Source organism: Arthrobacter sp. L77, assembly GCF_000816565.1.
Lineage (GTDB): Bacteria > Actinomycetota > Actinomycetes > Actinomycetales > Micrococcaceae > Arthrobacter_D > Arthrobacter_D antioxidans.
Genome location: NZ_JWSU01000008.1, coordinates 1,783 through 59,453 on the forward strand (window position 1 = coordinate 1,783; position 57,671 = coordinate 59,453).

Sequence of the window (57,671 nt, forward strand, 5' to 3'; positions counted from 1 at the left end):
AGGAGGCGCCCGCCGCGGGAGCCGACTCCTCGGTCTTCGGCACGGGGATCGGCCTGGAGCCCGTGGCCGGGCGTCCGCTGCCCGCGACGGCGGCGGACCGCGGCACGGGCCCCGACCGCACCCGGACGCTCGTCGTCACGGTCGACGACGACGACACCGTCGGCGCCGCCCTCACACGCGGCGCCGGGACGACCCTCGACGCCCTCAACCCGCTGTACGCCGCCCGCACCCTGCAGGGCGCAGGGCAGGTGACCCTGCGGGAGGACGGCGAGTCCGCCCGGCTCCTCCGCACGAGCGTCGCCGTGATCGTCGGTGCCACGGGCGCGGACCCGCGCGGCGACCTGCGCGAGCTCGGCGTCGGCTTCGTGGTCCTCCGGCAGTCCGAGGCCGCCGGGGACTTCCTCAGCGGCCGCATCGACGCCGTGCCCGGCCTCACCGCCGTCGGCGACACCGAGGCGGGGCGCCTCTGGCGCGTGGTTCCCGACCCGCTCGACGGCGGCACGGACGACGCCGGCGATCCCACGGCCCGGGTGCGGGTCGTCGATGCCGAGGGCCGGACCGAGTCGCTCGTCCCGTCGTCGGACGTGGATGCGGCCGGTGCGGTCCCCGTGGGCGCCGAGGGCCGGCGCCTCGTCCTGGCGGAGGAGGCCGACCCCGGGTGGCACGCGAGCCTCGACGGCCGACGGCTCGAGCCCGTGTCCGACGGCTGGCAGCAGGCCTTCGCGCTGCCCGCCGCGGGCGGCAGGGTGGAGCTCTCCTACACGAGCCCCTACCAGCCGTGGGCCGAAGGGCTCCAGGCGATCGTCCTCGGACTGACGCTGCTGCTCGCCATCCCCGTGCCGTCCCGGCCCGCGGTCGTGCGGCCGAAGGGCGGCCACCCACCGCGCCAGGCCTTCCCTCGTCCATCCTCCGACGACACCGTGTCCGGCATCCCCCGGGACGGCCGGAGGGACGACGAGCCGGCCGGTGCCGGCCCGCAGCCGGCGACGAGTGGAAGCGGGGCGAGATGAGCCGGGGACGGAAGACCGACCGGACGGCCGATGCCATTCGGTCGGATGCCATGCAGTCGGACACCACCCGGTCGGCGGACACGGCCGTCGCGGCGCGCGCCGTCGCCCGCGACAGGGCGGCCGGCGTCCGCGGGCCCACACGCCTCGGCACTGCCCTGGGCGCCGCGACCGGCGTGGTCCTCCTCGCGGCCACGGCGGCGATCGCCTCCGGAAACGTCATCGCCGGCCTGCCCGCGGGCCCCGGGACCGACGTCGGGATCCCGGCGGCCGCCGTTCCGGCCGCTGACCACACCGCGGTGTGCCCTGCGCCGCCGCGACTGGTCGAGTCGGTCGGCGACGGCGACGGCGACGGCGCCGATCCCGAGTTCGGCCCGGCGTCGGCCGGCGCGCGGACCACGGTGTCCGGCGTCGTGCTCAGCGACCTGGGCGCCACCGTGACGGGGAGCGGGCTGCTGCCCGTCGGCGGGGAGGAACCGCTGGCCCTGATCCGGGAGTTCGCGACCGGGGACTCCCCGGACGTCCCTGCCGGCAGCGGCGAGGACGGCCTGACGGACCGCGTCGCGGGAGTGACCCGGGGCGTCGCCGTCGACGCCCCGACCGTCCTCCGCGCCCAGGCGCAGGGCGGGCTCACCCCGGCGGCCGCCGCGACCGCCACCTACACCGCCGCCGACGGGGACCTCCGCGGGCTGGCAGCCACCGCCTGCCAGGTGCCCTCCAGCGATTTCTGGCTCCTGGGCGCCGCGACCACCGTGGGGCAGTCCTCCGTCCTCACCCTGACCAATCCCACCGGCACGCCGGCCGAGGTGTCGCTCGAGCTCTTCGGGCCCGACGGCCCCCTCGTGGCGGCAGGGACCCGCGGTCGGCTGGTGGCGCCCGGGGAGACCCGGCGGATCGTGCTGGCCGGACTCGCCGGCAACCAGGAGCGGGTGGCCGTGCGCGTGCGCAGCGACGGCGGACGCGTGAGCGGCGTCATCCAGCAGAGCGTCCTGCGCGGCCTGACGCCCGGCGGGGTGGAACTCCTGTCGCCGAGCGCTCCGGCAGGCCTGACCCAGGTGGTGCCCGGCGTCGTCGTGCAGGACGCCGCAACGGCGCGCCGCATCCGCGAGCAGGAGGGGTACGGCGCCGCATCCCCCGCGCTGCAGGTGCTCGTCCCCGGGTCGAGCGACGCCGTGCTCGACATCCAGGTGTCCGGACCGGCCGGCGAGGTGGACCTGCCCGGCGGGGGAGTGGTGACCGCCGCGGCCGGTTCCGTGACGAGCGTCCCCCTCGACGCGCTCCCGGAAGGCAACTACACCGTCGCCGTCACCTCCGACGTCTCGGTGGTCGCTGCCGCACGCGTGACCCGCGGGATCGACGACGGCGAGCCGGTGGACCTCGCGGGAGCCCCGGCGGCCGCCCGCCTCGGCAGCGACCACGTGGTGGCGCTGGCCGAGGGCGTGGACACCGCCCTGGTCCTGGGCGCGCCGGACGGCAGGGGAGAGATCACCCTGACACCCGTCCAGGCCGACGGCGTGCTGGGCGAGCCCGTGGTGATCGGCATCGCGGGAGGGACGTCCGTGACCGTGCCGTCGTCGTCCGTGGGTCGCTCGCCGGTCGCGGTGATCGTCGACGCCACCGGGGACCCGGTGTACGGGGCGCAGGTCATGACACTGCCCGGGGACAGGAGCGGGATCTCCGTCGCGGGCATCCCGGCGGGTGCGACGGGTCCGCAGAGCATCCCGGTGGATCTCGGGTACTAGGGGCCGGTGCCGGGACGGTCCGGGCTGCTAGGCCTGCGAGCGCCCGTACGCGGGATCGACGGCCTCGGGGGCGAGACCCATGAGCTCGGCGGTCTGTTCCACGACGACGTCGTGCACGAGCTCGTTGACGGACAGCACGCTCCTCGCGGCCATGAGCACCGGGTGCCGGTAGATGGTGATGACGGCCGGCCGGTTCGGCGAGGCGGGGGAGCATGATCCCAGGAGGCCCCGCAGCGACTCGGGCGTCATGTCCTCGAGGCCGTCCGGGATCTCCTGCACCATGATCTGGACGTCCTGGATGCGCTCGCCCCACAGGCGTTCGAGCCGCTGCGCCGACTCCATCACCCAGTCGTCGAACTGCTCCGACCGCGACCGCGCACCCGGCAGGTACTGCGGGAGCAGGTCGCCGCGCATACCGCGTCCCCGGCGATTGCGTCGGCGCTCGTAGAACGACCGCGCCGGACGCTCGTCTGCGGCCGCCGGATCGGTGAGGTTCACCGAGAGTGTGGGAGCATCCTGCATGCAACGACTCTAAGCCTTCGACCGCCCCGCCCGCACTCCCGCGACGGCACCCTGTGGGGTTCCCGCCCCCGGGTGTCGTCCTGGTGTGTCGTCCTGGGGTGTCGTCGGTGGCGCCGCGACCGCCGGGGCGCGTCACGGCTCTCTCCCCGGCCGATCCCCGGTAGGCTTCAACATCGTGGGATCACTCCGTCAATGCTCCAGATCGGCCTGCGCCCGCCGGGCGATGGCCACGCTGACCTATGTCTACGCGGATTCGACGGCGGTCCTCGGTCCCCTCGCCACCTACGCCGAACCCCACACCTACGATCTCTGCGCGGCCCACGCCGAACGCCTCACCGTGCCCCGCGGCTGGGAAGTGGTCCGCCTGACGCTCCCCGACGCCGCGCCGGAGCACAACTCCGACGACCTCCTGGCCCTGGCCGACGCCGTGCGGGAAGCCGCCGCGGAGCCCACCGTGGAGGCCCCGCCGGTCGGACCCCGCAGCACCAGGGCACCCATGGAACCACCGGCCGGCGTCAGCGGCCCCCGGCGCGGCCACCTGAGGATCCTGCGGGAACCCTGACGGGACGGCCCTGCCCCGCCCGGACCGTCCGATCCGGGCCGGCGCGGCCGCGGTAGACTCGGGGGTAGAATCCCCATCCCTCCCGAGCGAAAGAGCTCCCTGTGGCGAACCTCCCCTCCCGACTGCTCGACGTCCTCCGCTGCCCCGTCACGGGGTCGAAGCTCCTCCAGGAGGGCCGCGTCCTCCGCTCCTCCTCACCGGGGCCCGACGGCACCCGGCTGACCTACGTGCTCGACGAGGGCATCCCCGTGCTCCTCCGCCACGAACCACTCGACGACGGCGCACGCGCCTGACCCGGCCCGCCGCACCCCAGCCCTCCCGAACCTCCAAGGACCAGGACACCATGACCTTCGACTACAAAGTTGCCGACCTCTCACTCGCCGAGGCCGGCCGCCACCAGATCCGCCTGGCCGAGCACGAGATGCCCGGACTCATGTCCCTGCGCCGCGAATTCGCCGAATCCCAGCCCCTCGCGGGAGCCCGCATCGCCGGGTCCCTGCACATGACGGTGCAGACGGCCGTCCTCATCGAGACGCTGACCTCCCTCGGCGCCGAGGTGCGCTGGGCGTCCTGCAACATCTTCTCCACCCAGGACGAGGCCGCCGCGGCCGTCGTCGTGGGCGCCGGCACCGTCGAGGAACCCGCCGGTGTGCCCGTGTTCGCGTGGAAGAACGAGTCCCTCGAGGACTACTGGTGGACCGCCACCCAGATCCTCACCTGGCCCGGCCAGGCGGACGGCCTCGGCCCGAACATGATCCTCGACGACGGCGGGGACGCCACGATGCTGGTGCACAAGGGCGCCGAGTTCGAGGCGCTCGGAGCGGTCCCCGCGAACCCGCAGGAGGGCGACGCCGACTACTCGCACGAGTACACCGTGTTCCTCGACACCGTCCGCTCCACGATCGGGTCCGAGCCGCAGAAGTGGACCGCGATCGCCGCGGGCATCAAGGGCGTCACCGAGGAGACGACCACGGGCGTGCACCGCCTCTACCAGCTCGCCGCGCAGGGCAAGCTCCTCTTCCCGGCGATCAACGTCAACGACTCCGTCACCAAGTCGAAGTTCGACAACAAGTACGGGATCCGCCACTCGCTGCCCGACGGCCTGAACCGGGCCACCGACGTGCTGATCGGCGGCAAGGTCGCCGTCGTGTGCGGGTACGGCGACGTCGGCAAGGGCGCGGCCGAGGCCATGCGCGGGCAGGGCGCCCGCGTGATCGTCACGGAGATCGACCCGATCTGCGCACTGCAGGCGGCGATGGACGGCTACCAGGTCGCGAAGCTCGAGTCGGTGCTCGCGCAGGGCGACATCTTCATCACGACCACCGGCAACAAGGACGTCATCATGGCCCGCCACATGGCGGGCATGAAGCACCAGGCCATCGTGGGCAACATCGGCCACTTCGACAACGAGATCGACATCGCAGGCCTCGGGCGCATCCCCGGTGTCGAGAAGATCGAGATCAAGCCCCAGGTGCACGAGTGGGTCATCCCCGCCGACGAGGCCGCGGGCGTGGAGCAGCACTCCATCATCATGCTGTCCGAGGGCCGGCTCCTGAACCTCGGCAACGCCACGGGCCACCCCTCGTTCGTCATGAGCAACTCCTTCGCCAACCAGACGATCGCCCAGATCGAGCTGTACACGAAGTTCGGGCAGGACGACGCCGAGGGCAACCGCGAGTACGAGAACCAGGTGTACGTCCTCCCGAAGGTCCTCGACGAGAAGGTGGCCCGCCTGCACCTGGACGCGCTCGGCGTGGAACTCACGGAACTGACCAAGGGCCAGGCCGAGTACCTGGACCTCGACGTCGCCGGTCCGTACAAGCCGGAGCAGTACCGCTACTAGCCGGCGGCCGATGTGTCGGGGCGGCTGCTGCCGGTGCCTCCGGGCGCCGACAGCAGCCGTTCTCGTGTCCGACACCTGCCGCCTCCGCGGTGAGGCGCGTCACGTCACGTACAGTCCGCTCAGAGGTAATGACGTGGAAGGGCTGGACGCATGCGCACGAAGCAGGGATCGGGCAGGGCCGCAGGGAGCCGGAAGGGCTGGACGATCGCAGCGATCGGCGCCGCGGCGGTCGTCGCCGTCAGCGCCGGCGTGGGTATCGCGACGGCCTCGCCCTGGGGTGATCCGGAGCCGTCCTCGACGTCGTCCCCGGCCGCAGCGTCCGACGCCCCGGGCACAGCGGCGACCACGCCGGCCGGGCCGCAGGCCGAGGACTTCGGCGTGGGACTCACGCCCACGGACAGGGCGTCCTCGGTCAATCCCGTCACCACGGCCGCGGTGACGGTGACCGGGGGGACGCTCGACGCCGTCGAGCTCGTCCCGCGGGCGGGCGGCACGCCCGTCGCCGGCACCCTGTCCGACGACGGCACGAGCTGGGCCGCGACCGGCCGCCTCGCCTTCGACACCGAGTACGAATTCTCCTACGCCGCCCGCGATTCCGCCGGAGAGCCCCGGCGCGGCACCTCCACCTTCACGACGGTGGAACCCGCGAACGAGGCCGACTCCGCGATGTACCCGCTGGACGGCGCGACCGTCGGCACGGGCCAGCCGCTCGAGTTCACCTTCAGCGAGCCGGTGACCAACCGGGACGCCGTGGAGAAGGCCATCACCGTGACCAGTACGAGCGGGCAGCCGGGCGCCTTCTACTGGCTCTCGGACACCAAGGCCCGCTACCGCCCCGAGACGTTCTGGGCCCCGAACAGCACGATCACGGTGGAGTCGAGGCTGTTCGGCGTCGACTTCGGCAACGGCATGATCGGCAACGGCGACACGACCAGGACCGTGAAGACGCACAACACGCGCCTGGCCGTCGTCGACAACACCACCAAGACCATGGAGGTGTACCTCGACGGGAAGCTCGACGCCACCTTCCCGATCACCCTCGGCACCGAGGACTGGCCCTCCACCGAGGGCTACATGGTGGTGATGGAGCAGTACGAGAGCACCCGGTTCACGGCGGAGTCGATCGGCCTGGAACCGGGCGACCCGGCCTACTACCCTCCCACGATCGTGAACCACGCGAGCCGGCTGAGCAACGGCGGAGCGTTCGTGCACGAGGCGCTGCCCGCCGCGCAGGTGGCCCTCGGCAACTTCAACGTCTCCCACGGCTGCATCGGGATGTCACCCGAGGGCGCCGAGTACTTCTACGACACCTTCGCGACCGGGGACGTGGTGCAGATCCTGAACACGGACTACGGCCCCATGTACGTCTGGGACGGCTTCGGCGACTGGAACGTCCCGTGGGACGAGTGGGTCAACCAGCCGTAGGGCCGTCCGGCCCGCCACGACCCGCAGGCTCCGCGCCCTGGCCGAACGGCAGGGTGTGGAGCCTCCTCGCCGTCGACTCCGTCCGGGTACGCTGCCGCATCATCGCGGCGTAGTCGCGGTCCCTGCGCGCCGCGACGACGGCGTGCAGGAACTCCTCCGGGTGCGTGTCCGCCGGGGGTACGGGCCGCACATGGCGGCTCGCTTCGGCCGCCAGGTCCACGGCGAGCGTGGCGCGGGCCGACGGCGTGAGGCGCGGGGCCTGCGCCAGGAACTGGGACATCCTGCGGGCCAGGGCGTCGGGCAGGCGGCCGATGTCCGCCGTCGCCGCCCAGGCCTCGAGGCGTGGGGGCATGACGAGGACCGCCCGCGGCCGGGCGACCACGCGCTCCCGCATCGCATAGGTCCCGGCGAGCAGGTCGCCGAGGCGCTTCGAGCGCTCGTTGAACAGGGAGACGAGGAACGCGAGCGAACCGACGAGCAGGTAGATCTCGAGGATCGCGAGCATGCCGCGGATGAAGGCGTGGCGGAAGCGGATCGCCCCGCCGTCGTCGCGCACGATCCGCAGGCCCATGACGAGGCGGCCCAGCGACTTCCCGCGGGTCAGGGTCTCCACCGTCACCGGCAGGACGAGGAGGATCAGCACGACGACGACCAGGGCGAGGGCCGTCGTGAACGCCGGGTCGAAGACGCCGTCGAGGAGGTTCCCGATCAGCAGCAGCAGGAGGACCGCGAGGACGATCTGGGCGAGGATGTCGATGACGACGCTCAGCCCGCGGGCGGCGAAGCCCGCCGGTTTCAGTTCGAGGACCACGGCCTCGCCGGTGACGACCGAACTCATGCATGTCCCCCTGGCGACCGTGACGGGACCTGGTGGTCCCGTGCTCCCTCCCAGCAGCGTAGCGCCGTCGTGCCGTTGCCGCTCGGCGACGCCGCCGTGACTATAGGGTTGGCCCATGGACGTTGACGCATTCATCGCCGTGCACCGCAGCGACTGGCAACGCCTGGACGAACTCGTGGGCCGGCGGAGGCTCGACGGTGCGGAGGCGGACGAACTGCTGGTCCTCTACCAGCGCGTCTCCACGCACCTGTCCATCATCCGGTCCGTGGACCCCGAGAGCACGCTGTCCGGGGCGCTGTCCACCCGGCTCTCCCGCGCCCGCACCCGGTTCACGGGGGCGAGGTCCAACACCATGGAGGACATCGCCCAGTTCTTCGTCCTCTCCCTGCCCGCCGCGTTCTACCGCATCCGGTGGCTCACGGCGGTGGTCGGGGTGCTCTTCGTCGCGGTGGCCTGGCTCTACGCCTCCTGGGTGGGCACGCCCGGGGTGATCCAGGCGCTCGGGCCGGACGAGGAGCTCCGACGCTACGTCGAGGAGGACTTCGTCGACTACTACTCGGAGAACCCCGCCGCCTCCTTCGCCGGCCTGGTGTGGACGAACAACGCCTGGATCGCGCTGCAGGCGGTGGCGTTCGGCGTCACCGGCATCTGGCCGGTGGTCATCCTGTACCAGAACGCGCAGGGCGTGGGCATGGCCGCCGGCATGATGGCGTCCTACGACCGGCTCGACACCTTCTTCGTCTACATCCTGCCGCACGGCTTCATGGAACTCACGGCCATCTTCGTCGCCACCGCCGCGGGGCTGCGCATCTTCTGGGCCTGGGTTGCGCCAGGGCGCAGGCCACGCGCCCTGGCGCTCGCGGAGGAGGGCCGCGCGCTCATCACGGTCGCGCTCGGGCTGGTGCTGGTGCTGCTCGTCTCGGGACTCGTCGAGGGGTTCGTGACGCCGAGCGGGCTGCCGCCGTGGCTGCGCCTCACCATCGGATTCCTGGTCTTCGCCGCCTACTGGGCGTACACCCTGATCCTCGGACGGCGCGCGGTCGAGGCCGGGCACCGCGGCGACCTCGGCGTCGTCGACCGGGGAGACGCCGTCCTCACCGCCTGACCGGCAGGCGTGCGGGGAGCCTCCCGGCAGCGCACCCGAACGCCCGGTAGTGTCGGAAGACGCCGGATGCAGGCACCGGCGGCACCCATCAAGGAGACAGAAGCAGTGGCAGAGACCGACAGCACCCGTCCGAACGCCTCCGGCGCATCCCGCGCGGACGGGGTAGGCCCGGACGCCCCCGGCGCGGCTGCGGTCGAGACGGACGCCGACGCTCCCCGGCTCGGGGACGACGCTGCCCGGGTCGGGGAGGACGCTCCCCGACGTGAGGACGACGCTGCCCGGGTCGGGGAGGACGCTCCCCGACGTGAGGACGACGCTGCCCGGGCCGGGGAGGACGCTGTCCCGGTCGGGGACGACGCTGCCCCGGTCGTGGACGACGCTCCGTCGGAGCCCGTGGAGGAGCCGGAGCCTGCAGGAGTCCCGGTCGCGGCCGCGGTGGCGGCAGGAGCGGCGTCGCCCGGGGCCGGGTCGTCGGGGAGTGGAAGCCACACGCAGGCCGCCGCCGAACCGTCCACGGGCACGGCAGCACTCTCCGTGCGCCCGCCGGACAGCGNTGCGTGTGGCTTCCACTCCCCGACGACCCGGCCCCGGGCGACGCCGCCATCCGTGCCGTCGCGACGTCGTCGTTCCTGTGGCTCGAGTACCACCGGCCCGGGTTCCCCGCCGACCGGTTCGGGTTCTCGCTGGACGACCGCATGACCTACGGCTCGTACGCGCTCGACTACGTGCTGAACTTCGCGCCCCCGCGGTACCTCGGGGGACTGGTGACGCCCGAGGGCGAGCCGCTGTTCCTCGCGTCGGAGGTGGGTCACATGGCGGATGTGAAGGGCGTCCTCGGGCTGTCCTTCTTCATCGCCCTCGTGCTCCTCGTCCTCGCCGTCCTGGCCTGCGTCTACCTCGCACGGCACTACAGGGGCGGGATCCGCCGGGCGCTGTTCTCCGGCGCGGTGCTGACGCTGGTCGGCATCGCCGTCCTGACCGTGCTGGCCGTCCTCGCGTGGGAGACCTTCTTCACGCAGGTCCACGCCCTATTCTTCGCGGACGGCACCTGGACCTTCCGCGTGGACGACACCCTCATCCGGCTGTTCCCCGAGCAGTTCTGGACGGACTCCGCCGTGACGGTCGCGGTCGTCGTGCTCGCGGCGACCCTCCTCACGCTCGTCCTCACCTGGCCCACGAAGGCCCGCCGTGACCGTTCCATGATGGCCCAGGACGCAGCGCAGGCGCGGCGCCGCGAGGCGCTCGACGCCTCCTGACGGCTACCGCCGGGCGTAGAGCTCGTCCATCGCCCGGGTGTGGTCGGCGACGACGGCGGCCCGCTTCAGCTTGAGGGTGGGCGTCAGGTGCCCTGATTCGACGCTGAACTCGACGTCGAGCACGCTGAACGTGCGGATCTGCTCGGCCCGCGAGACCGTGGCGTTCGCGGCGTCGACGGCGGACTGCAGCTCGGCGAGGACGTCGGCGTCCCGGGCGGCCTGCTCCGCCGTCAGCTCGGCCCGGCCGCGCGCCGCGGCCCAGGGCTCCAGGGCCTCGCGGTCCAGGCTGATGAGCGCCGCGATGAACGGCCTGCCCTCGCCCACGACGACGGCCTGGCCCACGAGCGCGTGCTCCCGGAGCTTCTCCTCGAGGGGGCCGGGCGCCACGTTCTTGCCGCCCGCGGTCACGAGCAGGTCCTTCTTCCGCCCCGTGATGGTCAGGAAGCCGTCCTCGTCGAGCGCACCGAGGTCGCCCGTCCTGAAGTAGCCGTCCTGGGTGAACGCCTCCGCCGTCGCGGCGTCGTCGTGGAGGTACCCGGCGAAGACGCCCGCGCCCTTCACCTGCACCTCGCCGTCGTCGTCGAGCCGCACACTGGTGCCCGGCATCGGGATGCCGACGGATCCCACCCGCGTGAGGGACACCGTGTTCACGGTGCACGGGGCGGTGCTCTCGGTGAGGCCGTAGCCCTCCTGTACCAGGATCCCGGCGCCGCGGAAGAAGTGGGCCAGGTGCTCGCTGAGCGGGCCGGCCCCGGACACCGTGTAGGTGACCTCGCCGCCGAAGACGTCCCGCAGCCGCGGGTACACCATCCGGTCGAAGACCGCGTGCGATGCCCGCAGGGCGGGGGAGGGCCCGCGCCCGCCCCGGCCGCGGGCGTCCACCGCCCGCGAGTAGGCGACGGCGGTGCGCTCGGCGGCCTCGAAGAGCCGGCCCCTGCCGGACTCCGCCGCGCGCCGGCCCGCCGTGGCGTGGATCTTCTCGAAGATGCGCGGGACGGCGAGCAGGAACGTCGGCCTGAACGTCCCCAGGTCCTCGAGCAGCTGCGCCGCCGAGCCGGAGTGCGCCAGCGTGATCCCCCCTGTGAAGCACACCACCTGGACGGCACGCGCCAGCACGTGGGCCAGGGGCAGGAACATGAGGGTGCGGGCGTTCTCCTGCTGCAGGAACTCGGGTAGGAACTCGAGGGTGTTGACGGCGAACAGCGCGAAGTTGCCGTGCGTGATGACGCAGCCCTTCGGCCGCCCCGTGGTGCCGGAGGTGTAGACGATGGACGCGGCGTCCGCGAGGCCGCGGGAGGACCGGGCTGCCTCGAGCGCGTCGTCGGACACCGCCGCGCCGGCCTCGCCGAGCGACGCGAGGCCCGTCACGCCCTCCAGTGGCTCGCGGGCCAGCCGGATGACGGAGGTCGCCTCCGCCCGGCCCGCCCGGGCCGCGGCGTCCAGGACGACGCCTGCCCTGGACTCGTCCTCGACGAACACGACGGCGGGCTGCGCATCCTCCAGGATCCACGCGACCTGGTGGGCGGAGGAGGTCTCGTAGATGGGGACGGTGACGGCCCCGGCGAACCAGATCGCGACGTCGGCGAGCGTCCATTCGTAGCGTGTCCCCGACATGACGGCGACGGCGTCGCCGGGCTGCACGCCGTGTGCCACCAGGCCCTTGGCCACGCGCGTCACCTGCTGCAGGAACTCGGCCGCCGAGACGTCCTGCCACCGCGCCCCCGAGCGCACCGCGTACAGGGCCCGCCCCGGCTCGGCGGCATGGGTCCGCAGCAGGAGGTCGGTGGTGTTGCTGGTCGCCGGGAGGTCGACCAGCAGGTCCGTGATGGCTTCGCGCACGATGGCTCGCTTTCGTTCCGGAGATGCCCGGATGGTTCGGGGGTGGGCCGCGGCCCTAGATCCAGCTCGGCAGCCACATGCGGTCGCGCCACTGGTCGTAGGGGATGACCTCGGCGGTCCAGATGGGCAGGAAGTAGGCCGACAGCGCGACGGCGGCGGCCAGGAAGAGGCCCACCAGCACGATACCCGTCCGGCGCCGGGCGCCGTCCGCCGCGGGCCCGCCGAGCACGAGGCCGAGGCAGTAGACGAGGGACAGCACGAGGAACGGCTCGAAGGCCACGGCGTAGAAGTAGAAGGTGGTGCGTTCCGGGTACAGGAACCAGGGGAGGTAGCCTGCGGCGACGCCGGTGAGGACGGCCGCGGCACGCCAGTCGCGGCGGCCCAGCCAGAAGAACAGGAGCACCACCAGGGACAGTGCCGCGCTCCACCAGATGAGCGGGTTGCCGAGCACGGTCACGGCCTGCGAGCAGGCGTCCGCCCCGCAGCCGGCCGGCTTCTCGTAGAAGTACGACGTCGGGCGGCCCACCACGAGCCACGACCAGGCGCTCGCCTCGTACGGGTGGTCGGAGCCGAGGCCTTGGTGGAAGGTGTAGGCGCTGCGGTGGTACTCGGCGAGGGAGCGGAGCCCGTCCGGCAGCCAGCCCCACTGCTCCGACGGGTTCTGCCCGGCCCAGGTGCGGTCGTAGGCGTCCGAGGACAGGAACCAGCCCGTCCAGGAGCCCAGGTAGGTGAGCGCGGCCACGGGGACGAGGCAGGCGAAGGCGAGCAGGCCGTCCTTCAGCGCGGCCCCCGCGAGCCAGTGGTGCACCCCGGCGATCCGCCGTGCGCTCATGTCCCAGGCGACCGTCATGAGGCCGAAGGCGGCGATGAAGGGGAGGGCGGACCACTTGGTGCCGAGGGCGAGCCCGAGGCACACCCCGGCCGCGAGGCGCCACGGGCGGAAGCCCAGGAAGGGGCCGTACGCCGGCGCCAGGAGGCGGGTGGGCCGGCCTCCTGGCGCCGGCGCGGCGAGCCTGTCCGCGAGGCGCCGCCGTCCGTCGTCGCGGTCCAGCAGGAGCGCCGCGAACGCCGCGAGGAGCCAGAAGCTGAGGAAGATGTCCAGGAGGGAGGTGCGCGACTGCACCAGGTGGTGGCCGTCCACCGCGAGGAGCAGCCCGGCCGCGGCCCCCAGCAGCGCCGAGCCGAACATGCGCTGGGCCACGACGGCGAGCAGGAGGACCGAGAGGGTCCCGACGACGGCGGCCGAGAAGCGCCAGCCGAACGCGTTGTCCGCGCCGAACAGCAGCATGCCGACGGCGATCATCCACTTGCCGACCGGCGGGTGGACCACGTAGTCGGCGGTGGCGAGCAGGACGTCGGGGGTGCCGGCGTTGAAGGAGTCGTTGGCGTCCTCCGGCCACTCGCGCTCGTAGCCCGACTGCAGCAGCGAGTAGGCGTCCTTCACGTAGTACGTCTCGTCGAACACGAGGGAGCCGGGCTCGCCCAGGCGGACGAAGCGCAGGATCCCGCCGAGCAGGGCCACCGCCAGCGGGAGGACCCAGCGCAGGGCACCGCCGGGGGACGCAGCGCCGAGGAGGCGGGCCAGCAGGGCGTCGCGCGTGAAGGCGAGGGAGGGAGCGAGGACCCAGGATCCGGCCTGCTGGGGGCTGTCCCGTCGGGGTCGGACGGCGGTGGGGCTCACCCTGCCATGCTACCGGCGGCGGCGGCGTGGGCTCCGCACCCGGCCGCGTGCCGGGCCGCGCGGAGCGCTAGGCTGGTGCGGTGAACCAGCCACTCGACGACGACGCCCCCGACTCCGACCGGGAGGACCCCTCGGTGCCCGGGACGCAGGCGCCTGCGGACGAGTCCGGGGCGGACCAGCCCGACGACGCCGTCCGGGCTCCCATCACGGCGTACCGCGGCACTGCGGGCGACGACAGCGGGCGGGGGCGGATCGTCCTCGCGGCGACGCCCATCGGCAACATGGGCGACGCGACCGAACGGCTGATCGGCCTGCTCCACACCGCCGACGTCGTCGCGGCCGAGGACACCCGGCGGCTCCACCGCCTGGTGCAGGCGCTCGGCGTCACGGTCACGGGCCGGGTCATCAGCTACCACGAGCACAACGAGGCCGAGCGCACGCCCGAGCTGCTGGACCTCGTCCGGGACGGCGCGACCCTGCTGATGGTGACCGACGCCGGTATGCCCTCGGTCTCGGATCCCGGCTACCGCCTGGTCGAGGCCGCGGTCGCCGAGGGCCTCGACCTGACCGCGGTGCCCGGCGCGTCCGCGGTGCTCGCGGCGCTCGCGCTGTCCGGGCTGCCCACCGACAGGTTCTGCTTCGAGGGGTTCCTGCCCCGCAAGCCGGGCGTGCGCGCAGGGCGCCTCGCCGACCTCGCCGCGGAGCGCCGCACCATGGTGTTCTTCGAGGCCCCGCACCGCCTCGAGGCGATGCTGCGCTCGCTGCAGCAGGCGTTCGGCTCGGACCGGCAGGCGGCCGTGGCCCGCGAACTGACCAAGGTGCACGAGCAGGTCATCCGCGGCTCCGTCCTCGAGCTCCTCCAGTGGGCGCAGGAGAACGAGGTGCGCGGCGAGATCGCCGTGGTCCTCGCCGGAGCCCCGGAGGCTCCGCCCTCGCGGCCCGAGGACCACGTGGCGGAGGTCAATGCCCTCATGGACGGCGGGATGCGCCTCAAGGACGCGGTGGCGGCGGTCGCCGAGGAGGCCCGCGTCAGCAAGCGCGAACTGTATGCCGCGGTGATCGCCGCGCGCTGACCGGAGCGCCGGGCGCTGTGCATTCGTCCAAGGGGAAGCCCGTTCCGTGGTGCAGCCTCTACTGGACACCCGTTCATCGCGCGGTCTAGCGTGAGCGGGAATGCCCCGTCGGGGCGCGCCCCGAATCTTCGCGAAGGAGCTCACAATGGCTGTCACCGCCGACCAGGAGAAGGCAGTACTCGACAAGGTGCCTACCGGGCTCCTGATCGACGGGGAATGGCGGGCGTCGTCGTCCGGTGCCACCTTCGACGTCGAGGACCCGGCGACCGGCCGCACCCTGCTCACGCTCGCGGACGCGACCCCCGAGGACGGCATGGCCGCGCTCGACGCCGCCGTCGCCGCGCAGGCCGACTGGGCGCGCACCGCCCCGCGCGAGCGGGGGGAGATCCTGCGGCGTGCCTTCGACCTGGTCACCGCGCGCGCCGACGAGTTCGCCCTCCTGATGACGCTTGAGATGGGCAAGCCGCTGGCCGAGGCGCGCGGCGAGGTCACCTACGGTGCGGAGTTCCTGCGCTGGTTCTCCGAGGAGGCCGTCCGGACCTCGGGCCGGTACTCGGTCTCGCCCGACGGGAAGTCCCGCCTGCTCGTGAGCAAGAAGCCCGTGGGGCCGTGCCTGCTCATCACGCCGTGGAACTTCCCGCTGGCCATGGCGACGCGGAAGATCGCACCGGCCATCGCCGCAGGCTGCACCATGGTGCTCAAGCCCGCGAACCTGACCCCGCTCACGTCCTCGCTGTTCGCCACCGTCCTGCAGGAGGCGGGCCTGCCCGCCGGTGTGCTGAACATCGTCAACACCACCACCGCCGGGGACGTCACCGGGCCGCTCATCGAGGATGCGCGCCTGCGCAAGCTCTCCTTCACCGGATCCACCCCGGTGGGTCGCAACCTCCTTGCTGCCGCGTCGAAGAACGTCCTGCGGACCTCCATGGAGCTCGGCGGCAATGCGCCGTTCGTCGTGTTCGAGGACGCCGACCTCGACGCCGCGGTGACCGGCGCGATGCTGGCGAAGCTCCGGAACATGGGCGAGGCCTGTACGGCCGCCAACCGCTTCATCGTCCACGCGTCGGTGGCCGACCGTTTCGCCGCCGCCCTGGCCGAGCGCATGGAGGGCATGACCCCGGCGCGCGGCACGGAGGAGGCCTCGAAGCTGGGTCCGCTGATCGACCGGAAGAGCCGCGACAAGGTCCACGAGCTCGTGACCGCGGCCGTCGGCGACGGCGCGGTCGCCGTCACCGGTGGCGCCCCCGTGGCGGGCGACGGCTACTTCTACCAGGCCACCGTGCTGAAGGACGTGCCCCGGTCCTCGCGCATCATGCAGGAGGAGATCTTCGGCCCCGTGGCGCCGATCATTACGTTCAGCACCGAGGACGAGGCGGTGGAACTGGCAAACGACACCGAGTACGGCCTGGTCGCCTACGTGTTCACGCGCGACCTCAACCGCGGCCTGCGCATGGGCGAGCGGCTGGACACCGGGATGCTCGGCCTCAACGCCGGCGTGGTGTCCAACGCCGCAGCACCGTTCGGCGGCGTCAAGCAGTCGGGCCTCGGCCGCGAGGGCGGCGCGGAGGGCATCGAGGAGTACCTGTACACGCAGTACGTGGGGATCGCGGACCCCTACGCCTCCTAGGACCCCGGGACGTCCCGGACGGCACACGACGGCCGGCACCCGAGGGTGCCGGCCGTCGTGCGCCAGGGGGGTCCGCGTCAGCGGCGCCCGCTGCCCCGGAACCGGTTGAGCAGTGACTGCGGGAACATCCGCGCCCTGACCCGGGTGGACCACGTGCTGCCCGCCCGGAGCGCCTGCGTGACGGTGTCGACGTCGTCCCAGCGCGGTGCGGCTGCCGGTCGCGCACGGGTCGAGGTCGGTGCGGGCCCGGCGCCGTGGTCCGCGTACTCCTCGAACTCGTAGGCCGCACGCAGGCGGGAGAGGGACGTGGCGGGGTCGCCGTCGAACCCGGCGTCGCGGGTGAGCCGCCCGGCGAAGGTGCGGGGCGTGTCGGTGGGCTCCAGCCGGTGGCCGTAGTCACCGGCGATCTCCGTCGTCTCGGCCCAGGCCGCGGTCGCCGCCCCGTCGAGGCCCCTGCCGTTCGTGTCGTCCGTGCCTCCTGCGGCCTCGCGGACGACGACGGTGCGGCGTCGGGCGCGGGTCCTCGCCGTCCGCAGCAGGAACGGCAGCAGGGCGAGCAGCACGGCGCCGAGGCCCACCAGGGCGCCGGTCACGGACCGGGCCTCGTCCTCGGCCGCCCCGCCCCCGGCCTGCCCCTCGTCCTGCGCGGGGTCCGTCGCGGACGCCGACCCGTCCGGGACGGGCGGATTGCCGCCCGGGTTCAGCGCGTCGGAATCGTCCGCCCGCGGCCCCACCGGCGAGAACGCCTGCTGCGCGTAGGCGGGCACCACGCCGCGGGACGGCGTGGGCTCGAACTGGACCCAGCCCACGCCCTCGAAGTACAGCTCGGGCCACGCGTGCGCGTTGCGGGAATCGACCACGAACTCGCGGAGCTCCGTGCCCTCGGGGCCCTCCTCGGTGTCGCCCGTGGGGCTGCCCGGGGTGTAGCCGATCGCCACGCGGCTGGGAATGCCCGCCGCCCGGGCCATGACCGCCATGGTGCCGGCGTAGTGCACGCAGTACCCGGACTTCGCCTCGAGGAAGCGCGCCATCACATCCATGCCGTTGCCGTCGTACCCGCCGTCCACGGGGGCCTCCACCGAATAGGAGAAGTCGGGACCGCGGAGGTAGCTCTGGATGGCGATGGCCTTGTCGTAGGGGTTCACGAACTCGTCCGTGACCTCCGCGGTCCTCGTCCTGACGATCTCCGGGGTGTCCTCCGGCAGCGCCGTGAAGACCTCGGCGACGGCGTCCGGGTCCGAGGGCCCGATCACGCCGAGCCCCTCGCGCGTCAGGTCCGCGGCGCGGCTCTGCACCAGGTACTCCTGGCGTGCGGTCGACCCGCCGTCGGTGGACAGGATGGAGAGGTTCGCAGGATCCCAGGCCCACGCCCCGGCGAGGTTCGTGACGCCCGTGGGCGCGTACGGGGCCACGAGCCAGGGGCTCGCGTAGCTCTGCGTGGTGACCCGGGTGGACACGGTGCTGCTCCGGGGCAGGTCCTCCGGCGTGCCGTCCTCGGCCCCGATGTCGGCCACGCCCGTCTCGCGGTCGTTGATCCGCTGGTCCGGTTCCCAGCGCCGGCCGCTGAAGTCCTCGAGGGTGACCGCGCGGAGGTACAGGGGCGCGTCCGAGTTGGTGGAGTAGGTGATGCGGCCGAAGCCGGTGGGGTTACGGAGGTCGTTGCCGAGGGTCACCGCAGGGTTCAGCCCGGTGGCGGTGCCCCACACGTTGAGCCGGGCGCCCTGCGGGAAGGTGCCGGAGGTGAACCCCGGGATGGTCGTCGGCAGGGCCACCGTCACGGCGAGTGCCGCCGCGCCGATGATCGCGCTCCGGCCCGCGAAGCCGGTGGAGGCGCGCGCGCCGCCCGAGGCGAGGCGGTCCTCCCGCCGCTGCGCGAGCGCCAGGAGGAACAGGAAGGCCAGCACGGTGGCCACGAACGCGGGCATCCCCACGCCGTCGGGCTTCACGACGGCGGGGGTCACCAGGATCGTGAAGAGCCCGAGGCCGCTCGCCGCCGGCATGCCGAGGGTCGTGGAGACGAGGTCGATGATGATGGCGATGAGCCCCAGGGCGGCGCACAGGACCAGGACGAGGCCGGCTCCCGGCAGCACGGGCGCCACCTGGGAGACGACGGTCTCCTCCGCCTGGTCGAGGAGGCGCTGCAGTTCCAGCGGGGTCCCCGGACCGGGGATGACGCCGAGGATGCTCTGCCGCGGGAAGAACCCCGCCGTCAGCACCCCGACGAGCGCGAGCACCCCGACCAGCGCCGTGACGGCGCCGTTCAGGCGCAGGGTCCGGGTCAGTGCCATGGCGAGGAGCACGGGGACGAGCGTCCGGAGCACGGGACCGAGCCACGTCCACGGCTCGACGACGCCGTTGAGGCTGGTGGAGGCGGCGAGCACGGCGAGCAGCACGGCACCCGTGACGGCCCAGTGCCAGGGGTCGGCCGGGGGCGCGGGCGGCGACGCCGGGGGAGCCTGGGCCGGCGCGGGGCGTGAGAGGGTGGCGGTCATGCCCGCCCCCCGGGGACGGCGCCGTGGGCGGACCGCCCGCGCGGCGTCGAGCCCGCGCTCGAGGAGGCGTGTGCGGATGCCCGGCCCACGGCGTGCTCGAGGCCGGCCCAGACGACGGGCAGCCTGGCCGAGGGCGAGGCCGCCGTGGCATGCCAGCCCGCCTCGCGCAGGATGTCCAGCTGGGGCTGGGACTCGGCGGGGCGGTCGGTGACGAGGATGGCGTAGGCCGGTGAGCCGTAGTCGGAGGCCGAGGCAAGGGCCCGCGCATCCTCCGCGGTGATCAGGCCGAGGACGGCGATCAGCGGCCCGCGGTGCCCGGTCGCGGCGAGGCGGTCCAGCAGGTCGTCGCCGAAGGCGGCGTGCAGGGTCCTGGTGTGCGGGCTCTTCGCGGGTGCCTCGGCCGCCCGCCGGCGCACGCGGCGCATCGCGCTGCGCGCCGCCTCGCCCGACTGCACGGCGGTACTGCCCGCGTGGTCGGTGTGGCCCTGCGCGCGGTGCCCCGCCTCGGGGGCGAGTTCGAGGGCCGCGAGTCCCTCGGCGATGCCCTCGATGGCGCCCTGCCCGTGGTGCTCCTCCTCGGACGGGAACGGCGCCGAGGGTGAGTGCAGGAGGGCGGGCGACCCCTGCTGGTCGAGGAACCGCAGGGCGTAGCTGCGTTCGAGCAGGTGCGCGCTGATCGACATGGCGGCGGTGACGGCCCACTCGAAGGTCGGCGACGTGGACAGCGCGCTGTCGGCGGACCCGTCACCGCCGAAGACCGCGCCGAACCCGGTACTGAAGCTGTGGTGCCGCTGGTCCAGCAGCAGGGTGGCCTGCGGTGTGGTGACCGATTCCTCCTGGCGCACCATGAGCTCGCTGTGCCGCGCCGTCGCGGCCCAGTGCACGCGCCGCAGGGAGTCGCCGTGCCGGTACTCGCGCGTCATGACGTCGTCGTCGCTCGGGTTGGCCTGGCGTCGTGTCGCGGCCATGCCGTCGTTCCCGCGGGACCCGGCGAGCGCGGAGACGAGCAGCTCGACCGGCGCGGGGGTGACGACCAGCGGGTCCGCCGTGCCGAGGACGTGGCGCGACCTCGCGAGGCCGAACGGGTCCGTGAACTCGGCCGTGACGGGCCCGATCTCGTAGACGCCGCGCGAGGCGGAGCGGATCCGGTACTCGTAGAGGGAGACGCCGTCGCGGGTGGGGTTGCGCGAGGGGTAGCTGAACCGGGGCGCCTGGCCGAACCGCGCAGGGAGCTGCTCCTCCATGGCGATGCTCGCCCCGCCCGCGACGCTCGCCGTCAGGGAGAGCGTGACGGTGGTCGTGGAGCCGATCTCCATGGTCTGCGGCTGGAAGCGGCGGCCCACCGTGAACCGCGGCTTGACGAGCCGGAGGACGATGACGGAGGCCAGCGGCAGGGCGAGCAGCAGGATCCCCACGTAGAGGAGGTCCCGGCGGCCGAGGACCTGCGCGGAGAGCAGCGCCACCACGGCGCTGAGGACGAACCCCCACCCGCGCACGGTGAGGACGTCCGAGGGGAGCTTCTCGATGAGGTTCATCAGGGCCGCCGGACGCTAGGAGGTGGGGGTGCCGGGACGGGGGAGCGTCATCGCCGGGGCGCCTCCCGGGCCACGGGCACGCGGGAGAGCACGTCCGCCACGATGCTCGACGCCGTCTCCCCGGCGCTGGTGGCCTTGCGGTCGAGCAGCAGCCGGTGGGCGAGGACGGCGTCGGCGATGGCCGCGATGTCGTCGGGGAGCACGAAGTCGCGGCCCTCCAGGGCGGCGCCGGCCTTCGCGGCGCGCAGCAGCTGCAGCAGCGACCGCGGGCTCGCGCCGAGCCGCAGCCGCGGGTGCTCGCGGGTGGCCCGGCCGAGGGCCACCGTGTAGTCCTTGACGGCCGGCGAGACGTACACCTCGCGAACCTGGCGCATCATCCCGGCGATGTCCTTCACGTCGGCCACCGGGCGGATGGCTGCGAGCGGTGACACGGACTGGTGGGTCTCCAGCATGTCGGCCTCCGCGCGGGCGTCCGGGTAGCCCATCGAGATCCGGGCCATGAAGCGGTCGCGCTGCGCCTCGGGGAGGGGGTAGGTGCCCTCCATCTCGATCGGGTTCTGCGTCGCGACCACCATGAACGGGTCACCCAGCGGGTGCGTGTGCCCGTCCACGGTCACCTGGTGCTCCTCCATGCATTCGAGCAGGGACGACTGCGTCTTGGCCGAGGCGCGGTTGATCTCGTCGCCGATGACGATGTTCGCGAAGACCGGGCCGGGCCGGAACTCGAACCGCCGGGAGTCCTGGTTGTAGATGGAGACCCCGGTGACGTCGGAGGGCAGCAGGTCCGGGGTGAACTGGATGCGGTTCACGGTGCAGTCGATCGTCCGGGCGAGGGTCTTCGCGAGCAGGGTCTTCCCGACCCCCGGCACGTCCTCGAGGAGCAGGTGGCCCTGGGCCAGGAGGACCGTCAGGGCGAGCCGCGCGGCTTCGGGCTTGCCGTCGATCACCGTCTGGATGGAGTCGAGGATGCGCGTGGCGATGTCGTAGAAGCCGGCGGCGTCCGGATCCGGCGCCGTCACGAGCCGCGGGTCCGCAGCCACCTCGGCGATGTTGTGCTGGACGTCCATGGGTACCCTCCATGCGTGCGGCTGCCGCGCCGAGCGGCGCCGGAGGGCCGGGATCGCTCGACACGCAGGGAACGGCAGCGGCCGTTCCGGCGCGGGGCAGGACAGACCGAGCTGAATGATTCAACAGGTTACTAGCTCAACTTGCTTCCCGGGCGATTAGTTCCGTACCACAACTAGGCTGGGAGCCATGTGTACCAGCACCCTGCCCGTCCGTCACCCCTACGCCGTGGGGGAGATACCGCCCGCCTACCGCGAACCGGAGCAGGCGGGGATGCCCGACGGCGGTGACGGTGCCGGCGGCGACACCCCGGCTGCCCGGCGGCGCCGCAAGGGGGCGTACCTGCCGCTGCCGGAGCCGTTGCCGGTGCCCGTCATCGACAACCACACGCACTTCGACTTCCAGGAGGGGGCGGTGGAGGTGTCGATCGGCGGGGCCCTCGATGCCGCCGGGGCCGCCGGGGTGCGGGGCGCGGTGCAGGTCGGCACGGACCTGGCGTCCTCGCGCTTCACCGCGGCCGTCGTCGAGCAGGACCGCCGGCTCCTCGGGGCGGTGGCCCTGCACCCCAACGAGGCGCCGCTGCTGGCCGCGGCGGGAACGCTCGACGACGCCCTCTCGGAGATCGAGCAGCTCGCGGCCGGCCCGCGCATCCGCGCCCTCGGCGAGACGGGCCTGGACTACTTCCGCACGGGCGAGGACGGCCGGGGCAGCCAGCTGGCGTCCTTCCGCAGCCACATCGACATCGCCCGCCGCCTGGGCAGGGCGCTGCAGATCCACGACCGCGAGGCGCACGACGACGTCGTGGCGACGCTGCTCTCCGACACCGCGCCGGACCGCGTGGTGCTGCACTGCTTCTCGGGCGACGCCGATCTCGCGCGGACCTGCAACGAGCACGGCTGGTACATGTCCTTCGCCGGCACCGTGACGTTCAAGAACGCCGCGAACCTGCGCGAGGCCCTCCTCGTGGCCGATCCCGCGCTGGTGCTGACCGAGACCGATGCCCCGTTCCTCACCCCCCACCCGTACCGGGGCCGGCCCAACGCCTCCTACGCCGTGCCGTACACCGTGCGGGCCATGGCAGGGATCCTCGACACCGACCTCGACGCCCTGTGCGCCCGGCTGACGGCGAACACCGAAGCCGTCTACGGCAGCTGGGACTGACCGGGCGGGCAGGACCGTACCGGGACGCCCGGAAAACGGGTGGCGCGCGGACGCCACGCGAGTGTCCGTCCGGAGCACTCGGGTGGTCGGCACGCGTGCCGGGCCCCGGGCGCCTCCGTAGTGTTCAGGGAGGCAGAGCTGCCCGCCGCGTCGCACCGGCGCAGGCGATGCCTTCCCGCCGCCCTTCTCCTGAGACCGGAAGCCGGCGGCAGGCCGGTGGTCTCCCTCCCCAGCCGGGGGACCACCCAGTGGGTCGGCGGCGCCCGGAGCCCCCCTTGAGACCAGGGGCTCCACCAGGCGTCGCCGACTCCGGCACATCCGGACCGATACGATGGCAGGGTGACCACGCCCCCCGCCGCCGGCCCGCCCGCACCCCTCTTCGGAGCAGCGGACATCCGCCGCCTGGCAGCCGAGGTGGACATCCGTCCCACCAAGACCCTCGGCCAGAACTTCGTGATCGACGGCAACACCATCCGCCGGATCGTCGCCGCCGCGAACCTCGGCCCCGCCGAGACCGTCCTCGAGGTGGGGCCCGGCCTCGGGTCCCTCACCCTCGGCCTGCTCGACGCCGCGGAGCGGGTCGTCGCCGTCGAGATCGATCCCGTCCTCGCCGGGAAGCTGCCGGAGACCATCGCCCGGTGGCGGCCCGATCGCGCCGCGGCCCTCGACGTGGTCCTCGAGGACGCCCTGCGCGTGACCTCCCTGCCGCACGCCCCCACCTCGCTCGTGGCCAACCTGCCCTACAACGTCGCCGTCCCCGTGGTCCTGAACCTGCTCGAGCGCTTCCCGTCCCTCGGCCACGGGCTCGTCATGGTGCAGGACGAGGTGGCGGACCGGCTGGCCGCACCTCCCGGGTCGAGGACCTACGGCGTCCCGTCCGTGAAGGCCGCCTGGTACTCGAGCATGGCCAAGGCCGGGGTGATCGGCATGAACGTGTTCTGGCCGGCGCCGAAGATCGCCTCGGGCCTCGTCCGCTTCACCCGTCGGGATCCGCCCGTGACCACGGCGACCCGCGAGGAGGTCTTCGCCGTCATCGACGCCGCCTTCGCCCAGCGCCGGAAGACGCTCCGCGCGGCCCTCGCGGGCTGGGCCGGCAGCCCGGTCCTGGCGGAGCAGGCACTCCGTGCGGCCGGGGTGGACCCGACCGCCCGCGGCGAGGTCCTCGACATCACGGCGTTCGCGCGCATCGCCGAGGCCCGCGCGGACGTCCCGGGCGCCGCCGCCACGCACTGACGCCGCAGGCGGGTCGCACGGCAGGCCACGGGAGGAGTCCCGGGAGGAGTCCCAGGAGGATCCGCGGAACACGGGTGCGTTAGGTTGGTGGGTATGGCCTCGGGCAGAACCTTCGACATGCGCTCCGGCGCCCGGTCCGTGCGCGTCAGGGCGCCGGGGAAGATCAACGTCTCCCTCACGGTGGGCCCGCCCCGGGAGGACGGCTACCACGGGATCGCCAGCGTCTTCCTCGCGGTGTCCCTGTACGAGGAGGTCACGGCCACGGAGACGGCCGGGGACACCATCAGCGTGGGAGTCAACGGCGAGGGCATCCTCAACCTCCCCGCCGCGTCCATCCCGCTGGACCGCACCAACCTCGCGGTGCGCGCCGCGGAACTCCTCGCCGAGGTCAGCCCCCGGCGTACCGGCGTGCACCTCGACATCACCAAGCGCGTGCCGATCGCCGGCGGCATGGGCGGCGGGTCGGCCGACGCGGCCGCGGCCCTGCTCGCCTGCGACGCCCTGTGGGGCAGCGGCTTCACCCGCGACGAGCTGGCGAGGATCGCCGTGGACCTCGGCGCCGACGTGCCGTTCGCGCTCGTCGGCGGGACCGCCGTCGGGCTCGGGGTGGGGGACCGGCTGACCCCGGCCATCTCGAAGACACCCCTGCACTGGGTCCTCGTGACCTCCGACTACGGACTCTCCACGCCCGAGGTGTACCGCAGGCTGGACGCGATCCGCCTCCGCGAGGGCATCGAGCCGGACCCGCAGCCGACCATCGATCCCGCGATCCTCGGCGCCATGCGGTCGGGCGACGCCCTCACACTGGCCCCGCTGCTGCACAACGACCTCCAGCGCGCCTCGATCGAGCTCGCCCCCGGGCTGGGCGATATCCTTGAGACGGGGAAGGCCGCTGGTGCGCTCGCCGGGATCGTGTCCGGATCGGGTCCCACCATCGCCTTCCTCACCCAGAGCTCGGGCCACGCGGCCGAACTGGAGTCGCTCCTCGGGGCCGAGGGGCTGCAGGCGATGACCGTCCACGGTCCGGCCCACGGGGCGCGGATCGCCACAGAATCCGCGGCCTGACCGCGCACCACCGTTCCAACCGAAAGCAGTATCTCCTTGGCACACCTTCTCGGCGCCGAAAGCCTCAGCGTCGCCTTCGTCACCCGCACCATCCTGGACAACGTGTCCCTCGGCCTCGAGGCCGGCGACCGCATCGGGGTGGTGGGCCGCAACGGTGACGGCAAGTCCACCCTCATGCGGCTCCTCGCGCAGCGCAGCACCCCGGACTCCGGGAGGGTGACCAAGCGGCGCGACGTCTCCGTGGGCTACCTCGACCAGTCGGACGTGCTCGACGGCGACCTCGAGGTGGGGCGCGCCATCGTCGGCGACCAGGCGGACCACGAATGGGCGTCCAACCCGAAGATCCGCGACGTCATGGGAGGGCTCGTCTCCGAGGTGGACTGGCACGCGAAGGTGTCCTCCCTCTCCGGTGGGCAGAAGCGCCGCGTGGCCCTCGCGAAGCTGCTGATCGCGGACGACGACGTCATCATGCTCGACGAGCCCACCAACCACCTCGACGTCGAGGGCGTCGCCTGGCTGGCCCGGCACCTCCAGCAGCGCTGGCGCCCCACCGAGGGCGGCATGCTCGTGGTCACCCACGACCGCTGGTTCCTCGACGAGGTCTGCAACCACACGTGGGAGGTCCACGACGCCGTCGTCGACGACTTCGACGGCGGGTACGCGGCCTACGTCCTGGCACGCGCCGAGCGGGACCGCATGGAGTCCGTGATCGAATCCAAGCGCGTGCAGCTCGTGAAGAAGGAACTCGCGTGGCTGCGCCGCGGCGCCCCCGCCCGCACCGCGAAGCCGAAGTTCCGGATCGAGGCCGCGAACGAGCTCATCGCCGATGTCCCCGAGCCCCGCGACTCCCTGGCCCTCAGCAAGATGGCCATGTCACGGCTCGGCAAGGACGTCCTCGACCTCGAGGACGTCAGCCTGACCATCGACGACGGCGAGGGCGCCGAGCGCACACTGTTCGACAAGGTCACGCTGCGGCTCGCTCCCGGCCAGCGGCTCGGGCTCGTGGGCGTCAACGGCTCCGGCAAGACGACCCTGCTGCGGCTCCTGAACGGCGAGATCCAGCCCACCGCGGGCAAGCTCAAGCGGGGCAAGACGGTCCAGACCGCCGTGCTCTCGCAGGAGGTCAGGGAGCTCGACGACGTCAGCGACAGCCGCGTCATCGAGGTCATCGAGGCGGAGAAGCGCGTCTTCGCCGTCGGCGGCAAGGAGGTCTCGGCGAGCCAGCTCGTGGAGCAGCTCGGCTTCACCAACGAGAAGCAGTGGACGAGGGTCAGCGAGCTCTCCGGCGGCGAGCGACGTCGCCTCCAGCTCCTCCGGCTGCTCGTGGGGGAGCCCAACGTGCTGATGCTCGACGAGCCCACCAACGACCTCGACACGGACACCCTGTCCGCCATCGAGGACGTCCTGGACGGCTGGCCGGGCACCCTCGTGGTGGTCTCCCACGACCGCTACCTCCTGGAGCGCGTCACCGACACCCAGATGGCGCTGCTCGGTGACGGGAAACTGCGTGACCTGCCCGGCGGGGTGGACCAGTACCTCGAGCTGCGGAACGCCGCCGGCCCACTCACGGCCACCGGGAGTGCCGCGTCCCCGGCCATCAGCGGCGGGTCCGCCGGCAGCTCGTCCGAGGCCGAGCTGCGGCAGGCCCGCAAGGACCTCACGCGCATCGAGCGGCAGATCACCAAGGTGGACGCGCAGAAGGACAAGACGCAGAAGCAGATGAACGACGCCGGTGCACGGCCCGACGCCGACTTCGAGCACATCGCGGGCCTGAACGCCCGGCTGCAGGAGCTCCAGGCGGAGATCGGGGACCTCGAGGTGCAGTGGATGGAGACCGCCGAGATCCTCGGCGAATAGTCCAGCACGGATCGTCGGGGTTTTTCCCGGTGACGTTTCCCACGTCGCGGAACCCCCGGAGGAGCATCCCGGGCCTGCCGGGCAGGGGAGATCCCCGCAGAAGCAGGTAGTGGCGCGTAACAGCCACGTAACCGCACCGTCGTCGGCCGGCAATACGGCGACGTGTCGAACGAGTAGGGCCGTGCGTCCTTTCCCGCCCCGTCGTGGCGCGGGGAAAGGCGCACGGCCCTTTTTGCTGCATCGGAACGACCGCCGGGAACGGCGGACGGGTGTGTGGAGCAACGACCCCGCTGCGTGCTGAAGTTCCCTTGCTGCCGAGTAGGAGTGCATCCCGTCACAGGTGGTCGGGCGGAATTAGACGAGTGTTCAGCTTCCCTACCGCCTGCCCTAGTGTCGGATCAGAAGGCGGCTGATGATCATTCGGCCGCCGCCCCGCCCGCCGCACCGCAGCCCGACTGCGAAGCTGCCTGGCGATCCAAGCCCGCTGATGTGCATCCCACCCAGCCGCTCCAGCCTGCCCAAGGACTCCCTTGCATCCTCTTCTCCCCGCCGCCGCCTCCGGCACGCCCGTCGACGTCGGCCTGGCCGGCCTCGGCTCCCAGTGGTCCGCCTGGACCGCCGGCCTCGACCAGGCGGATCTCAGCGCCTTCTGGGCCGAGGTCTCGCCGTACTTCCCCGTGGCCGTCGCCGGCACGATCGTCTGGGCCCTGTGGCTGTACCGGTTCATCCTGTCGCACCGGGCGAAGCCGATCGTCACGGACCACCGCACCACCACGTCCGTGGTGGTCCCGTCCTTCCACGAGGACCCGGAGATCCTGATGAGCGCGCTCGAGTCCTGGCGCGCCCAGGGCCCGGACGAGATCATCATCGTCCTCGACGTCAAGGACCTCGACGCCTACGCCCGGATCGAGGCCCTCCAGGACCCGACGATCAAGCCGATCCTCTTCCACCACGTGGGCAAGCGGTCCGCGCTCGGCGTCGGGATCCGCCTCGCGCAGTACGAGGTCCTGGTCCTCACGGACTCTGACACCTGGTGGCAGCCCGAGCTGCTGCGCAACGTCCAGATGCCCTTCATCGATCCGCTCGTCGGCGCGGTGGGGACCCATCAGACGGTCTACATGCGGGAGACGAGCGTCTGGCGGCGCGTCGCCGACTGGCTCGTCAACCTGCGGTACCTCGACTACGTCCCGGCGATGGGTGCCGCCGGCGCCGTGCCGTGCATCTCCGGCAGGACCGCGGTCTACCGCCGGTCCGCCGTCCTGCCCGTCCTCGAGCACCTCGAGAACGAGTACTTCCTCGGCAAGCGCTGCATCTCCGGCGACGACGGCCGCCTGACCTGGCTCGTCCTGGCCTCCGGCTACAAGACCGTCCACCAGTCCACGGCGCGCGCGCTGTCCATGTTCCCCGCGAGCTTCAGCGCCTTCGTCAAGCAGCGCGTGCGGTGGAGCCGCAACTCCTACCGCTGCTACCTCACGGCCATCGGTACCGGCTGGCTCTGGCGCACGCCCTTCATCACGAAGGTCACCGTCCTGCAGATCCTGCTCACCCCCGTGACCATGGGCCTGACCATGTTCTACCTCATCTTCAACCGGCTGGACTTCACCGCGCTCGGCATCGCCGCGGCCCTGTGCTGGCTGCTCCTCGGCCGTGGCATCCGCGGGGTCTCCCATCTGCGCCGCCATCCGCGGGACATCCTCATCCTGCCGGTGCTCGCCTTCGCGGTGATCCTCGTGGCACTGCCCATCAAGCTGTACGCCTTCGCGACCATGAACAAGCAGGGCTGGCTGACCCGGCACGCCGACCAGATCGGCGGCGACGGCCAGGACGCCGTGAGCCTCGAGTCCAGGACCGACGCCGCCCCGGCGACGTCCGACACCCGGCAGGCCGTCGCATGAGCGGCCGGAAGCCAATCCTCCTCGGCCTCCTCGCGCTCGTGGTCGTCGCCCTCGTGGGTGCCGGCTTCCTGGCTGCGGGGAAGGTCTGGGACACCTCCGAGGCGGACGCCGTCGGACGCAACGAGATCGCCGCCAACGGCAACGTCCAGGGCGAGCTGTACACGGGGGACCCCCGCAGCGAGGCCCGCATCGTGAAGAGCGAGGAGGAACGCCTCGTCTACGTGCGGACCATCGCCTCCGCCGCCCGGTGGCGCGTCGACGGGCTCGAAGGCCCGTACCGTCTCACCACGGGGGCCACGAACACGCTCGTCCTCCCGGCCCGTACCGAGCCGTACACCACGGCCGACCTCCTCGCGCTCGCCCCGGACACCTTCACGCAGCAGGCGCCGTCCACGTTCCTGCTGACCGAGAACATCGTGGTCCTGCCCGGCGCCACCCTCTCCCTCAGCGGGGACGACGGCGTGACCGTGCGCCTGCGCAGCGACGAGGACGCCTTCGTCTCGATCGTCGCCCTCGGCGGCTCGCTCGCCATGGCCGGCACCGAGCAGTCCGACGTCACCGTGACCAGCTGGGACGGCACCGGAGCGGACACCGACACCTCCGACGGCCGCGCCTACGTCCGTGCCATCGGCGGGCACGCCTCGTTCTCCTACGCCACGGTGTCCTCGCTCGGGTTCTGGAGCGGGAACACGGGCGGCCTCGCCCTGACCGGCACCGACACACCCGGGACGTTCCAGGACGCCCCGGCCGCCGCGGATCCCGTGGCCCCCGCCGGCGCCCGCCTGCTGCCCGAGGCGGACCTGCGGTCGCTCGCCGACCAGACGGAACTCGACTACAGCGTCGTCACCGCCGGCATCGACCACCTGACCGTCGAGGACAACGCCTACGGGCTCTTCATCACCAACGCCCGCGACGTCGCGATCCGCGACACCGCGATCACCGGCAGCCTCGTGGACGGGCTGGTCCTGCACCGCTCCGTCACGGACGCCACCATCACCGGGACGACGTCCTCGGACAACGCGGTGGACGGCATCGCCGTCGGACGCTCCAGCGCCCGCGTGGAACTGCAGGACGTCACCGCCAGCGGCAACGGCCGCAACGGGCTCTCGCTCGACGGCCAGCCGCTCGCGGACGGCCCCAACGCCGTCGGGACCGCCGTGGTCACCTACGGCAGCAACCGCGTGGTCCGGAGCACGGTCGCGGACAACGGCCGCTACGGCATCGAACTCAGCGGCGGCGACAACCTCAGGGTCACGGGCAACACGATCCGCGGCAACGAGGTCGGCATCGTCGTGAACTACGCAGCAGAAGGAGTCAGCATCATCGACAACGAGATCCGCGACCAGCGGCAGCAGGGCATCGCGGTCCGGGACGCGGGTGCGCACGCCGACATCCGGGGCAACACCGTCTCCGGCACCGACACGGGCGTGTACGTGCGCGACGCCTCCGCCATCGTCACCGGCAACACCCTGAGTTCCATCTCCAGCCACGGCGTGACCCTCGTGGGAAGCGTGCCGGACACCCGGGTCACCGGCAACGACGTCAGCGGGGACGGCACCATCGCGATCTGGGACGAGACCTCCACCGGGGCACTGGTCGAGGAGAACGACGTCCTGGACTGGCACCCCGCCGCCACCGTCCAGAGCGTCGTGAACTCCGTCTTCCAGCCGCTGACCTTCATCTGGCTGCTGCTCGGCGCACTCCTCGTGGCCACCGCGTTCACCCGCAAACGGCACCTGCGCGTCCGCACCATCAGCAACCCCTACGAGGAGCGGGTGCCGCTGACGGCCCTGAGCCGCGGCATCGTGCGCATCGACGACGTCAGGAACGCCCGATGACGCGCCGCGGACGGATCATCGCGCTTCTCCTGGCCCTCGTGGCGCTCGCGGTGACCGCCGTCGTCGTGGTCGTCGGCCTCACCCGGGCGGACGACGACCCCGCAGCGCAGGACCCCCGGGAGTCGGCGCCCACGACCAGCCAGGACGCCGCCCCCACGCCCGCGCCCGCGCCGGCGGAGACGCCGGCCGAGTGCCCCGAACCGACGGTCACGGTGGCCACGGCGACCGAGTTCGAGGACGCGCTCGACGCCGCGAAGCCGGGAGACGTCATCGACCTCGCCCCGGGCGTCTACGAGGGCAATTTCACGGCCTCGGCCGCCGGCACCGCCGAGCAGCCCGTCATGCTGTGCGGTTCCACGGAGAGCATCCTCGACGGCGGCACCACGGAGGACGGCTACGTCCTCCACCTGGAGGACTCCGCCCACTGGGTGCTGCAGGGCTTCACGGTCCGCAACGGCCAGAAGGGCGTCATGGTGGACCAGACCACCGACACCCTGATCACGGGCCTCACCGTCACCACCATCGGTGACGAGGCCGTCCACCTGCGGAAGTTCAGCACGGACAACCGCGTCATCGGGAACACGATCAGCGACACCGGCCTGCGGAAGCCCAAGTTCGGCGAGGGCGTCTACATCGGCACGGCCGAGAGCAACTGGTGCGACATCAGCAACTGCGAGCCCGACCGCTCCGACCGCAACGAGATCGCCGGGAACACCATCTCGGGGACCACCTCCGAGAGCGTCGACATCAAGGAGGGCACCGCCGACGGCGTCCTGCGCGCCAACACCTTCGACGGCTCCGCCATCGTGGAGGCCGATTCCTGGGTGGACGTGAAGGGCCGCGGCTGGCTGATCGACGGGAACACCGGGGCGAACTCGCCCCAGGACGGCTTCCAGACCCACGAGATCGTGGACGGCTGGGGCACCGAGAATGTCTTCCGCGACAACGAGGCGCAGGTCAACGGACCGGGCCTCGGCTATTCGCTGAAGCCCGTGCGCGACAACGTCGTCGAATGCAGCAACACGGCCTCCGATGCCGGAGAAGGCCTGTCGAACGAACCCTGCACCTCCGGCTGACCCACCGACGCGTTCCCCACCCCCAGCTCCCCCCACTTCAGAAAGAGACCGACCATGAGCTTTTCCCCCGAGAACCACGGGCCCGCACCGCGGGTGACCGTCATCGGCACCGGCTACCTGGGCGCAACCCACGCCGTGTGCATGGCCATCATGGGCTTCGACGTCCTGGGCGTCGACGTGGACCAGCGCAAGATCGACATGCTGACCGCCGGCACGGTGCCCTTCTTCGAGCCGGGCCTGCCCGAGAAGCTCGAGGAGGCCCTCGCCTCCGGCCGCCTGCGCTTCAGCACCGACTTCGACGAGGCCGCGGCCTTCGGCGACGTGCACTTCGTCTGCGTCGGCACGCCCCAGGCCGCCGACTCCGCGGCGGCGGACCTGCGCTACGTGGAGTCCGCGTTCACGGCCCTGGCCACGCGGATCGACCGCAAGGCCCTGCTGGTCGGGAAGTCGACCGTCCCGATCGGCACCGCCGCCCGCATCACGGAGATGGTGCAGTCCATCTCCCCGCTCGGCGCGGACCTGGAACTCGCGTGGAACCCCGAGTTCCTCCGCGAAGGGTTCGCCGTGCAGGACACCCTGTACCCCGACCGCCTCGTCTTCGGCGTCGAATCAGCCTGGGCCGAGCAGCAGCTCCGCAGGGTCTTCAAGCCGGTCCTCGACCTGGACACCCCGGTGATCGTCGCCGACCTCGCGACCTCCGAACTGGTGAAGGTGGCCGCGAACTCCTTCCTCGCCACCAAGATCTCGTTCATCAATGCGATGGCGGAGATCTGCGAGGCCACCGGCGCCGACGTCAACCACCTCGCGAAGGCGCTCAGCCTCGACGACCGCATCGGCGGCCGGTTCCTCAAGCCGGGCCTCGGCTTCGGCGGCGGCTGCCTCCCCAAGGACATCCGGGCCTTCAAGTACCGCGCCGAGGAGCTCGGCGTCGGGCAGGCCGTGAGCTTCCTCGGCGAGGTGGACTCGATCAACAACCGCCGCCGCGTGCGCACCGTGGATCTCATCCGCGAGCTGGCCGGCGGCAGCCTCGACGGCGTCCGGGTCGCCGCGCTGGGTGCCGCGTTCAAGCCCAACTCCGACGACGTCCGTGACGCCCCGGCGCTCGACGTGGCCCGCCTGCTGTACCTCGAGGGCGCGATCGTCAGCGTGTACGACCCCGAGGCGAACGCGAACGCCCACCGCCGCTACCCCGACCTCAACTACGTGGGGTCCATGGCGGAGGCCGTGGACCAGGCCGACGTCGTCGCCCTCCTCACGGAGTGGTCCGAGTTCCGGAACGCGGACCCGGACGCGCTCGGCGCCCTCGTGAACCACCGCCGCATCGTGGACGGGCGGCACGCCCTGGACGCCAACGACTACACGTCGAAGGGCTGGCAGTACCGTGCGCTCGGCCGTCCCGCCCAGGCCGGCACGGTCGCGCTGGCCTCCGACGTCCGCGACGAGACGCCGACGCTCGTCGGCTAGCCGGGCACGACGGAAGGGCCGGGCGGGATCGTTCTCCCACCCGGCCCTTCCGTGTCCCACCGACCAGCTGTACGACTAGCGGCAGGCGATGTTGCTCAGTCCGCGGACCGCCCCGCTGGGCTTGCAGGCGACGACCGTCCCAAGGGTGGCAGACTGCACCCAGACCTCGTATCCGGGGACCCCGCCCTGTACGGTGTTGCCCGCGAAGGTGTTGCCCGTGCCCCACCCGGCGAGGACCGCGTGCACCTGGAAGGCGTCCAGCTTCGTCCCGAACCCCGTGTTGCCCTCGATCCGGTAGCCGTTGCCCTTGACGTCCACCCAGGAGTCCGCGAAGTTGGCGCCGGAGCCGCCCGCATGGGTGAAGGTATTGCCGATGATCACACCGCCCGTGGTGCCCTCCTTCACGTCGATGCCCTCCGCGGACGTGTTCGTGATGCGGTTGTTCCGCACCTCGACGCGGTCGGAGCGATCGGCCGCACCCCTGGTCCAGTTGCTCTTCGCGCTGCCCAGGTAGATGCCTTCGCCGTACTGGGGCTGCTTGAGGCCGGTGTCGTGGATGAAGGAGTTGCGGATGGCGCCGTCGGAGCTCCCGGACCGGAAGTGCACCGCCTCGGCGCCGATGGTGCCCACGTCCACGCCGTCGATGATCGTGTTCGTGGACCCGTCCAGCACGATCCCCTTGGCCGAGGACGCCACGGAGACACCCGTGATGCGCCAGTGCGAGCCGGTGACGTGCAGTCCGTAGCCGGAGGACGTCGACCCGCTGGACAGCACCGCCTTGCGGGAGCCGCGGAGGGTGATCGGGGACGCCGCCGTGCCCGAGGCCGACGCCTTGAAGGCCCCGATGTAGCGGCCGTCCTGCAGCTCGATGACCTGCCCGGGCCGTGCCTGCGCGAGGGCGGTCCTGAGCCCGGCCGCCGTGGAGACCTGGAGGACGTGCGCGGGGATGGGCCCGGGCTTCGACGTCGGCGTCGACGTCGGCGTGGCTATCGGTGCGGGTGCGGGTGTGGGTGCCGGTGCCGGTGCCGGTGTGGGGGCGGCGGGTGCGGGTGCGGCGGGCGGATGGGCGCCGACGGAGAAGTACACGGTGCTCTCCTGTCGTCCGGTGGGCGTCTCCCACCGGACATTGAGCTTATGCTCCCCGGCCCCGACGGTCACCGGCCACGCGTAGGGTGCGACGGTGTCCTGACCGAGGTAGGTGCCGTCGACCTTCCATTTCACCTTCGACCCTGCCGGCGCGTCCACGGAGGCGGTGAAGGAACCGTCGCCCTGGACGGTGCCGGCGAGCGCCTGCCCGTCGGCATGGACGAGGGGGGACGCGACCGGGGTGGGGGAGGCGACTGAGGCGGGGGAGACGGCGAGCGAGACGGCGACGGCGGCGGCGGCGGCGACCGCCGCCCGGCGGCGGGCGGTCGGGCTGGGGCAGGGGAGCATGCGCTGCTTTCTGGAGAGACCATCCCGCTGCTGCGGGCCAGTTCGTCAGAGGCTAGCGACACTCCCGGGCTGCTCCCGCAGGCTTCCTCCCAGCCTTGCAAGAAACTGTCGAACCTGACGAAATGCTTGCCGATTCTTGTGGCGGAGCCGCACCTGCTCGCCAAGTAGTCGTGCCCGAAAGACAAGTACCGGGGGCAGGTGACTACTCTCGTCCTGGCGTACGCCCGTCCTGTTAGCTGGGCTCGAGTGGTCAAGGACGAGCACGACATGGGGAGCTATGGGTTACGGTCTCAGCGTCGACGTAGGTACCAGTTTCACGGCAGCCGCCACCGTCCGAACGGACGGCGAGGGTCCCGGCGTGCCGCAGGTCCTCTCCCTCGGCAGCCGCACGGCGGCCATCCCCACCGTCGTGTTCCTCGGGGCGGACGGTACCCGGCTGGTCGGCGACGCCGCCGAACGCCGGGGCACCGCGCAGCCCGACCGCGTCGCCCGCGAGTTCAAACGGCGCATGGGTGATGACATCCCCCTCATGGTCGGCGGCGAACAGGTCCTCCCCCAGCAGCTCGTCGCCGCCGTCGTCCACTGGGTCGTGGGTGTCGCCACGGAGCGGGAGGGCGGAGCGCCCGACGTCGTCACCCTCACGCACCCCGTGGGCTGGGGCGGGCACCGCACCTCCCTGCTGCGGCAGGCCCTGGCCGAGGTCGGTATCGGCGACGTCGTCCTGCTGACCGAGCCCGAGGCGGCAGCGCTCGCGTACGCCGCGCGGGAGACGGTCCCCGCAGGCAGCACCCTCGCCGTCTACGACCTCGGCGGCGGGACCTTCGACGCGACCGTGCTCCGGAAGACCGACGCCGACACGTTCGCGGTCCTCGGCACGCCCCAGGGGCTCGAGCGGCTCGGCGGGGCGGACTTCGACCAGGAGATCTTCGATCACGTCCTCGGGAGCACGGACCTCCCGCCGGCCGACCTCGAGCCGGCACCCGAGGTCCTCGCCGCGCTGTCCCGCCTCCGGAAGGAGTGCACGGAGGCCAAGGAGGCCCTGTCCTCCGACTCCGAGGCCACGGTGTCCGTGATGATGCCCGGGGAGCATTCGCAGGTGCGCATCGTCCGGTCCGAATTCGAGGCGATGATCGAACCGGCCCTCGGTGACACGCTCGTGACCCTCCGCTCCGCCCTCGAGAGCGCGGGGGTGAGGGGCGGGGATCTCACCGCGATCCTGCTGATCGGCGGATCGTCACGCATCCCGCTGGTCGCCCAGCTCCTGTCCGAGGAGTTCGACCGCCCCCTGGCCGTCGACGTGGACCCCAAGGCATCGGTGGCCCTCGGCGCCGCCTTCGCCACCTCCGCCCTGGACGAGACGGCGGGCGGGCAGGAGCCGGCGGCGGGGGAGGAGGCCGACGGGCCGCAGGGTGGCGCACCCGTCCCGCCCACCAACGCGGCAGGGTTCGCGCGGACCGGCCCCCGCACCGCGCTCGTGGCCGCCCACGGTCCGGCGGNCACCGACCCGCCCCCCGCCGATCCTGAACCGCAGCCCACCGTCACGCTCGAAGCACCGGCGCCCGCCGATCCACCGCCGAGCGACCCCGCGCCGTCGTCCGTCACCCCGGAGTCGTGAGGTGACCGCCCACGACGTGGAGACAGGCGAGCCCTCGCTCCACGACCTGCCCCTCGACGCGGCGACCTACGAGGTGGTCCTCGCGCTGTGCCTCGGGTTCTCGATCCCCGGGCTCGTCCCGCCGCTGCTGTACAACGAGGGTGTGCCCGCCGAACAGCTGGCCGCCGAGGCGAGGGCCGCCGGCCTCGTGCGGCCGGACGGCCGCCCGACCCCCGAGCTCCGGGCGTCCATGCTGCGCGACGCCGACCCCTACCAGGTACGCCGGTTGCAGCGGGCCCTCGTGGACCTCTACTGCTCCGAATCGCTCCCCCTCGGCCCGCTCGCGCGCCGGCTCGCCGCGGACGGCCTCGTCGACGGCCGCGTGGCCGGGGTGCTGGTCGAGGAGGGCACCTCGCTGCTGGGCACCGATCCCGCTGCGGCCCTCGACCTGCTCGAACGCGCGGTCCACGCCGGAGCCGACGCCGTGGGCACGGCTCCGCGCCGGGCCGAGGCAGCGTTCTGCGCCGGCGACCTCGACGCCGCCTCCCGCATCCTCGACACCTACTTCGGGCACGGGTGCGCCGACCCGGAACCGGTGCTCCCCGATGCCGCGCGGGCCGTGCGCGTCGCCTCCGCGCTGTGGGCCCATCGGGGCATGATGTCCCGGGCGGCCGACGTGCACCGCTGGGCGGCGGGAGCAGGAGCGACCGGGGTGGAGACCCTCGGCGCGCTGGCCCTGCTCGCCACGGGCGACGCGGCGGGTGCCCGGGCGATGGCCTCGGGCGGAGCCTCGGCGGCGTCGCCGTCGCTGGTCGACGTCGCGCACCTCCTGCTCGCGGAGGGCGCCCTGCAGTCCCTCGGCCCCGACCCGTCCGGCGCCGTGCCCCTCCTCATCCGCTCGTCCGACACCCTCGACGCGAGCGGGAGGGTGTCCCCGGCCCCGGAACTGCCCGCGTGCCTCGCGGCGATCGTCGCGCTCCTCGCCGGACACCACCAGACCGCGCTCGCCGTCATCCAGGCGGCACTCGCGAGTGGGCAGGGCGGCCGGGTGTCGCGGCCCCGGCTCTGCCTCCTGGGCGGCTGGGCGGCCATGCTCATGGACCAGCCCGCCCTGGCACGGGACTTCTGCGACGAGGCCGGCGCACGGGATCAGCGCCTCGCCCCGCGGGACCACCTCCTGCTGCAGGCGCTCGAGGTGGGACTGGCCCGGCGGGCCGGGGACAGTGCGGCACTCGTCCAGGCCTGGCAGCGTGCCCGGGAGGCGCTGCTGCACGTCTCCGTGGACCTCCTCACCGTTCTCCCCTTCACCGAACTGGTCATCGCAGCAGCCCGGCTCCGCGACTCCGACGCGCTCAGGCCCCACCTCGACGAGGCATGGGCGCTGCTCTCGACGCTCGGGAACCCGCCGCTGTGGTCCGTCCCCCTGCACTGGTCCGCAACCCAGGCCGCGCTCCTGCTCGAACGCCCCGGCGACCTCGCCCCGCACGCGGCGGCGCTGGTCCATCAGCCCTCCGCCTACCCCCTGGCGGCCACTTTCGCGCTCGCCGGCAAGGCCTGGGTCTCCGTCCTCGCCGGACGCTTCGACACCGGCACCGTCGAGGCTGCAGCGCAGGGCCTCGCAGCCGCGGGGTTCGCCTGGGAGGGGGCGCGCCTGGCCGGCCACGCGGCGGCACGGGCGGACGACCGTCGGGACATGACACGGCTGCTCTCCTGCGCGCGCGATCTACGGCCTGCGCGCGAGCGGATCACGCGACCCGACGTCGGGCCTTCCCCTGCGGCCGCCGACCCGCCGGGGGGCCGGACGCCGGCGGGTGCCCGGACGGCACTCCCGCACCGGACGGCCGGCGCCGGTCCCGCAACGCGCGGTCCCGCGACGGACGGTGCCGGGGCGCCGGGAGCCGATGCCGGGATGCGGGGTCCCGGGGTCCGGAGGGCAGGGGGGCCGGCGCTCAGCGCCCGTGAACGGGAGATCGCGCAGCTGGTGCTGCAGGGACGGACCTACCGCGAGATCAGCGAGGAGATCTTCATCTCCCCGCGGACCGTGGAGCACCATGTGGCGCGCATCCGGCGCCGCGTCGGAGCGTCGTCGCGCTCCGACCTGCTGGCACGGCTTCGGCTGTCGCTCGGGACCACCTCCGCGGAGCCCTCCACCGCCGCGCCTCCACTGCAGGGCAGGGGCCCCGACCCCCTGGGTCCCCCTGACCGGGGTCGATGAAACCCCTAACGCGCCTCGGGGATCAGGGGGGCAACCACCGATGTCCCGCCCCGCCCCCCGCTCCTACGTTTGACACACGCCGACAGAGCCGCCGGCGGATCCGACCTCACCGAAGGAACATCCCATGACTACTCTCGCCTCAGACCTCCTCGACTTCCTGATGAACCTCTTCAACGACGAGGAGGCGGCCCGTGAATTCATCAGCGACCCCGAAGCCGTCCTGGCCGGCGCCGGCCTCGGCGACGTCTGCAGCGACGACGTCGACGCCGTCCTGCCCGTGGTCCTGGACTACGCCCCGGTCAGCTTCGACCGCACCTACGACACCGGCGGGAACTCCTCCGGTGATGTCGCCCCGGGTGCTCCCGGCAAGGACGGCGACGACGGCTGGGACGGTGCTCCCGGCAAGGACGGCTGGGACGGTGCTCCCGGCAGGGACGGCAGCGACGGCGACGACGGCAAGGACGGCAAGGACGGCGACGACGGCAAGGACGGCGACGACGGCAAGGACGGCGACGACGGCAAGGACGGCAAGGACGACCACGGCCACGGTCACGACGACGACAAGGACGACCACGGTCACGACGACAGCGATCACGGCCACGCGGTCCAGCAGCTGCTGCACATCGTCAACAACTACTCGTACACCACGTCCGTGGACGACCGCGACACCATCACCGACCAGTCCGTGAACCAGAACATCTGGGCCGATGGCGACGTCACCCAGTGGTTCGACAACGAGGCCATCGTCGCCTCCGGCGACCGGGCGGTCGCGGCGGACGGCGACGCCAAGGTCGACAACTCGGTGGACAACTCCGACGACCACTCGCAGGACCACTCCACCAACGTCCACGCCGGCGGCTCCTCGAATGTCGCCATCGGCAACACCAACGACTCCTACAACGACAATTCGGACAACTCGGACCGCTCCGACAACTCGATCGAGGACTCGTACAACGACAACTCCGACAACTCGCTGGAGGACTCGTACAACGACAACTCCGACAACTCCGACCGCTCGGACAACTCGGTGGACACCGACATCGACGTCGACATCGAGGACTCCCTCAACACCGACAACTCCGACCGCTCGGACAACTCGGTCGAGGACTCGTACAACGACAACTCCGACAACACCGACGTCGACGTCAGGATCGAGGACTCGTTCACGGCGGAGCAGACGACGACCACGACGGACAACTCCCTGACGGACTCGTACAACGACAACTCGGACACCACCGAGGTCGAGGTGGAGATCGAGGACTCGTTCACCCAGGACGAGTCGATCAACACCGACGTGGAGATCGAGGACTCCTTCACCGCGACCGACAACTCGAGGGACGACTTCACGTCCATCGACGACTCCGCGTTCTTCGTCGACAACGAGGTGGATGTCGAACTGGAGACCGAGATCGAGGTCGAGGATTCCTCGCTCTGATCGCAGCACGGCCTGGGCGAGCCCGACGGGGAGCTGTTCCCGTCGGGCTTGCCCGCGGTCCCATGGAACAACTCATCGGGGAGTATCACGTGGATGATCTCATTCCGCTCGTGAAGAGCGGCCTTGCGCTGGTCGCCACCGGCGACCGCGCGGACCTGCGCCACCGGCTGCAGCAGACGCTCGGACGCCTGGCCAATCCGGACATCCGCGTGATCGTGGTGGGGGAGTTCAAACAGGGCAAGAGCAAGCTCATCAATGCGCTCGTGAACGCCCCGGTCTGTCCTGTCGACGACGACATCGCCACGTCAGTGCCCACCGTGGTGGGCTTCGGGGATCCCGCCAGCGCCGCGGTGCTGATGCCCCGCACGGACGGCGGGCCGGACCACGACGGCGTCGAACGCCGCGCGATCGCCCTCGAGGACATCGCCGGGTTCGTCTCCGAACGGGGCAACCCGTCCAACCGGCAGGGCCTCGCGTCGGCGGAGGTCCTCCTCCCGCGCCGGCTCCTGGCCGACGGGCTGTCGATCATCGACTCCCCGGGGGTGGGCGGCCTCGAGTCGGCCCATGCCCTGACCACCCTCACCGCCCTGCCCACGGCCGATGCCATGCTCCTCGTCTCCGATGCCTCCCAGGAGTACACCGAGCCCGAGCTCCGCTTCCTCAGGCAGGCCACGCGGATCGTCCCGAACGTCGGCTGCGTGCTGTCCAAGACGGACCTGTATCCGCAGTGGCGGGCCGTCGCCGACCTCGACCGCGGCCATCTCTCGGAGGCGGGGATCCCGGCCCCGCTGATCCCGGTCTCCTCCGACCTCCGCCTGTTCGCATCGCAGACCAGGGACGTGGAGCTGAACCGGGAGTCGGGCTTCCCGGAACTCATCGGCTACCTCCGCAACGAGGTGGTCGGCAAGGCGCAGGCCCTGCGCCGGAAGTCGGTGGCACAGGACCTGCTCTCCACGGCCGATCACCTGCGCCTGTCCGTCACGGCCGAGCTGCAGGCACTCCAGGACCCCGAAGGCGTGCCCCTCCTCCTCGCCGACCTCGAGGAGGCCAAGGAGCGGGCGGACCAGCAGCGGAAGCGGTCCTCCCGCTGGCAGACCACCCTCAACGACGGCGCGTCCGACCTCATCAGCGACATGGAGCACGATCTCCGCGACCGGCTCCGGTCCATCCAGCGGGAAGCCGAGGCCGCCATCGACGAGGGGGATCCCGGGCTCGTCTGGGACCAGTTCGCCGAGTGGCTCGAGCAGCGCGTGGCCTCCGCGGTGTCCGACACCTTCGTGTGGACGAACGAGCGCTCGCAGTGGCTCGCCGAGCAGGTGGCCGAGCTGTTCGCGCTCGACGAGGTCCCGCTGCCGCTGCTGGAGGTCTCCAGTACGGACGGCGTCCTCGCCCCCGTGGAGGAGGTGCCGTTCCTCGACCCCGGGCACGTGAGCGCCGCGGGCAAGGTCCTGATCGGCATGCGGGGGTCCTACGGCGGTGTGCTGATGTTCGGCCTGCTCACCGGCATCATCGGCATGTCCCTCATCAATCCGCTCTCGGTCGGCGCCGGGCTCCTGCTCGGCCGCAAGGCGTACCGCGAGGACAGGGACGCCCGGCTGAAGCGTCGGCAGGGCGAGGCGAAGAGCCTGGTACGGCGCCAGATGGATGACGTCGTGTTCCAGGTGGGCAAGCAGCTCAAGGATCGGCTGCGGCTCGTCCAGCGCGAGATCCGCGACCACTTCGGCGCCCTCGCCGAGGAGCACCACCGCTCCCTGGCGGACTCCGTCGCCGCGGCGCAGCGGTCGGCGTCCACCTTCCGGCAGGAACGCGAGGCGCGCATCACGGAGCTGAAGGCCCAGCTCGCCGCGATCGACCGCCTGCACGCGCAGGCCGGGCGCCTCCTGCCGGAGCCCACGCAGGCCGCTCAGCCCGCTCAGCCCGCGCAAGCCGACGGCGACCCCACCGGCGTCGTGGGAGCGCCCGCGTGAAGGACAGCGGCGCCGTCGTGGCCCTCCTCGCGGACGCACTGCGGATCTACGACGACGACCCGGCGGTGCGTGCCGAGCTCGAGGGGTACGCGCGGCGCCTGCGCGAGCCGCTGCGCGTGGCCGTCGCCGGCATGGTCAAGGCCGGCAAGTCCACGCTCCTCAACGCGATCATCGGCGAGGAGATCGCCCCCACCGACACCGGGGAGTGCACGCGCATCATCACCTGGTACCGCTACGCGGCGACGCCCCGGATCACCCTGCATCCGGTGGAGGGCGAGCCGCGACTGCTGCCCCTCACGCGGGTGGGCGGGCGGCTCGTGTTCGACCTCGGCGGGCAGCGTGCCGAGGAGGTGGCGCGCCTCGTGGTCGACTGGCCGGCCGAGAACCTGCGCGCCCTGACGCTCATCGACACCCCGGGCATCGCCTCGCTCTCCACGGACGTCTCCGAGCGCAGCACGCGGTTCCTCACTCCGGTGGACGCACCGTCCGAGGCCGACGCCGTCATCTACCTCATGCGGCACCTGCACGCCTCGGACCTGCTGTTCCTCGAGGCCTTCCACGACACCAGCGCCGCCCGTTCGGGCACCGTGAACGCGCTCGCCGTCCTCTCGCGCGCGGACGAGGTGGGGGCGGGGCGGCTCGATTCGCTGATCGCCGCCTCCCGCATCGCCGACCGCTACCGGGCCGATCCGTCCCTCAGGTCCCTGGTGCTCGACGTCCTCCCCATGGCGGGCCTGTTGGCCCAGAGCGCGCGGACCCTCCGGCAGGCGGAGTACCAGGTGTTCGTGGCGCTGGCTGCGCTGGACAGGACGGAGAGGGAGCGCACCCTGATCTCCGCCGACCGCTTCGTCGCGGGCAGCGCGGCCCTCGGCATCTCGGCGGAGGACGCGGCGCACCTGCTGGACCGGTTCGGGATGTTCGGGCTCCGGCTGGGCGCCGCGCTGGTGCGCGGCGGCACCGGCGGAGCGACGGCGCTGGCCCACGAGCTGGCGCGGCGCAGCGGGCTCGACCAACTGATGACGCTCGTGACGCGGCAGTTCGACGCGCGGGCCACCGCCCTGCGGGTCCGGACGGCGCTGACCGGGCTCGAGGTGATCCTCGCTGCGCACCCGCGCGACGGCGCCGCACGGTTGCACGCCGGCGTCGAGAGGATCACGGCCAGCGCCCACGAGATGACCGAGCTGAAACTGCTGTCCGCGCTGCGTGCCGGCCGCGTCCCGCTGCCCGCACCTGCGGTGGTGGAGGCCGAGCGCCTGGTCGGAGGCTCCGGCACGGCCGCTGCGGACCGCCTCGGACTCGATGCGGCCGCCGACCCCGGAGAGGTGCGGTCCGCCGCGCTCGCGCGGCTGCACCGATGGCGCCTGCTGGCCGAGAACCCGCTCACCGGCCGAGGGGCACAGGAAGCGTGCCAGATCGTGGTGCGCACCTGCGAGGAACTGGCGGTCCGTGCGGGCCCCGCCCCCGGGGTGGCCGAACCGGACCCGGCGGTCGCGCCCGTCAGCGTCGGGAGCGCGCGTCCCTGAACCACCGCGACGCCGGCGGCAGCAGGCCCAGGAGGAACGCGAGGGCAGCAAGCGCCAGCTGGAGACCCGCCAGATGGACCGTGGGCTGGAACCCTGCGGAGCCGTCACCGAGCAGGGCGAACACCAGCACCACCGCACCCGCATCGAGCGCGAGCATCACGAGGAGCACCCACCGCACGCCGCCGACGCCGCGCAGCAGCGGGCGGACGAGCAGGCCCTCGGCCACCAGCACCACCGCGAAGAGCGCGAGCGTGCCCCAGAGGGCGATCGCGGCGACCTGGTCCAGCCGGGCGGCGTCCGCTGCGCCGTCGAGGCCTGCGGCGGTCTCCCGGAGGCCGGCCAGATGGGTGTCGCGGTCCAGGTAGCCGGTCACGAGCGCAGCGCCGCCGACGACGACTCCCATGAGCCACAGCGCGCCCACGGACCGGACCAGCGGGGGAGGAGGCTCCACCCTGAGCGCGGGAGGCGGGACGGCGTTGGACAACTCTGGCCGGGGAGGACGCATGCTCGTAATCTAGCCCCGCCGCGCGAGGGCTTCAATGGTCGCCCGGCGACCGCCCGGCGGCAGCGCGAGTGGTCGGGGCCGGCCGTCGAGTAGCGGGCACGCTGCCGGACCGATCCGCCGGCTTCTACCGTTGCTGCATGTCCACCACACCATCGCCCGAGCACGGTCGCCGTCGCGAGGACGGGGGGCAGTCCCGCAGCTGGACCGTCGTCGGGACCCTCGTCCTGGTGTTCGTCGTCGTCGTCGTCCTGTTCCTGCTGCTCTGACCCCGGCCGCCCGGCCCCGCCCGGTCCCGGTGCACGCGTGCCGGGGCTGTCCACGGGTGCGTCGTGGCAAAGTCCCGCGGGCATGGCAAACTAGATAACCGTGCGCACATGCCCCGGCCCACCGGGGTACGTCGCGGTCCGCCCTGGTGTAATGGCAGCACCCCAGCCTTTGGAGCTGTGGAGTATAGGTTCGAATCCTATGGGCGGAACGGGGAAGGCCGGGGTCGGCCCGCCCGCCGCACACGCCGGTCACCTACAGGTAGGAGCGCTTCTTCGTGAGCAACCAGGACGAAACCACGCACCTCGGGGACGGCGACGTCCCGGCAGCCGTCATCGTCCTCGCCGCCGGCGCGGGCACCCGCATGAAGTCGCGGACCCCCAAGATCCTGCACCCCATCGGCGGGATCTCCATGATCGGCCACGCGCTGCGGGCCGCGCGCGCCATCGGGCCGCGGGAGCTCGCCGTCGTCGTCCGCCATGAGCGGGACCGCGTGGCGGAGCACGTGGGCAGCGTGGATCCCGAGGCCGTCCTGATCGACCAGGACGAGCTGCCGGGCACCGGGCGCGCCGTCCAGGTGGCGCTCGAGGGCCTCGACGCCCGCACCGGGAGCCCGCTGAGCGGCACCGTCGTGGTCACCTACGGCGACGTCCCGCTGCTCACGTCCGAGACCCTGCAGGAGCTCGTGGCCGTCCACCACGGCGAGGCCAACGCCGTCTCCGTCCTCACCGCGGTCCTCGAGGACCCCACCGGCTACGGGCGCATCCAGCGCCACGAGGACGGCACCGTCCTCGCGATCGTGGAGCACAAGGATGCCTCGCCCGAGCAGCGGGCCATCCGCGAGGTCAACTCCGGCATCTACGCCTTCGACGCCGACGTCCTGCGGCGGGCCCTGACGCAGGTCGATGCGTCGAACGCGCAGGGCGAGATGTACCTGACGGACGTCCTCGCCATCGCGCGGGCCGACGGCGGCCGCGTCGCCGCCGTGGTGCAGGAGGACCGCTGGCAGGTCGAGGGCGCCAATGACCGTGTGCAGCTCGCCGCGCTCGGCGCCGAACTCAACCGCCGCGTCGTCGGACGGTGGATGCTGGCCGGGGTCACGGTCGTGGACCCGGCCACCACCTGGATCGATTCCACCGTGGTCCTCGAGGAGGACGTCACCATCCTGCCCGGCACGCAGCTCCACGGGGAGACCTCCGTGGCACGCGACGCCGTGGTGGGCCCGGACACCACGCTGACCGATGTCGTCGTCGGCGAGGGCTCGCAGGTGGTGCGCACGCACGGCAGCGGCGCGCGCATCGGCGCCGGCGCGAGCGTGGGCCCCTTCACCTACCTGCGCCCCGGCACGGTCCTGGGTGAGGACGGGAAGATCGGGGCGTTCTACGAGACGAAGAACGTGACGATCGGCCGCGGCTCCAAGCTGTCCCACCTCGGGTACGCCGGTGACGCCGAGATCGGCGAGTACACGAATATCGGCTGCGGCAACATCACCGCCAACTACGACGGCGTGAACAAGCACCGCACGGTGATCGGCTCCCACGTCCGCACCAGCTCCAACACGGTCTTCGTGGCCCCGGTGAGCGTGGGTGACGGCGCCTACACCGGTGCCGGCGCCGTGGTCCGCCAGGACATCCCGTCGGGCTCCCTCGCCGTGAACGTCGCACCCCAGCGCAACATCGCCGACTGGGTGGCCAAGAAGCGGCCCGGCACCGCCTCCGCCGATGCCGCGGGCGCCGCCGGCACGCCGCCCACAGAACCCCCCACGAGTACCCCCACCGAAGAGAAGAGCACTCAGGCATGAGCGAGATCACCGCACACGGCGAGAAGAAGCTGGTCCTGGCCTCGGGGCGCGCGCACCCGGAGCTGGCGGAGGAGATCGCTTCCTGGCTGGGCACCGAGCTGCTGCCGGTCTCGGCCTACGACTTCGCCAACGGCGAGATCTACGTGCGGTCGGGGGAGAGTGTCCGCGGCACGGACGTCTTCGTGATCCAGGCACACCCGGCCCCCCTGAACAACTGGCTGATGGAACAGCTCATCATGATCGACTCCCTGAAGCGGGCCTCGGCCAAGCGCATCACCGTGGTCTCACCGTTCTACCCCTACGCCCGCCAGGACAAGAAGGGCAGGGGGCGCGAGCCCATCTCGGCCCGCCTCGTCGCGGACCTCTACAAGACGGCCGGCGCCAACCGGCTCATGTCCGTGGACCTGCACACCTCCCAGATCCAGGGCTTCTTCGACGGCCCCGTGGACCACCTCATGGCCATCCCGCTGCTGGCGGACTACATCCGCTCGCGCGTCGACGCCGACAACGTCACCGTCGTCTCCCCGGACACCGGCCGGGTCCGCGTGGCCGAGCAGTGGGCGGAGCGCCTCGGCGGCGCCCCCCTCGCCTTCGTGCACAAGAGCCGCGACCTCACCGTCCCCAACCAGGCCGTCTCCAAGCAGGTCGTGGGCCAGGTGGAGGGCCGCACCTGCGTGCTCATCGACGACATGATCGACACCGGCGGCACCATCTCCGGCGCCGTGCAGGTGCTCAAGAACGCCGGCGCCAAGGATGTCATCATCGCCGCCACGCATGCGGTGTTCTCGGAGCCGGCGTCACGCCGGCTCGCCGAATCCGGTGCCCGCGAGGTCGTGGTCACCAACACGCTGCCCATCCCCTCGGAGAAGCGGTTCCCGCAGTTGACGGTGCTGTCCATCGCCCCGCTGATCGCCCGGGCCATCCGCGAGGTGTTCGACGACGGCTCGGTCACCAGCCTGTTCGACGGTAACGCCTGAGCGGAAGCCGCGGTCGACAGGCAATTACTTGATACAGCAAGTAGTTTTTTGACCGATTTGAGGTAGTCGCACGGTAGTTCGTGGGTTAACAATCGAGTAGGTGGAGTGCAACTCCCGTAAGTGCTACTCGTGTAGCCCGTCGTGACTCTACTTAGGCTCGGAGGCGAACGACCCCTCGAACCTAGGATGTGGTCCTATGGCTGCGAACGGCCAGGGCGTGTCAGTTGCTCGCTCCATCCCGCCCGAGAGCCCCGGTCTGACACCTGCTCCGGACGAGGCCCCCTCCTTCGTGGGGCGCGCGGACATCCTCGCGGCGGTCGAGGAGGCCCTGACCGCCCCGGGATCGGTCGGCGCCGTGCTCGTGGGGGAGGCCGGCGTCGGCAAGACCGCCGTGGTGCAGCAGGTGCTCTCCTCCAGCGCGACGGCCCTGTACGTCCTCCGCATCCGGGGGGCCCGGGGCTTCCGGGACCAGGCCTACCGCCCCGTCAACTTCCTCCTCACGGAGCTCGAGGCGGACGTCGTCGAGCATCCCGTGATGGTGCTCCGCGCCGTGGCGGACTTCCTGAACCAGCAGGCGCGCGGGCGCCGCGTGGTCCTCGCCGTGGACAACGTCGAGTACCTCGATGCGTCCTCGGCGGCCCTGATCGGGCAGCTCGTGCTCGGCGGGACCGCCAGTGTGCTGCTGACGGCGCAGGACTTCGCCGCGGCGGACCCCCAGTTCGCGGGCCTCTGGCGGGACGGTTCCCTGCGCCGGCTGGATCTCGCGCCGTTCGACGCCCTGGAGGCGCGGGCGTTCGCGGCGGCCGAGCTGCACGGGGTGGTGAGCGCCGAGGCCGCGGCGCTGCTGTACCGCATGAGCGGTGGCAACGCGCGCTTCCTCCAGGCCTCGATCCGGGCGGTCCGCGGGCGCAGCGTGGTGCGGCACGGGGAGACCTGGGTGCTCCTGCCCGGCAGCATCCCCGTCCCCACGGAGATCGCCGAGGCGGTCCAGCTCATCCTCGAGGAACTGACTCCCGGGCAGCAGGAGATCGCCCACGTCGTCGCACTGGCCGGGTGTCTGCCCCTCACCGTCACGCAGTCCATCACCGGCAGCGCGGACCTGGATGCACTCCAGACCGCCGGCCTGCTCGCGGTGAGGCACGGCGAGCAGGAGTGCGTCGAGTTCCGGGACACCGTGATCGGCACGGGCACGGCTGCGTCCCTGTCGGCCCTGCGCGCCGGCGAGCTCTACGAGAAGTGGGTCGAGGGCTCCGTGCTCGGTGACCTGCTCGATCCTGAGCGACATACCCAGTGGCTGCTGAAGTGCCAGCGGCCGGTCCCGGCAGGGCTCTCGCTCGCCGCCGCGCGCTCGGCGAAGCGCGCCGGCAGGTACGGCACCGCCGTCGAGTACGCCGAGCTCGGCGATGCCTACCGCTCCTCGGCGGCCGCCGCCGTCGAGCGCCTCCGCGCCCTCACCTTCACCGGACGCTTCCAGGACGCCGGCAACGCGCTGCTGCTCGCCGCTCCGCTGCTCGACGACGCGCCGGCAGCGGAGGCCGTGCCGCTGCTCCTCGCCGGCGTCTTCCTGCGCCACCGCCTCGGGCTGGGCGGGGTGGACGAGGCACTCGACGACGCCGGGGAGCGGCTGGAGTCCGACGCCGCCGTCGACCCGGAGGAGCGCGCCCGGCTCCGCGCCGACATCGTGATCGCCCGTGCGGAGGTCGCCTCACTGCAGGGCCGGTTCATCGAGGCGCGGGATCTGGTGCTGTCCCTCCGCTCGGGCGGCGTCCCGCTGGGCCGGGACCAGGGCATCGCCGCCGACGTCCTGCTGGCCGAGGCGTGGGCCATGCTGGAGGACCAGCTGGACGCGCTCCAACTCGCCGATTCCCTCGCGGACCGCCTGCAGGAGCCCGACGTCGCCTCCCGCACCCGGGAACTCTCCTACCTGCGCCTGATCGCCATCTACAGCGCCACCGGCTCCTGGGAGCAGGGCTCCCGCAAGCTCCGCCTCGCGGAGGGCGACAGCGGGACGGTGCTCCACAGTTCGGCCGTGCAGGTGGCCCTGGGACTCGTCCGTGGCCGGTACGGGACGCCGGAGGACGCCCTGGCGGTCCTGGCACCGGCGTTCGATCAGCTGCGGGTCGGCGACCCGCAGCGCGTGCTGCCCCTTGCCGCCACGGCCATCGCCTACTGCCATGCCATGAGCGACAACATCAAGGCTGCGATCCCACTCCTGGTGCACGCGGAGCCGACGGCGGGTGATCCCTGGCTGGTGCGCCGGGTCGCGTCCCAGCTGCAGCTGCTCAGCGTGGGGCTGCGCGAGGCGAAGCCGGACGCCGCGCGGCAGCTGCAGGCCATGGGGCGCAGCGACAGGGAACGCGGCGCATCCCTGTTCGCGCTGTCCGCGTTCACGAGTGCGGTGCGGCTCGGCAGCACCGGGTCCCTGACGGAGCTCTCCGAGGTCGCCGCCCGCGTACAGGGACCCTACGCCCACCTGTGCGAGACGTTCGCGAAGGGCGTGAGCCACCGTGATGCAGAGGTGCTCCTGCAGGCCATGGATCTCGCCGCCGCGGGCGGCGACCAGAACTTCGGGCGGGATGCCGCCCGCTCCGCCCTCCACGCTGCGCGGGCGCTGGGGGACAAGTCGACGGTGCGCGAGGTCCAGCATCGGGCCCGGCGCGTCCTGGCGGATCTCGACGCCGGCGGGCCCACCTCCCAGCTCGACTGCCTCACCCCGCGGGAGGCGGAGATCGCCCAGCTGGCGGTGAGCGGCCTCATGAACCGGGAGATCGCCGAGGCCATGTGCGTGTCCGTGCGGACCATCGAGGGGCACCTGTACCAGATCTACTCCAAACTGCACGTGTCCTCCCGCTCCCAGCTCGCAGAGCTGTTCCCGGCACCGCTCGGATGACCGTCGACGGCGGGCGGGTCCCTCTGGTAGGGGTGCAAGGCCCCATCGACGCGATCACCCAGACGCTGTCCCACCCCAATCTGCACGGGGCACTCGTGGTGGGCGAGTTCGGGACGGGCAAGAGCGCGATCGCGCGGCGGCTCGTGACCACCGGGGACCCGCTGCAGACGCGGTTCTTCCTCGTCCGGGCCACGGAGACCCTCGCGCAGGTCCCGTACGGAGCGCTCGGCCCGTACCTCTCCCACGCCACACCCCAGGCCCTGGATTCCTCCCTCTCCGCGCTCCGCGCCCTCGTGGCCTACTTCCGGGCGGCGTCCGAAGGCCGGAACGCGGTCGTGGTGGTCGACGACGCCCAGTACCTCGATGACGACAGCAGCCACATCCTCACCCAGCTGGTGATCTCCCGCGTCATCAAGGTGGTGCTCTTCTCCGACGGCCTGCCGCCGCGGGCCGGGGACCTCTTCTCCCTCTACACGGACGGTTTCATCAGCAGGGTGGACCTTCCCGGCCTCGCCGATGCGGACGCCCTCGCACTGTGTGAGGCGATCCAGGGCGGGCGGCTGTCCCAGGGGGCAGGCCACTACCTCGCCCGGCAGAGCGCCGGGAACCCCCTGATGCTGCGCGCGCTGCTGGACCACGCCGCCGCCACCGGCGAGCTCGTGGAGCACGACGGCGTGTGGTGCCTCTCCGGCCGGTTCCACCCTCCCGCCCCGCCCCTGATGGACCTCGCGAAGACCCTGCTGCAGGAGCTCACGGAGCAGGAGCGCACCGCCTACGAGGTGGTGGCCCTCAGCGGCGGCCTCCCGCAGGCGCGCCTGGCGGCGATCGAGGAGGACGCCGTGGCCCAGCAGCTCGTGCGCCGCGGACTCCTGCGCACCATCGGCTCGTCCACCAGTGCGTTCAGGGTGGCCCACCCGATGATGGCCCGCGTCGTCAGGGCGCTGGTCCCCGCCGGGCGCAGCGCGGACCTGCGCCGCCGCGTGTTCGACGACGAGGTGGTGCCGCCGGCCGTGGACGAAGGCATGATCGACTACCTCGACTGGGCCCTCGACTGCGGTGCGGCGGTGTCGCCGGCCGTCCTGCTGGCGGCGGCCCGCACCGCGGCGCACGTCTCCAGCCCGGAGTCCGCCCTGCGGTTCGCGAGAGCCGCGCGGGCGGCGGGGGAGGAGCCCGCCGGAGTGGTCGAGGAAGCGCGGGTGCGGCTCGGCCTCGGAGAGTACGCGGTCGCCGTCGAACTGCTCGACCAGGTCCTGGCGGACACGACCCGGCCCGTCACCGCCGCCGATGCCGCCGTGCTGAAGGCACTGGCTTGCGTGCAGCGGGGGGAGGACCCGAGCCGCATCCATGCGATCGCCGACACGTGTGCGGAGCGGCTGGCTGCGGTGGAGGGGAATGCGCCGGCGGAGGAGCCGGACCAGACCGGGCAGGCCGGGCACGCACTGGGGCTGCTCCATCTGCTCGGGTGGATCCTCGAGGGCGAGTTCCGGACCGCCCGCGCCGAGGCGGACGCCCTCGATGCCGTACTCGCCCCTCCGGGAACGGAATCCGGGTCCTCGTTGCCGGTCCTCCTGCTGCTCTTCCGCGGTGAGACCGACGCGGCGCTCGGCCAGTGCGACACGGCGCTGGCGGGCATCCGGGCAGCCGTCGATGCCGTGGACCGGTCCCGCGGAGACCTCGAGCACCTGCGTCCGCGCGTCGTCGGGCGGTACGTCAGCGCACTGATCCACGCCGGTGAGTTCGCCACCGCCCGGGAGGCGCTCGAGGAGTACCGGCAGCGGCCCGTGGTGAGCTTCGAGTACGTCGGCGGCCCGCTGGCGGCGCTCGAGGCCGTCCTCGAGGCGCGCCGTGGGAAGTTCCGTGCCGCACTGCACCTCCTCGAGCCGGCTCTCGCGTCCCTCCGGCAGGTGGACTCCGAGATGCTGCTGCCCTACGCGCTCGGCGTCGCAGCCTGGGCCGCACACTCCCTGGGGGAGTACGGAACAGCCTCGGCCTTCGAGAAGGAGTTCGCCGGGGTGGCGCCGATCGGCAGCCGCCCGCTGCTCCTCCTCGCGCGGGCGTTCCTCGCCGCGGCCGGCACGGGCGGGCCCGACGGCACGGGAGACCTCAGCGGGCTCCGGGCACTGGCCGAGGCCGCGCGGGACGCCTCCTTCCTCTCGTGCGAGAAGGACATCCTGGAACTCCTGACGGTCCTCGGGGACACGGAACGGACCTGGCGTCTCGCCGAGCTCGCCGACCAGTTCGAGGGCTCGGAGGCACAGGTGCTCTCCGGCTACGCGCATGCCATGGTGGACCACGATGCCAACGCCCTGCTCGCGGCCGCGGACCGTGCGGAGGGTCTGCAGAAGATCCCGCTCGCGGCGGAGGCCTCGGCGAGGGCGATGCGCCTGTTCGAGAAGGAGGGCGACGGCAGGGCGCGGCGCATGGCGTTGCGTACCGTGCGCCACCGGCAGTCGCTGCTCGAGGGCGTGCTCACGCACGACGACGGGGATCCTCGCGGATCCCATGAGCTGACGGCCAGGGAACGCGAGATCGCGAGGCTCGCCGCGAATGGAGCCTCGAACCGTGCCATCGCGGAGACGCTCGTCCTGTCGACGCGGACCGTGGAGGGCCACCTCTACCGTATCTACGGGAAGCTCGGCATCACCACGCGCGAGGAGCTCGAGGGCGAGATGCGGGCGTACGACGACGAGCATTGACCCGTGCCGTGGACCCCACGTAGGCAGACGGGTGGAAGCGAGTAGTCCGAAAAGACGGGCTACGTAGTCGGCCGGAAAAACTGGAGTGGTGCGTACTGGTGAGTGGTTCCGGTGACCTGCGTAGGGTTGCATTTGTTGAACCGATGAAGCTTCAACTGCAGGGCTTCGGCCCTTACCCGTATGAAGAGCGGGTCCCGGATCGGGGCCAGCGGCAAAGGAGTCTTCCTGAGACCAAGACTCCGTCCCCAGCTGCCGCTGGCCTCTTCCTGTTTAACCAGTGGTACTCACCCGCGAGGGCGACCACTTCCTATCTGAAACGGCGGACAGCGGAAAGCCGGGCCGGAGCGACTGCTCCGGCCCGGCTTTCCGCTGTCCGATGGTGCGGGGTCTACGCCTCGGCGGCTCGGCGGCGCGTCACCACGATGGTGCCGGCGCCCAGGCCGAGACCAACGATGCCGGAGGCGCCCCAGAGGATCACCGCCGAGTCGAGGCCGGTGGTGGCCGGCCCACCCGATGCGGAGGCGTCGGTGGTCCCGGTGGCGCCTCCGGCAGCACTGACGGAGTCGACGACCACGCGGGAGCTGACGACAGGGGAGCGGTCCAGCGCAGCAGCGGTCAGGGTATAGACGCCGTCCTGGGTGAGCTCTACGTCGTAGCAGACGTCGCCGTCGGCGTCCCTGTCACTGTCGGCGTCGATGGCCTCGTCGAGGACGGTCCGGTCGAGCACGACCAGGCCGCTACGGGTCGAGGTGCCATCGCTGACGCTGATGGTCTTGCCGTTGACGTAGGAATCGGTGGGGGGAGCGGCCTGCGCTGCGCCGGCGCCGAGGAGTGCAACGGTTCCGACAACGGCCAGGACTGAGGCGGTTCTGTTCATCATGAGGGTCCCCATAAACGTGATCGAGACGAGAAAGAACGTGACGTGACCGGGCCTTCCCTGTCCGAACGCTGACGCTCGGACAGGGAAGGCCCGGACTCCTGGCTAGGGGTTGCGGATCACCTCGATCGCGGAGATCTTCGGCTGATCGACCGTGGACGCGAGGTCGATGTCGAGGTTCCCGTCCGTGACACCGAGGGTCTGGCTCACGATGTGGGCCGTCATGGGGCTGACCACCGCGTTGAGGTCGAGGTTGCTGACCTCCTGCGGTCCCCCCTCGAGGTTGACGCCGAAGACACGCTTGCCGGTTCCGCCGGCTCCACCGCCGGTTGCACCGTGGTAGATCTCCGCGAAGTGCAGCCTGACCGTGTAGTTCCCCGCAGGCACCGGGATGTTGTACCCGAACGTTCCCGGGCCGGTGGTTGCGCTGCGCTCGGAGAAGTAGAGCGCATCACTGTCGGTTCCCGCGATCTGCGCGACCGCCGGGTTGGTGTAGGCCTTGCCGCCCGCGAAATACGTGTCGGCCAGCCAGTTCACGCCGCCGGTCGTCACCGCACCGCCGCCCGCGTTGATGCGGATGGCTTGACCCGCCGAGGCGGGGATGGCCGCGCTGGCCGTGGCGGACACGGGGGAGGTGTTCCCCGATGCGTCCACCGCCTGCACCCGGTAGAAGGCCTGGGCAGCGAACGGGAGGTTCGTGTCCGTCATCTTCAGTCCACGGACGGGCGTGTTCCCACTGATGCGGGTCCACGGTCCCGCCGCGGAGGTCGCGCGCTCGACGTAGTAGCCGGCAAGGTCCGCTTCCGGTCCTGCCGCCCAGGCGACGTCGATCGCGGACCCGGACGCGGCCGCGGTGACGCCCGTGACCATGCTCGGCGCAGCGGTGTCGGACGAGGCGACCGGGACCATGTTCGTGACGAGGTACATGTTGTCCTGGAAGTCACAGTTCGTCGGTCCCGTACCGCACTGGTTCGGTGAACTGATGTAGTCGTGACCCACGATCCACGCCCCCGGAACGATCTTCCTGTCCCGGTCCCTGACCGGCCAGGTCTTGACGGCCATGTAGTTGGGGTTGTTGGTGGACTGCCCTGATACGACGATCCCGATGTTCCCGGTGGGGTTCGTCGCGAGCTGCGTGGGTCCCGTCAACGCGTTGTTCAGGGGAAGCAGTGACTGCCCGTACGCCGCGTTGTGCGTCGCCGTCGTCCCGTTGATGTTGACCGTCTCGATTTGTGTACAGCAACCGTGGAAGGCCGCGATCTGCCGGGCCGTGACCGGGATGGAAGAGTCGAGCCGCTTCCACTGCAGGGACCGGACTTCCTCCCCGTTCAGGGCAGAGGCGCGCATCTCGTCGCCGTTGGAGGGGCTGCCGAGGTCCGTGGTCCAGCCGAAGGCCTGGGCGATCTCATTGACGGAGAGCTCGCTGCCGCCTTCCGGCTGCGTCATGTAGGCGCCCCGAAGCTGCACCGGTGTCAGCGCCGCGGAGGGGTCGCTCGACCTGACGTTCAGCTGTGCGACCCTGACACCCCTGCCGCCGGATGCCGCGGTGAACTTCACCGTGACGGGGACCGAGGCGTTGGGCTGGACCGTGAACGGCAGTTCGGGTGCGTCGATCACCGTGAACTGCCCGGCGTTGGGCCCGCCGAGGGAAAGCTCGGTGATGCGGAGACCCTTGCTGCCGGTGTTGGACAGCGTCACCGTGGCCTCGTCCACGACCTTGTGGGTCGAGACGCCGCCGTTGATGCGGTGCATTACCAGCCAGTCCTCCGACAGGCCGGGGATGGGAGCCCCACCCTGCCGCGTGGCCTGCTCGTTCCGGAGAGTCAGTGTCCCCCCGATGTCGAGGACCTCGAACTGGACGGTCCTGGTGGTGGACGCCCCGGTGGTGTCCGTGGCGGTCACCTCGAGCACGTAGTCGCCGGCCGCGTCGAAGACGAACGGTGCCGTGTATGCCACGGGGTCCGCTCCGTTCACCGAGTAGGTGAGCGATTCGATCGTCGTCCCGGTCGGCGCCGAGGCTGCAAGGGACACGTTGGCCGTTCCGCCGCTGAAGCTGGAGCCGACCTCCGTCCCGTTGACCGTGACGGCGACCGATGGGGCGGTGAGGGCCTTGCCCGCGATCGTGATCCAGTTGATCTTGGTGTTGGTCCCGGTGGGGACCACCGTGAGCTGTCCGTCGGTCACCGTCACCTGGGCAGTGCCCGTCTTGAACGGGGCGCTGCCGGTAGGAACGAAGGGATCGACCACCGGGGTGCCTTCGACCTCGATCGCGTGTGTCGAATCGAGGAAGCCTGCATCACCGACGGAGACGCTCACGGTGTAGGTTCCGTCAGCGACGTCCGCCACCCAGGTGCCGTCCGACAACCCGGTGACCGTCCCGCCCTGCATGATATTGAGCGTCTGGAGCAGCGGGTCGTTGGCCGGATAGGTGATCCCGGATGCCGCGGCCGTGCGGTACCGACCGCCGAGCACGCGGTCGGCGGGTTCTCCGCCGACCAGCCAGCCGAAGCCGGTGGCCGCGGAGTAGCCCAGCCCGTAGTCCTTGATCCATCCTGCCGGCGTAGGAGCGGCCTCCGTCTGGAAGTTGTACTTCACCTCGGTGGTCGCCGCCGGCGGACCGTCGAGGCCGTCTCCCTTGATGGAGATCCAGTTGATCTTGCTGTTGGTGCCCGTCGACGTCACGGTCAGCTTCCCATCCGCGACGGCTACATCCCGGGTCCCGGTCTGGAACGGGGTTGCTCCGGTCGGAACGAAGGAGTTGACCAGTGGCTGCCCTTCGACAGCGACCCCGTGGGTGGAATCCAGGAATCCGGAATCACCGACGGACAGGGCCACCTTGTACGTCCCGTTGGGCAGCTCGTACTCCCACACCCCGGTGCTGACGTTGGTCGCCGGCCCCATCAGTGTGGTCGTCTGCAGCAACGGGTTGTCGGCGGGGTAGTTGATGCCCGGCGTGGCCGTGGTGCGGTACCTCGCGGCACTGCTGCGGTCCGTCGGCGCCCCGTCGACGAGCCAGCCGAACTTGCGTTCGGCATCGAAGGCCATGCCCGTATCGGCGATCCATCCTGCCGGCGTCGGTGCGGCCGGAGTCTGGAAGTTCACCTTCACCTGGGCGCCGTCCGTGGGATCGTCTCCCGGCACCTCGGTGTCGGCCAGCGGGACGATGTCCAGGTAGTTGATCTTGCTGTTGGTGCCGCCATTGGCATCGACGGTCAGGAAACCGTCGGTGACGGCGACGTCAGCGGTCGCCGTGGCGTGGCGGCTGTTCGCGCCGGCCGCACCGGTCGGGACGAACCTGCTGATGACCGGCTGGTTCTCGAGGTTGATGGTGTGCGCCTCGAGATCGGAAGTGTTGACCGTCGAATCGCCTGCGGCGACGGTGACACGGTATTCACCGTCGGGCAGCGCGATCTCCCAGTAGGCATAGGTCGCGACGCCGTTGAAGGTTCCCGAGATATCACCGGACTGCATGTGCATCAGCGACTCGAGGCGCTGGTCCGTCTGCGCCGTGACCCGCGTCCGCCCGTTGCCCGGGGTGGTCCCGCCGGTCGAGATGTCCAGCGGGTTCTCCGTGGCCTGGCTCTTCCAGCCGTAGCTCAGTCCGGTGCCCTGATCGGACGCCGTCCGGGTGCCGAAGGCCTGCCCGTGGTCCCGCAGGTATCCGGCGGGCAGGGGCCCGGCGAGGTCGGAGAAGTTGACGCGGATCGCTTCCGTCGACGGCGGTGTCACTTCGCCTGCCGGCTTCACTCCCTGCACCAGGAACACGTAATCCTGGTAGTCACCGTTGGAAGCGTCCTCGAAGGCCACGATGTAGCTGTTGGCCATCGCCGCTCCGGAGCGGTCCTTCGCCGGGTAGACACGCGCCCGGTGGGCGATCCCGGTGTTGAGCCGGTCCTCGGTGAAGCCGACCCGCTGGAAGACGTTCGAGTAGAAGTAGAACCCGAACTGCTCGTCGCCGGGGTCGAAGCTGCTCGCCGATCCCGGGCTGGCGGGCGGAAGCAGCGACTGGTAGCCGTTGATGTCGATGGAGCCCACCTTGTTGCGCTCGCTCTCCGTCCCGTCGCCGGTGTACCACCCGAAGGGCAGGTCCTCGCGGGGGGCGTACTGCGCCAGGGGCTTCATGCTCACCGGCGCGCTGCCCGACTTCACGAACAGCGGTTCCAGGACCTCGTCACCCTTCGCCGCGGGGTCGACCCCGCCGGCGAGGTTGGTCCACCCGACGTCGACCTTGTAGCCGAGCGTGCCCAGGACGTCGGCGAAGGTGGGTTCGTTCCCGCCCTCGATGCCGTTCA

Annotated in this window: 38 protein-coding genes, 1 tRNA gene and 1 pseudogene (1 of these 40 running past the window's edge); 29 read left to right on the forward strand and 11 right to left on the reverse strand. The window is 72.0% G+C overall.

The features are described from left to right. Window positions 1-1,010 (forward strand): annotated as a pseudogene (locus tag RY94_RS15020) (glycosyltransferase family 2 protein); the annotation flags it as partial. 50 nt (window positions 1,011-1,060) lie between these two features. Beyond that, window positions 1,061-2,749, forward strand: a complete 1,689-nt coding sequence (locus RY94_RS15025; RefSeq protein WP_043447620.1) for a DUF5719 family protein — start codon at window positions 1,061-1,063, stop codon at window positions 2,747-2,749. A gap of 27 nt (window positions 2,750-2,776) precedes the next feature. Here RY94_RS15025 and RY94_RS15030 read toward each other — a convergent pair whose 3' ends face one another. Beyond that, on the reverse strand, window positions 2,777-3,271 hold the full coding sequence (locus tag RY94_RS15030) for a metallopeptidase family protein (RefSeq protein WP_043447138.1): 495 nt from the start codon (window positions 3,269-3,271) through the stop codon (window positions 2,777-2,779). Between the two features lie 175 nt (window positions 3,272-3,446). Between RY94_RS15030 and RY94_RS15035 the strand changes: the two genes are divergently transcribed. The 4 genes from RY94_RS15035 (at window position 3,447) to RY94_RS15050 (ending at window position 7,101) form a co-directional block, all read left to right on the forward strand. Beyond that, window positions 3,447-3,833: a DUF3499 domain-containing protein gene (locus tag RY94_RS15035; RefSeq protein WP_043447141.1), complete on the forward strand. Its 387-nt coding sequence runs from the start codon at window positions 3,447-3,449 to the stop codon at window positions 3,831-3,833. A 101-nt stretch (window positions 3,834-3,934) separates the two neighbouring features. Continuing rightward, a complete protein-coding gene (locus tag RY94_RS15040) occupies window positions 3,935-4,126 on the forward strand; it encodes a hypothetical protein (protein ID WP_043447144.1) in 192 nt (63 codons plus the stop codon). A 50-nt stretch (window positions 4,127-4,176) separates the two neighbouring features. Beyond that, entirely contained in the window at window positions 4,177-5,676 is a 1,500-nt protein-coding gene (gene ahcY, locus RY94_RS15045) for an adenosylhomocysteinase (RefSeq protein WP_043447146.1), read from the forward strand. Window positions 5,677-5,826: 150 nt separating this feature from the next. Beyond that, window positions 5,827-7,101 carry a L,D-transpeptidase gene (locus RY94_RS15050; RefSeq protein WP_043447149.1) on the forward strand — a complete coding sequence of 425 codons (1,275 nt, stop codon included), beginning with the start codon at window positions 5,827-5,829 and terminating at the stop codon, window positions 7,099-7,101. On the opposite strand, the gene RY94_RS15055 is transcribed toward RY94_RS15050, so the two are convergent. Then, a complete protein-coding gene (locus tag RY94_RS15055) occupies window positions 7,088-7,939 on the reverse strand; it encodes an RDD family protein (protein WP_052274459.1) in 852 nt (283 codons plus the stop codon). The two genes, RY94_RS15050 and RY94_RS15055, sit on opposite strands and share 14 nt — an antisense overlap. 115 nt (window positions 7,940-8,054) lie before the next feature. On the opposite strand from RY94_RS15055, the gene RY94_RS15060 reads away from it, so the two are divergent. After that, window positions 8,055-9,044 carry a stage II sporulation protein M gene (locus RY94_RS15060; RefSeq protein ID WP_043447151.1) on the forward strand — a complete coding sequence of 330 codons (990 nt, stop codon included), beginning with the start codon at window positions 8,055-8,057 and terminating at the stop codon, window positions 9,042-9,044. A 557-nt stretch (window positions 9,045-9,601) separates the two neighbouring features. Further along, window positions 9,602-10,300 (forward strand): DUF1461 domain-containing protein, encoded by a 699-nt coding sequence (locus tag RY94_RS15065; protein ID WP_052274460.1) that lies wholly within the window; start codon window positions 9,602-9,604, stop codon window positions 10,298-10,300. 3 nt (window positions 10,301-10,303) lie between these two features. On the opposite strand, the gene RY94_RS15070 is transcribed toward RY94_RS15065, so the two are convergent. Beyond that, window positions 10,304-12,139, reverse strand: a complete 1,836-nt coding sequence (locus tag RY94_RS15070) for an AMP-dependent synthetase/ligase (protein ID WP_043447153.1) — start codon at window positions 12,137-12,139, stop codon at window positions 10,304-10,306. A gap of 55 nt (window positions 12,140-12,194) precedes the next feature. Next, complete coding sequence (locus RY94_RS15075) at window positions 12,195-13,820, reverse strand: dolichyl-phosphate-mannose--protein mannosyltransferase (protein ID WP_043447155.1); 1,626 nt, start codon at window positions 13,818-13,820, stop codon at window positions 12,195-12,197. A gap of 203 nt (window positions 13,821-14,023) precedes the next feature. On the opposite strand from RY94_RS15075, the gene rsmI reads away from it, so the two are divergent. After that, a complete protein-coding gene (gene rsmI, locus RY94_RS15080; RefSeq protein ID WP_052274513.1) occupies window positions 14,024-14,893 on the forward strand; it encodes a 16S rRNA (cytidine(1402)-2'-O)-methyltransferase in 870 nt (289 codons plus the stop codon). Window positions 14,894-15,038: 145 nt separating this feature from the next. After that, entirely contained in the window at window positions 15,039-16,520 is a 1,482-nt protein-coding gene (locus tag RY94_RS15085; protein WP_043447158.1) for an NAD-dependent succinate-semialdehyde dehydrogenase, read from the forward strand. A gap of 77 nt (window positions 16,521-16,597) precedes the next feature. Here RY94_RS15085 and RY94_RS15090 read toward each other — a convergent pair whose 3' ends face one another. Genes RY94_RS15090 through RY94_RS15100 form a run of 3 tightly spaced genes read right to left on the reverse strand, consistent with a single transcriptional unit; the run spans window position 16,598 to window position 21,614 of the window. Next, window positions 16,598-19,012: a DUF3488 and transglutaminase-like domain-containing protein gene (locus RY94_RS15090; protein ID WP_052274461.1), complete on the reverse strand. Its 2,415-nt coding sequence runs from the start codon at window positions 19,010-19,012 to the stop codon at window positions 16,598-16,600. After that, window positions 19,009-20,547 (reverse strand): DUF58 domain-containing protein, encoded by a 1,539-nt coding sequence (locus tag RY94_RS15095; protein ID WP_052274462.1) that lies wholly within the window; start codon window positions 20,545-20,547, stop codon window positions 19,009-19,011. The genes RY94_RS15090 and RY94_RS15095 overlap by 4 nt, the downstream gene beginning before the upstream one ends. Window positions 20,548-20,594: 47 nt before the next feature. Continuing rightward, complete coding sequence (locus tag RY94_RS15100) at window positions 20,595-21,614, reverse strand: AAA family ATPase (protein WP_082046417.1); 1,020 nt, start codon at window positions 21,612-21,614, stop codon at window positions 20,595-20,597. A 271-nt stretch (window positions 21,615-21,885) separates the two neighbouring features. Between RY94_RS15100 and RY94_RS15105 the strand changes: the two genes are divergently transcribed. From RY94_RS15105 to RY94_RS15140, 8 genes are all read left to right on the forward strand, one after another. Further along, on the forward strand, window positions 21,886-22,773 hold the full coding sequence (locus RY94_RS15105; RefSeq protein WP_043447161.1) for a TatD family hydrolase: 888 nt from the start codon (window positions 21,886-21,888) through the stop codon (window positions 22,771-22,773). Window positions 22,774-23,112: 339 nt separating this feature from the next. Then, window positions 23,113-24,006 (forward strand): 16S rRNA (adenine(1518)-N(6)/adenine(1519)-N(6))-dimethyltransferase RsmA, encoded by an 894-nt coding sequence (gene rsmA, locus RY94_RS15110; RefSeq protein WP_043447162.1) that lies wholly within the window; start codon window positions 23,113-23,115, stop codon window positions 24,004-24,006. Between the two features lie 93 nt (window positions 24,007-24,099). Further along, complete coding sequence (locus tag RY94_RS15115) at window positions 24,100-25,071, forward strand: 4-(cytidine 5'-diphospho)-2-C-methyl-D-erythritol kinase (RefSeq protein WP_052274463.1); 972 nt, start codon at window positions 24,100-24,102, stop codon at window positions 25,069-25,071. Between the two features lie 36 nt (window positions 25,072-25,107). Then, window positions 25,108-26,928, forward strand: coding sequence for an ABC-F family ATP-binding cassette domain-containing protein (locus tag RY94_RS15120; protein ID WP_043447165.1), 1,821 nt, complete (start codon window positions 25,108-25,110; stop codon window positions 26,926-26,928). Between the two features lie 530 nt (window positions 26,929-27,458). Further along, window positions 27,459-28,823: a glycosyltransferase gene (locus tag RY94_RS15125; protein ID WP_231554567.1), complete on the forward strand. Its 1,365-nt coding sequence runs from the start codon at window positions 27,459-27,461 to the stop codon at window positions 28,821-28,823. Then, window positions 28,820-30,661, forward strand: coding sequence for a right-handed parallel beta-helix repeat-containing protein (locus RY94_RS15130; protein WP_052274464.1), 1,842 nt, complete (start codon window positions 28,820-28,822; stop codon window positions 30,659-30,661). Before RY94_RS15125 ends, RY94_RS15130 begins: the two co-directional genes overlap by 4 nt. After that, window positions 30,658-31,737: a right-handed parallel beta-helix repeat-containing protein gene (locus RY94_RS15135; protein ID WP_052274465.1), complete on the forward strand. Its 1,080-nt coding sequence runs from the start codon at window positions 30,658-30,660 to the stop codon at window positions 31,735-31,737. The genes RY94_RS15130 and RY94_RS15135 overlap by 4 nt, the downstream gene beginning before the upstream one ends. Before the next feature lie 54 nt (window positions 31,738-31,791). Next, window positions 31,792-33,201, forward strand: a complete 1,410-nt coding sequence (locus RY94_RS15140) for a UDP-glucose dehydrogenase family protein (protein WP_052274466.1) — start codon at window positions 31,792-31,794, stop codon at window positions 33,199-33,201. Between the two features lie 75 nt (window positions 33,202-33,276). Here the strand turns inward: RY94_RS15140 and RY94_RS15145 are convergent, their stop codons facing one another. Further along, window positions 33,277-34,635 (reverse strand): right-handed parallel beta-helix repeat-containing protein, encoded by a 1,359-nt coding sequence (locus RY94_RS15145; RefSeq protein ID WP_052274467.1) that lies wholly within the window; start codon window positions 34,633-34,635, stop codon window positions 33,277-33,279. Window positions 34,636-34,912: 277 nt separating this feature from the next. Here RY94_RS15145 and RY94_RS15150 point away from each other — a divergent pair, with 277 nt between their 5' ends. From RY94_RS15150 to RY94_RS15170, 5 genes are all read left to right on the forward strand, one after another. Then, a complete protein-coding gene (locus RY94_RS15150; protein WP_052274468.1) occupies window positions 34,913-36,250 on the forward strand; it encodes an Hsp70 family protein in 1,338 nt (445 codons plus the stop codon). A 1-nt stretch (window position 36,251) separates the two neighbouring features. Continuing rightward, on the forward strand, window positions 36,252-38,444 hold the full coding sequence (locus RY94_RS18580; protein WP_052274469.1) for a LuxR C-terminal-related transcriptional regulator: 2,193 nt from the start codon (window positions 36,252-36,254) through the stop codon (window positions 38,442-38,444). Window positions 38,445-38,568: 124 nt separating this feature from the next. Continuing rightward, window positions 38,569-39,879: an IniB N-terminal domain-containing protein gene (locus RY94_RS15160; RefSeq protein ID WP_043447167.1), complete on the forward strand. Its 1,311-nt coding sequence runs from the start codon at window positions 38,569-38,571 to the stop codon at window positions 39,877-39,879. Between the two features lie 62 nt (window positions 39,880-39,941). Further along, window positions 39,942-41,846, forward strand: a complete 1,905-nt coding sequence (locus RY94_RS15165) for a dynamin family protein (protein ID WP_052274470.1) — start codon at window positions 39,942-39,944, stop codon at window positions 41,844-41,846. After that, window positions 41,843-43,369 carry a dynamin family protein gene (locus RY94_RS15170; protein WP_082046419.1) on the forward strand — a complete coding sequence of 509 codons (1,527 nt, stop codon included), beginning with the start codon at window positions 41,843-41,845 and terminating at the stop codon, window positions 43,367-43,369. The genes RY94_RS15165 and RY94_RS15170 overlap by 4 nt, the downstream gene beginning before the upstream one ends. On the opposite strand, the gene RY94_RS15175 is transcribed toward RY94_RS15170, so the two are convergent. Next, window positions 43,344-43,874, reverse strand: a complete 531-nt coding sequence (locus tag RY94_RS15175; protein ID WP_156135208.1) for a hypothetical protein — start codon at window positions 43,872-43,874, stop codon at window positions 43,344-43,346. The two genes, RY94_RS15170 and RY94_RS15175, sit on opposite strands and share 26 nt — an antisense overlap. Window positions 43,875-44,011: 137 nt before the next feature. Here RY94_RS15175 and RY94_RS18585 point away from each other — a divergent pair, with 137 nt between their 5' ends. The 6 genes from RY94_RS18585 to RY94_RS15200 all read left to right on the forward strand — a co-directional run bounded on the left by RY94_RS18585 (window position 44,012) and on the right by RY94_RS15200 (window position 52,502). After that, window positions 44,012-44,140: a hypothetical protein gene (locus RY94_RS18585; RefSeq protein WP_269429762.1), complete on the forward strand. Its 129-nt coding sequence runs from the start codon at window positions 44,012-44,014 to the stop codon at window positions 44,138-44,140. Window positions 44,141-44,277: 137 nt separating this feature from the next. Continuing rightward, window positions 44,278-44,349 (forward strand) — tRNA-Gln (locus RY94_RS15180). A 66-nt stretch (window positions 44,350-44,415) separates the two neighbouring features. Beyond that, a complete protein-coding gene (gene glmU / locus RY94_RS15185; RefSeq protein WP_052274471.1) occupies window positions 44,416-45,939 on the forward strand; it encodes a bifunctional UDP-N-acetylglucosamine diphosphorylase/glucosamine-1-phosphate N-acetyltransferase GlmU in 1,524 nt (507 codons plus the stop codon). Then, the gene (locus RY94_RS15190; RefSeq protein ID WP_043447171.1) at window positions 45,936-46,916 is read left to right on the forward strand and encodes a ribose-phosphate diphosphokinase; all 981 of its coding nucleotides are present in this window, start codon (window positions 45,936-45,938) and stop codon (window positions 46,914-46,916) included. The genes glmU and RY94_RS15190 overlap by 4 nt, the downstream gene beginning before the upstream one ends. A 196-nt stretch (window positions 46,917-47,112) precedes the next feature. Then, the gene (locus tag RY94_RS15195) at window positions 47,113-49,806 is read left to right on the forward strand and encodes a LuxR C-terminal-related transcriptional regulator (protein ID WP_043447173.1); all 2,694 of its coding nucleotides are present in this window, start codon (window positions 47,113-47,115) and stop codon (window positions 49,804-49,806) included. A 32-nt stretch (window positions 49,807-49,838) separates the two neighbouring features. Further along, window positions 49,839-52,502, forward strand: coding sequence for a LuxR C-terminal-related transcriptional regulator (locus tag RY94_RS15200; protein ID WP_043447175.1), 2,664 nt, complete (start codon window positions 49,839-49,841; stop codon window positions 52,500-52,502). A gap of 388 nt (window positions 52,503-52,890) precedes the next feature. On the opposite strand, the gene RY94_RS15205 is transcribed toward RY94_RS15200, so the two are convergent. Together RY94_RS15205 and RY94_RS15210 are read right to left on the reverse strand one after the other, a co-directional pair. Then, window positions 52,891-53,382 (reverse strand): hypothetical protein, encoded by a 492-nt coding sequence (locus RY94_RS15205; protein ID WP_156135210.1) that lies wholly within the window; start codon window positions 53,380-53,382, stop codon window positions 52,891-52,893. A 102-nt stretch (window positions 53,383-53,484) separates the two neighbouring features. Beyond that, window positions 53,485-57,671, reverse strand: the final stretch of a protein-coding gene (locus RY94_RS15210) for a malectin domain-containing carbohydrate-binding protein (protein ID WP_082046420.1). 6,085 nt of this gene lie beyond the right edge of the window; the window shows 4,187 of its 10,272 coding nt (coding positions 6,086-10,272); its start codon lies off the right edge, out of view; its stop codon occupies window positions 53,485-53,487.

Bases quoted from the DNA above. Each gene is read 5' to 3' on its own strand.
- RY94_RS15025 (WP_043447620.1), top strand. From the start codon at position 1,061: ATGCAGTCGGACACCACCCGGTCGGCGGACACGGCCGTCGCGGCGCGC.
- RY94_RS15030 (WP_043447138.1), bottom strand. From the start codon at position 3,271: ATGCAGGATGCTCCCACACTCTCGGTGAACCTCACCGATCCGGCGGCC.
- ahcY (WP_043447146.1), top strand. From the start codon at position 4,177: ATGACCTTCGACTACAAAGTTGCCGACCTCTCACTCGCCGAGGCCGGC.
- RY94_RS15050 (WP_043447149.1), top strand. From the start codon at position 5,827: ATGCGCACGAAGCAGGGATCGGGCAGGGCCGCAGGGAGCCGGAAGGGC.
- RY94_RS15055 (WP_052274459.1), bottom strand. From the start codon at position 7,939: ATGAGTTCGGTCGTCACCGGCGAGGCCGTGGTCCTCGAACTGAAACCG.
- RY94_RS15060 (WP_043447151.1), top strand. From the start codon at position 8,055: ATGGACGTTGACGCATTCATCGCCGTGCACCGCAGCGACTGGCAACGC.
- RY94_RS15085 (WP_043447158.1), top strand. From the start codon at position 15,039: ATGGCTGTCACCGCCGACCAGGAGAAGGCAGTACTCGACAAGGTGCCT.
- RY94_RS15090 (WP_052274461.1), bottom strand. From the start codon at position 19,012: ATGACCGCCACCCTCTCACGCCCCGCGCCGGCCCAGGCTCCCCCGGCG.
- RY94_RS15095 (WP_052274462.1), bottom strand. From the start codon at position 20,547: ATGAACCTCATCGAGAAGCTCCCCTCGGACGTCCTCACCGTGCGCGGG.
- RY94_RS15100 (WP_082046417.1), bottom strand. From the start codon at position 21,614: ATGGACGTCCAGCACAACATCGCCGAGGTGGCTGCGGACCCGCGGCTC.
- RY94_RS15105 (WP_043447161.1), top strand. From the start codon at position 21,886: ATGCCCGACGGCGGTGACGGTGCCGGCGGCGACACCCCGGCTGCCCGG.
- RY94_RS15115 (WP_052274463.1), top strand. From the start codon at position 24,100: ATGGCCTCGGGCAGAACCTTCGACATGCGCTCCGGCGCCCGGTCCGTG.
- RY94_RS15130 (WP_052274464.1), top strand. From the start codon at position 28,820: ATGAGCGGCCGGAAGCCAATCCTCCTCGGCCTCCTCGCGCTCGTGGTC.
- RY94_RS15135 (WP_052274465.1), top strand. From the start codon at position 30,658: ATGACGCGCCGCGGACGGATCATCGCGCTTCTCCTGGCCCTCGTGGCG.
- RY94_RS15140 (WP_052274466.1), top strand. From the start codon at position 31,792: ATGAGCTTTTCCCCCGAGAACCACGGGCCCGCACCGCGGGTGACCGTC.
- RY94_RS15145 (WP_052274467.1), bottom strand. From the start codon at position 34,635: ATGCTCCCCTGCCCCAGCCCGACCGCCCGCCGCCGGGCGGCGGTCGCC.
- RY94_RS15160 (WP_043447167.1), top strand. From the start codon at position 38,569: ATGACTACTCTCGCCTCAGACCTCCTCGACTTCCTGATGAACCTCTTC.
- RY94_RS15165 (WP_052274470.1), top strand. From the start codon at position 39,942: ATGGAACAACTCATCGGGGAGTATCACGTGGATGATCTCATTCCGCTC.
- RY94_RS15175 (WP_156135208.1), bottom strand. From the start codon at position 43,874: ATGCGTCCTCCCCGGCCAGAGTTGTCCAACGCCGTCCCGCCTCCCGCG.
- RY94_RS18585 (WP_269429762.1), top strand. From the start codon at position 44,012: ATGTCCACCACACCATCGCCCGAGCACGGTCGCCGTCGCGAGGACGGG.
- RY94_RS15190 (WP_043447171.1), top strand. From the start codon at position 45,936: ATGAGCGAGATCACCGCACACGGCGAGAAGAAGCTGGTCCTGGCCTCG.
- RY94_RS15195 (WP_043447173.1), top strand. From the start codon at position 47,113: ATGGCTGCGAACGGCCAGGGCGTGTCAGTTGCTCGCTCCATCCCGCCC.
- RY94_RS15205 (WP_156135210.1), bottom strand. From the start codon at position 53,382: ATGATGAACAGAACCGCCTCAGTCCTGGCCGTTGTCGGAACCGTTGCA.